Genomic DNA, 46782 nt, shown 5'->3' on the forward strand with positions numbered 1-46782 from the left:
AAAGGGATCTACACCAAACAATCATCGTAGCTGAGGAGTAAAGCATGTCATTTTCACCCGACATGATTGATGAACTGAATCTATTATTAAAATTTCCGACCGATAGCCTTATGCAAGGTTTAAAAATTCACCACGATGCAAGCCAAGCCATGATTGATGCTGCCGAGCGTTTGTACGCTAAAGGTGTCATCACGCAGGTGGACGGTGGCTATTTGACTGATTTGGGACATGATTTAATTGAGCATGCCCAACGCTTGCGCATGGCCTTGAGTTTGCGTTTGAACTAAGTGGAGCGGCGTTTAAGTCTTCGCGTTAAGCGCCGATAACCCTAATATTGAGAACAACAAACACCTTGTATCGCTAGAACTATGAAGCCGTTTCGCTATTTCAACTCGCTCAAACGCACTACCGTTTTATTGTCGGGCTTGGTCCTTGGCTGTCTATCATTGAGCGCCCAAGCGCAAGACGTGCGTGCGGTGCAATTGTACAGTCAAGATGAGTTGATCATGATGATCAATAAAAACGAACACCTCGATCGCGTTGTGCTCGATCGCTGTCAGTTAGTGCAAGACATTGAAGCGCGCGCTGAAGTGTTAAACGTACCGGCCTATCAATTCTTATGGGGTGATATGCTGGCATGGGGCGTTTGCGTAGAAGCCGAACCGGCCAGAGGCGTAAGCTTTATGCGCGCTGCCGCAGACCAAGGTTTACCGGCCGCACTCGAGCAACTAGGGCGCTACTACGCCAACGGTACCTTGGTGCAAGAAGACAAATCGCGCGCGGTGGTGTTTTTACGCGAAGCATCGGCGCTGGGCAATATGAAAGCGCAAATGCAACTGGCGGATTTGTTCATTGCGGGATACGGCAGTCCCTATGATTATCAAGATACCTATCACTGGTTGTACAACGCGATTACTGACGACAAAGATGTGCATGCACGTATTGCAAATCAGCTTGCGGCGCTAGAAAAACTGATGCACCCCAAAGCTGTGAAGGCTGCACGCCAACCACTCGACAGTTAAGTCATTAACATTTCACACCTTTGTGAGGCGCAATAGGTTATAATTGCGCCATCTTATTTGTAATTGAAGTAATGCATGAGCGACGATCCGCATTATCAACGCGAAAAAGCCCAATACGAAAATCCTGTGGCTAGCCGCGAATATTTAACTGAAATCCTCAAAACGCACGACAAGCCATTGTCCTTTTTGGAAATTTGTCAATTGGCTAATGCTAAGTCGGAGCCGGAAAGAATTGGGGTACAACGCCGCCTGCGTGCTATGGAGCGCGAAGGGCAGGTGCAGTTTACCCGCCAGAAAAAATACGTAGCGGCCGAAGTAGAAGAACTCGTACGTGGCCGCGTGATTGGGCATCGCGATGGCTTTGGATTTTTGCGTCCTGAGTCTGGTGAAAAAGACTTATTTATAAGTGCAGGTCAAATGCAGGTTTTACTGCATGACGACATTGTTGAAGCGCACATTGGCGGCACTGATCGCAAAGGCCGCAGCGAAGCGCGGATTGCACGTGTCGTTGAGCCGCGCAGCGAACCAATCGTTGGGCGCTTTTTTCTCGAGCATGGGGTTGGTTTAGTCATTCCTGATGATAGCCGTATTCCATTTGAAATCTTGGTTCCACCCGAGAATAGTCAAGGTGCGCGCCAAGGCCATGTGGTGGTGATTGAAATCACCCAGCGTCCTCGCCGCAGTATCAATCCTATCGGCAAGGTAAAAGAAATTCTCGGTGAGCATATGGCACCGGGAATGGAAATTGAAATGGCGCTACGCAGCTTTGACATCCCTCATGAGTGGCCCGCAGCAGTGACCAAACAAGTCGAAAAGCTTAAGCCTGAAGTAGATGAAAAGCCGAAAAAAAATCGCGTAGATTTGCGCACTCTAGGTTTAGTCACGATTGATGGTGAGGATGCCCGAGACTTTGACGACGCGGTGTATTGTGAGCCGCTTGATGATGGTGGTTGGCAGCTGTGGGTAGCCATTGCCGATGTGAGTTATTACGTGCGCAATGGCACTGCCCTTGACGCCGAAGCGCAAAAGCGCGGTAACTCGGTGTATTTCCCTGAGCAAGTTGTGCCGATGCTGCCTGAAGTGTTGTCCAATGGTTTGTGTTCACTGAACCCAGAAGTTGATCGGTTGTGTATGGTGTGTGAAATGACGATTTCACCACAAGGAAAGATTAAAGACTACCAATTCTATGAAGCGGTAATGAACTCTAAGGCTCGCCTGACCTACAACAAAGTGTGGAGTATTTTACAGGGCGATCCGAAATTGACCCAGCGCTACGATGAGCACGTGGGGAATCTGCAAGAACTCTATCGATTGTTTAAGGCGCTGAAGAAGAGCCGTAATCATCGCGGTGCCATTGAGTTTGAAACCACCGAAAGCAAGTTTGTGTTTAACGCGCAACGCAAGATCGAAAACATCGTGCCGTTAGAGCGCAACGATGCGCACATGTTGATTGAAGAATGTATGATTGCCGCCAACGTGTGTGCAGCGCAGCTGCTTGAAGAGCACAAAGCGCCTGCACTTTATCGCGTGCATGATGCGCCAGATCCTGACCGTTTAACGACCTTTACGTCGTATTTGGCAGAAGTTGGTATTAGTCATCGCATTACCAATGATGCAGAGCCAAGCGACTTCACAGATATAGTGACGAAGATCCAAAACCGCCCGGATAAAGAGCTCATTCAAACCATGTTACTGCGCTCTATGAAACAAGCTGTTTATGACTGCGACAACGGTGGCCACTTTGGTTTGGCGCTGGATGCCTATGCGCACTTTACTTCGCCTATTCGCCGTTATCCGGATTTGATTGTGCATCGCGCGATTAAGTCGGTCGTGGCCAAACTAGCGGGCAAACGCTCCTACTCAGGCGGCAAAGCCTACACGGTTGAAGAAGTTGAACAGCTGGGCGAACAGTGCTCGATGACTGAACGTCGCGCAGATGATGCCACCCGCGATGTAGCCGATTGGTTGAAGTGTGAATTTATGCTCGACCACGTGGGTGATACCTTCGAAGGTGTGGTTGCCTCGGTCACCAACTTTGGTTTGTTTATTCGTATCACTGAATATCATATCGATGGTTTAGTGCATATTACTTCGCTGGATAATGATTACTATCACTATGACGAAGTCAAACAGTGTCTGGTGGGTGAGCAATTTGGTCGCATGTATCGATTGGGTGATTCGGTATTGGTTAAGGTAGCGGCCGTTAATCTAGACGACCGCAAAATTGACCTAATATTGGATGTCCCCCATCGGGAGCGCAAGCGTCGCGCGGGTAAACGCAGTGTCGGCAAAGCCACTGCGCCGGCACAAGCCCCAGCAACGAAAGGCAAAGCCGCTGGAGGAAAGAAAACCGGAAAAGCGCAGGGTAAATCCCGCTCAACCCATAAAAACTCGAACAAATCCCCTACAGCGGCGAGGGATAGTAACAAACCTGCCTCGCGCAAAGGCGGCAGTAAGAAGAAAAAATCCAATGCGAAGAGGCGACAAGGCTAATGGCAAAAGTTGATTGGATTTACGGTATCCACACGTTAACTAGCGTACTGAACACTGAGCCAGAGCGTGTGCTTGAGTTGTTTGTGCTGAAAGGGCGCGATGATGAGCGGCTGCACTCATTGATTAACCTCGCGCGCAAACAACGCATTTCGGTGCAGTTTTGTGCGCGTAAGACCTTGGATGATTTTACCAAGGGCGAACAGCATCAGGGAATTGTGGCTAAGGCGAAGCCCGCGCGAGTGTTGGATGAGTCAGACCTTGACCGTTTATTAGAATCTACCGATTCACCCCTGTTTTTAGTTCTAGACGGCGTGACGGATCCGCACAATATCGGCGCGTGTTTGCGTACCGCAGACGCCGCTGGGGCGACAGCGTTGATTGTGCCAAAAGATAAATCGGGCGGTTTAACGCCGATAGCACGAAAAGTTGCTGTGGGCGCGGCCGAGTCTATGCCATTTATTCAAGTGACCAACCTATCACGTACCCTAAAACACTTGCAGCAATCAGGTGTGTGGGTAGTCGGTACTGCTGGCGAAGCTGAGCAAACTATTTACGCCCAAGATATGAGGGGCCCGTTAGCGTTGGTGATGGGAGCCGAAGGCAAAGGCATGCGCCGTTTAACGCGCGAACACTGTGACAGTCTGGTCAAACTACCGATGGCTGGTAGTGTGAGCAGTTTAAATGTATCGGTAGCGACCGGCGTGTGTTTATTTGAGATCGTGCGCCAACGGAGCGACGTATGAATCGACGTGATTTCATCAAAACATCAGCGCTCGTCTCCGTAGCCGTCGCGCTGCCTTTGGCCGGGTGCACGCCTGCAGTAAAGTCTGAGCGCTTAAATGTTGATACGATGATCACACACTTAGAATCACTAAAAGCGCTACCTGCGCTAGAGTTTGACGGTCCATGGCCAGCCTATGCGACCTTTACCCACCTTGCACAAAGCATTGAGTACGCCATGGTGGGGTTTCCCGAGCACAAGTCGGATAGTTTTAAAACATGGGTTGGCGGCCCAGCGTTTTGGGTCTTTAAACAAGCTGGCAGCATGAGCCATGATACCGCAGAAGCTATTCCAGGCGCACCGGAACTCGATATTGAAAAGACCGACCCTGTGGCGGTAAATCAGTCTATCGACCGCTTAATAGTCGCTCTGCGTGATTTTGATGAAGTCACCGAAACCAAATCCCACTTCGCCTATGGAGAGTTGGCACACGAAGACTACATGCTCGCCCAATTAATGCATATTAACGATCACTTGGACCTTTTAGTCGCGGAATAACCCTTTCAGCGACATTAAACATCAAATAGAACACGATAGACTATAATCTAATTTGCGAGCTATGTAGCTGAGTTGGCAAGCATTCAGGCGCGGGATGTTTTGCTCAATGTTTAGTTGTTTACTCTTGGGTAAAAGGGGTGTCTGTACTTGCAAGATGATACGGTAGAAGAGCACGTTAATGAGGGCAGAGTCATCTTTTCGGAGGGTGAGCCTGGAGACTTTGCGTATATAGTAAAACAAGGGGTCGTTGATCTAAATACTTTGATTAATGGCAAGTCTGTGCGCCTGACGCGTTTCACCGAAGGAGAGTTATTCGGTGAAATGGCGCTGCTGGATAAAAGTTTGCGCTCAGGCACTGCGGTTGCAGCAACAGATACCGTGTTGATCAAGATCCCAATTAGCTACTTCGAACGTTACATCAATAATCCAGGCGATTTGGCGCAAACACTTTTGAGCGTCTTACTTACTCGTTATCGCGAAATGCGTGGCCGATTTACTGCCTTAGCCCAACGAAGTGAGTCTTCTGATATTAGTTTCGAGTATACTGAAGAACCGCAAAGGACCGCCATCGAAACCCATCATACGACCAGTAAAATTCAACGAGAAATTGACTTAGCTAATGCACTAAAGCAACAGCAGCTAGCGCTGTTCTATCAGCCTATTGTTGATGTAAAAAGTCAAGCAATTGTTGGCTGTGAATCCCTTATAAGATGGATCCATCCGGATCGAGGTATGATTCCTCCCGACGAATTTATTGGTTTGGCTGAGGACACCGGACTCATAGTGCCAATGGGTAAATGGATCATCCACGAGGCATGCAAAGCTAGAAACCGCTTCGCTGAGCATATTGATAATATATATGTGAGTATAAATTTGTCACCCATACAGTTTGAATCACCTTCCCTTGTAAGGGATATTGAGTCGGCTTTCGTTTCAACTGGCGTTAAACCAAACCGCATATATTTAGAAATTACTGAAACAACACTTATGCTCGACCCTTTAAATGTCGCGAATATATTGAATGACTTAAAGCGGTTAGATGCGGTCATTGCGCTTGATGATTTCGGTACAGGTTATTCGAGCTTCAGTTATCTACACAGATTTCCTATCGACATATTGAAAATTGATCAGTCGTTTGTATTTACCATGCAAGATAATTCGAGAAGTAAAGAAATAGTTAGGACACTTTGCTCACTCGCAACGAGTTTGGGCATGCGAACGATCGCTGAGGGCATTGAACGTGAGTCAGATCTTCACTTGTTGAACTCGTTTGCAGCTGATTTCGGGCAAGGATATTTTATTGCCAAGCCAATGCCAGAAGAAGACTTTGTAAACTTCCTGAAAGCGCGCTCCTAGTGACCTGAAACGATCGACCGCATGTCAGTAAATTGGGCTTTGCTGAGATTGACAACCTGTTGTAAGGACTCATTGGAGAGTTCTAATTGTTTCATCAGGCAATTCAAATCGTCATTATCTTCCCAAGTATCAACGGTTAAACTTTCGGTGAGTTTTACTAGCTGCAAGGCTAGAAAGACGACAGCTACATTCAAGTCTTGTATGGCTTTTGCAAAATTTAAGTGAAATTGTGTGGTGTTCACTAAAAATAGGGGTAAGCCCCAATCGCTAGCCATATGCGCCCCGATGCTCGGGTAGTCAGTACCTAACAGCACATGCTCGTATTGGAGATAGTCATTGATTGACCCCAACTCTCGATATTTTTCTTCTGCTTTAGGGTATTCTCGCCAAATAACCAGTTTGCCAATACCGTGGATCAATCCAGCGACAAAGAAAGTTTCAGGCGATTCACTGCGCTGACTTTGAGCCGCTATATTTTTCGCCAAAATGGCGCACGTCAAGCTGGTTTTCCAGTGAGCTTCGAGCGCTTCGGGTTTCACATCAATATTACTAAAAACATCAACCACACACTTGCCGATCACCAAGGTTGCCAACTCCTGTCGACCGACAATGCTTATAGCATGGGATATATTACTTATACTCGAAGAAAAACCGTAGAGGGGACTGTTGACAATTTTCAGCAAATAACTCGTGAGGCCTGCATCGAGTTGAATAACATCTGCCAATTGAATATTAGTAGTTTTTGGATCCGCTAGCTTTTTATTAAATGCGGCGTAAATACTCGGTAGCGCATAGATGCCCGCAGAATTTTTCAATGCGCGAAGTCTGTCGTTGGAAGAAGTTGTGTTGGTCAAAATTTAACCGAATTTGTGCTTTTAGTACAAAATACAGAATTGTCGATGTATTGCAATCGTATATTTTACCGATTTTCTTGTATATTTATTGAACAAAGTAATACTTTCTATATTGCCCGCAGTATCGGCTCTTGTTCGTTTAATTGCGGTGCCTTCGACGATAGCACATGAAACAAGCAATCTTGTGAAGGTACTTCTTACTTGTTTAACGCAACCAAGGACCTTTTTATTTTGAGTGATTCCTGCGTCAAAACGCTGTTGATCACCGACTTGGTCGGAAGTACAGATATCATTGCTGCTCTCGGTGATGCGAAGTCAGCCAAATTATTTGCAGAAGTTGACCGGCTAGTTCGGGATTTACTGCGGCAATACAACGGTCAGGAAATAGATAGAACTGATGGTTTTTTTATCCTATTCGAGCGTACGACTGACGCTGTTGCTTTTGCTGTCGATTTTCATCGTTCCTTACCGCGAGTCGGCAAAGAGTTCGATAAAACGTTAAAGAGTCGGGTGGGAATACACGTTGGAGAAGTTTATCTTCGCAATAACTCTTCCGAAGACGTGGCTCGCGGGGCAAAACAACTGGAAGTTGAAGGTCTAGCAAAGCCATTAACGGCGAGATTGATGTCTATCGCTAGGGGTGGGCAAACCCTTATGACCAGCACTGCGTACGAGTTGGTACGACGCTCATTGCAATTACAGGATGTACAACCTGAGCAGATGAAGTGGTTAAATCACGGACGGTTTCACCTTAAAGGCGTTGGTGAGCCTATCGAAGTGTATGAATTTGGTATTACGGGAGAATCACCCTTTGTAAACCCAACCGGCCGCAAACATGCGAATCGCAAGTTTTTATCGTTCGCCGCTTTGAGTCTAGTGATCATTGTGTTTGCGTTTTATATGACAATTAAGGTTCTGGTGCCTAGTTACTCAGCGTATTACGTTGAAATTGCCGACTTTAAAAACCTAATGGCCGACAACCGTGAACCCGATTTTTTTTCTGCTGGAATCACCGAAGCGTTAAGGAGCCAACTAGCTGATATCCGTGACATTTACATTATTGAGCCTGACAAAGGAGTACGAGCACCGATCCGGCTAGAGGGGAGTGTGCAAAGGATCGAAGATAGTGTGAGAATTTCTTACCGCTTGATGCGACGCAAAGACAATGTACAAATTGCGGGTGGTAAATTAGATGGCGCTTACAAAGACTTATTCATATTGCAAGATCGCGTGGTGGCGGAAATTGCAGGGTATCTTGCTGACGAGTTTGGTTTACCAAACTTTCGTCCCGCCGCGATTCAGCTGACATCCGATCTGACTGCCTACGAGTATTATTTACGAGGCTCAGAATATATGCGCAGGCCCTCTTCGCAAGAAAATTATGACCAAGCAATTAATTACTTCACGACCGCATTGATTCATGATCCAGAATTCAGCGCCGCAAACACCGGTATATGCGGTGCTTACTTGGGCAATTACACTATTTCTGCAGATGCCAACTTACTATCAAAAGCTAAAGAGTACTGTGAATTATCATTACAAAATACGCCCAACGTTGATGCTTTGGTCACCATGAGTAAAGTGGAAACGGTTTTAGGCGATTACGCTAGCGCGCGCCAATATTTAAACGAAGCCATGCTTATAGCTCCAGATAATTATGATGCTCAGTACCAATTGGCTGAGGTCTTTCGCGGTGAGCAGCGTTTTGATTTAGCTGAAGCTATTTTCCGTGAATTGATGAGAAAGTTTCCGAAGCATTGGCAGTCATACAATGCAATTGCCACCTTGTTCATTGATTCTGGCCAATTCAAACAAGCCATTCCGTTTTTAGATAGCGCATTAAAACTTACGCCCGAGAATGAGTTTGTTTTAAATAACCTCGGTGCAGCTTACCTCTATATTGGCGACTTCTTAAAATCTGCTCAGTACTTTGAAAGAGCGGCAGAGATGATCCCTACGGGCTATGGATATTCTAACGCCGCGAGTATTTATTATTATGCAGGTGATTTCGAAAAGGCGAGAGAGCTATACACTCAGGCAAGGAAGCTTTTGCCTGACGTGTATCAAATATCATTGAATCTGGCTGACACATATCGACATTTGGGCGATCGCTCTGAGCGTTCTGAGATGCTTTATAAAGAGGTTGTTAAGCAGACTCGCAGTAAAATCACGCTAAACAAAGAAGATGGCAAGGCATACCAAGCATTGGCACTTGCAGCTGTTTACCTATTGGATACTGAGACGGCGTTAGATGCTATTGAAAAGGCTTTTGCGTATAGCCGTGACAATGACCCAGAGCTCTACTACAGTTCAGCTAAGGTCTATATGTTTCTTAATCAAATAAATGTCGCTGAGGCGCAAATTAAGGCTCTACTAGCCTTGGGGTATCCGGCTGACTTAATTCGTGCTGATCCGGATTTGATGCTTTTTACAGGAACAGAGGAAGATATATGAAAACGTTATTTGTTCTGTCAGTATTTTTATTGATTTCGGCATGCTCTTCGACCAATGCCGGTATCGTCATCCCGATTGGCTCTAACTGCGACTGTGAAGCGGTTGGTACTGTGAATAAAGGTACCAATACCGCTGTTGTAAAAGTGTCTTTAGATCGCACCGGGATGCCCTATATCGATGCAAAAGTTGTGGAATTGGAAGTTGGCCAACGCTTAGTGTGGGTGGGCCCGAGCAGAATGATCATCCGCTTTCCCAAAGCCAGCCCGTTCCGAACATCAAACTTGCGAACTAAAGATGGGGTCATAAATCAAGTCATTCCCAAGCAGGATTTTGGTGAGCAAAACCAGCTGGAATTTAAATACGATGTAATCGTTGGCGACAAAGTCCTCGACCCAATCATTATTATCAAGCGCCCGCAAGGTGTATCTAGCTAATTATACGGTGATTAACACCACTAGTAAGCCCCTTAAAGCAAACTAACAGTACATTCAGCATGCGCAAAAAAAGCCCTGTGCACGAATTGTGCAAAGGGCTTTTTTACTCTAGGGAGAGGTGTTACAGAGTTAGTTACGCAGCTGCAGCTGTCGCGTCTAATTTTGCGTCTTCGCCGTCTTGTTGATAAGCGAGCAAATATTCAAATGCAGCCAAAGCAGCTTTAGAGCCCTCGCCCATACTCACAACAATTTGCTTGTACGGTACGGTTGTTACGTCGCCTGCAGCATAAATACCTTCTTCCGACGTATGGCATTTTTCATCGATAATGATTTCGCCATAAGGAGTTGTTTTTACCAAATCTTTAGCGAACTGGCTATTGGGCACCAAACCGATTTGCACGAATACGCCGTGTAAATCTTGTTTGTGTCGTTCACCAGTAGCGCGATCTTCATAGTCGATTGCGCTGACTTTGCCGTCGGTAGCAACAATTTCTTTGGTCGCTACATTGCGCAAAATCGTGATGTTGTCGCGTTTTTCCGCTTGGTTTACCAACACTTGGTCAGCTTTAAGCTCTGGTAGGAACTCAAACACAGTCACTGACTTAACAATACCGGATAAATCTAGCGCCGCTTCAATACCCGAGTTACCGCCGCCGATAACCGCTACGTCTTTACCTTTAAAGAATGGGCCATCACAGTGCGGGCAATACGCCACACCATTACCGATATTCTCACGCTCACCCGGTACACCGAGTTCACGCCAGCGCGCACCGGTGGCAATGATCACTGTTTTCGTTTTGATCTGCTCGCCTGACGATAAGGTGATCGTTTTTACGTGACCTTTTTCTATCGCATTTACGCGCACGTGTTCGCGCAGCGTCACTTCATAATCATTCAGGTGAGCCATCATGTTGCCAACCAACTCTGGACCAGTGGTTTTCGATACTGAGATAAGGTTTTCGATCCCCATTGTATCTTTAACTTGGCCACCGAAAGTCTCGGCAATCATGGTGACTTTTAAACCTTTTCGCGCACTGTAAATCGCCGCGCTAACGCCCGCTGGGCCACCACCAACTATAGTTACGTCTTGCAGTGGTAAGTCTGATTCAACCGGTGTTTCCGTTAGCTGTGGAAACTTTTCAATTAATTTATTAACCAGCGCTGCGCCGTCAACTTTGCCGTTTGCGAACAATTCGCCGTTTAGGTATACGCTGGGTACACCTTGAATATCACGCGCTTCTACAACGTCTTGATACAAGCCGCCGTCGATCATTTCGCTGCTGATTTTGTCATTTAGTAATGCAAACTGGTTGAGCGCCTGAACTACGTCGGGGCAGTTGTGGCAGCTCAAGCTAACAAACACTTCGAAGTGTAAGGGCTGATCAACTTTAGTTACTAGTTGCTGAATCGCTGAATCCAGCTTTAATTCGACGCCAGCACCGTGCAACATGGCAAGCACCAGCGAGTTAAATTCGTGACCACTCGGGATCCCTGAAAAGCGGATACCTGTGTCTTCGCCATCAGCTTCAAGCAAAAAGCTGATAGGGCTTCGTAAACCGGTGTCACCGCGCTCTTCAAACGCAATTTTATCGCTAACACTGGCAATATCAGACAGGAACTGTTTTAGCTCATCACGTTTTGCGTGTTCGCCTGTCTGCAATACAAACGCTACAGAGTTTTGCATTTTTTCGGCGTAGCCTTTGAGGGCCTGCAATATTTCTTTAGATAACATTGTGCTATTTCCTATCTACCGGGTTAAAAGAGGGTGCGGCTAGTCGCCGCACCGTGACTTTGTTTAGCTCAAATCTGCTTAGATTTTGCCAACTAGGTCTAATGAAGGTGCAAGCGTCTCTTCGCCTTCTTTCCATTTTGCTGGGCACACTTCACCTGGATTGTTGCGTACGTACTGAGCCGCTTTGATTTTGCGAACCAAGTCGTCTGCGTCACGGCCGATACCTTCAGCAGTGATTTCCATCGCTTGGATGATGCCGTCTGGGTCGACAATGAACGTACCGCGGTCAGCAAGGCCCATGTTTTCACGCATAACGTCGAAGTTGCGCGTAATTTCACCGGTAGGGTCGCCAATCATGGTGTACTTGATTTTTGCAATCGTGTCTGACGCATCGTGCCATGCTTTGTGCGTGAAATGCGTGTCAGTTGATACCGAGTAAACTTCTACGCCACGTGATTGTAATTCTTCGTATTTGTCAGCAACGTCGCCAAGCTCAGTTGGACATACAAAGGTGAAATCTGCTGGGTAGAAGAAAAATACTGCCCACTTACCTTTCACGTCGTCACTGCTCACTTCAATAAATTCGCCATCGCGAAACGCTTGTGCAGTAAAAGGTTTGATTTCTGTGTTAATTAAAGCCATGCATTGCTCCTTTAGGGTTTATTTAAATGTTCCGCATCTGCGGGTTAACTCAATGGGTTTATACTAAGCTGGCGTTGGATGGATTGATAATTAATACAATCGATTCATGTAATCATAAAATTCGATTAAGAGGTTGCTTTTTGTTCGTTTTAATAGATTTGATGGATTTGTTCTAATTGGCGTAAGGCCGCCTCTATCGCAAACACGTGTGGATCGACTTGTTGATGCTTGCGTAGCGCGGCAGCCAATTGATACACGTAGTCTCGATTGCGCCCACTTGGTCCTTTGGCATTGAAGATATGCTGAGCAATCGCGTGTTCATCAGCTGCGCCTAAATAGGCAGCATTCTCCGGCGCAGCAATGTACACCAACGCTTGAATGTGTTCGCCGCTGGTTAGCTCTACATCAATCAATTCGCGTAAGTAGCCGTTTTTTTCGCGATGGTCGAGGTGGTCAAATACGTCATGAGTAACTTTAAAAACTCGGCCAAAGCACTTTTCATCTTTCTTAGGGCTAAGAGTTAAAACTCGACCGGGAGACTCGGGCGTACCGCGATGGTCATGACTGCCCTGCCAAAAGCGTCGTGCATAACCGTGGATATAGCCGTATTGGCTTTCTAGATAGTCAAAATCGACCTTATAGATCAGTGAACCATATCCGAAAACCCAGATATCAGTTAATTCATCCAAATCTTGTCGCTGTTTATTTATCGCCTGCGTATCGAAACTCATAAAAACACTTTAAATGTTGAAAAAGTCTTTGGCTAAATGAAAAACCTTCACTACAGTTTACTTGAGAAATTTTTGGGTACGTAAATGGATATCGATTCGCTCACTCAATTAGGCATGTCATTGTCTAAACCTGACGTGCAAGGTGCAGAAAAGCTGCGTTTGACCTGCTCAGCAATCGCAGATTCAATACCTCACGCTGATAGGGTTAGTCTTTGGGAGTTTTTTGACAGTAAAACGGCTATTCGCTGCATTGCGCTACTCACCAAAGAAGGCTTTTCAGTGCCCAATGAATTAATCTTACGTGAGTCTGACTTTCCCGAGTACTTTGCCGCTATATTAAAAGAAGATACGGTATGTGCATCAAATGCGCGCTCAGATCCTCGCACTCAGTGCTTCAATCAAGGCTACTTTGAACCCAACGATATTCATTCCTTGCTTGATTACATTTTCAGTCGAGAGTTTGTGCAATACGGAATAATTTGTTGTGAGAGTGTCAATCGTCAAGTGGAGTGGAGTGACAACGATATTGAAAACTTAAAACGTGCAGCCACTGTAGTATCGGTTTACTCCTATGTGGAAATGCTATAACAAATGGCGGCACACGCTGCTGCATGCGCCGCAGAGACTTTTTAGTAAAGCGTCTTAATCGCTTCGGCATCGTACGGTGCCAAATCTTCTAGTTGACCATTTTTTATTTTCGACACCCACTCCGGGTCTTGCAATAGTGCCCGACCCACCGCGATCATGTCGAATTCACCGCGCTCCATGCGCTCGATTAAGTCGTTGATGGGGCGCGTTTTAGCGCCTTCACCTGCAAAAGCACCAAAGAAATCACCACCGAGGCCTACTGAGCCTACCGACATAGCTGGAAGGCCTGTAATCTTTTTACACCAACCCGCGAGGTTAAGACCGTCTTTACCATCAATCTCAGGAAATTCTGCTTCCCAATAACGGCGTTGCGAGGCGTGTAATATATCTACACCCGAATCGGCAATCGCTTCTAAGAATGGGGTAAGTTCATCTAATGATGTGGTGAGTCGAGAAGTATAGTCCACTTGATGCCACTGCGACCAGCGCAAAATAATCGGTGTTTCGCCAACCACTTTACGGGTTTCTTTAATGATCTCAATCGCAAAGGCTGCGCGGTCAGTTAAGTTACCGCCAAAGCGGTCGGTACGCTTGTTTGACACGCCTGAAAAAAAGTTGTGGATCAAATAGCCGTGCGCACCATGAAACTCAATGGCATCAAACCCCAGCCTTGCTGCATCAGCTGCCGCGTCTACGTATGCTTGCGCCATTGCTTCAACATCTTGGGTACTCGGCTCTGCAAAAACTTGTTTGCCTTTGAGTGTGATACCCGATGGACTATCGGTTGGTGCCTCGGGGAAATTACCGGTGCCAGGCTTGCGCATAATACCCAAGTGCCACAATTGGGGTGCCATCTTGCCACCGTTTTCATGCACGGCATCAATTACGTTTTGCCAACCAGTGAGAGCCTCCTCGCCCCAAAAATGCGGGTAGTTAGGACTATCAGCCGCGCCTTTGCGCGGAACTAATGTACCTTCCGAGATGATTAAGCCCACATCAGCAGCGGCGCGACGGGCATAGTAGTCGCGAACATTATCGCCGGGTACGCCTTTGGGGCTAAAACCTCTGGTCATTGGAGCCATGGCAATGCGGTTGCTAAATGTTGTATTGCGTATGGTGATGGGTTGAAACAGTACAGAAGTATCGGTCATACGTTTATGCGCTCTCAGTTAACCTAATATCACTGTAATCGATACTAGCCATGCAGAATAATCACAAAAATTTATGTTTTTCTATATCGGTTGGGCAGCTATAGCTGTCTGTTTTGAGTCACTTACAAAAAAATGCAATGAATGGGGTTTTTGCGTCAAAAACCTGCCACTTTGACAATCGAGCTACTGACACATCAAGGCCTTGTATGTTATGCTACGCCGAGCAAGTCAGATATCTCCATTTGTTTAAAAATAATTCAAAATTCGGCTATCTCTAGCCATTCTTTTCTGTTATCATTTCGCGCCCTTTTTATCGGGGTAAGGTTAAAAATTGGCCTGAAAGGTCCGTTTTTAGCGGCTTTAGAGGCTCAAATGAGTCGTAATTTAACAGCGGAGCACTAACATGATCCAAATGCAAACTAACCTGGATGTTGCCGACAACAGCGGCGCTCGCAGGGTTCAGTGTATTAAGGTTCTAGGTGGCTCGCATCGCCGTTATGCACACATCGGTGACATCATCAAAGTTACTGTCAAGGAAGCAATTCCTCGCGGTAAAGTGAAAAAAGGTGACGTCCTGAATGCAGTGGTGGTGCGTACTAGGAAAGGCGTTCGTCGTCCAGACGGTTCATCGATCCGTTTTGATAACAACGCAGCTGTGTTGCTTAACGCAAACAAGCAACCTATTGGTACGCGTATCTTTGGTCCGGTAACCCGTGAACTTCGTGGCGATTCGTTCATGAAGATTATTTCACTGGCCCCAGAGGTACTATAAGGAGTCACGATAATGGCTAATAAAATTCGTCGTGATGATGAAGTAGTCGTATTGGCAGGCAAAGACAAGGGCAAGACTGGTAAAGTCAAAAAAGTCCTAACGTCTGATGACCGTGTCATTGTAGAAGGTGTGAACATCATCAAGAAGCACCAAAAGCCAAACCCTCAGTTGGGTGAAGCTGGCGGTATCATTGAGAAAGAAGCATCAATTCACGTTTCAAATGTAGCGATCGTTAACCCAGCAACGGGTAAAGCTGATCGTGTTGGTTTCCGTTTAGAAGGCGAGAAGAAAGTTCGTTTCTTCAAGTCAAACGGCGAACTTGTTTAATTAATTGGAGAGTACGATGGCGAAACTGCATGATTTCTACAAAGAAACAGTAGTAGCTGAACTTGCTAAGCAGTTCGGGTACAAAAGCGTCATGCAAGTCCCTCGGATTGAAAAAATCACTCTAAACATGGGTTTAGGTGAAGCTGTAGCTGACAAGAAGGTGCTTGAGAATGCTCAAGCTGACATGGCCGCAATTGCTGGTCAGAAGCCGATTGTTACTGTAGCACGCAAATCTGTAGCGGGTTTTAAAATCCGTGAAGGTTATCCGATTGGCTGTAAAGTAACCCTACGCGGCGAGCGTATGTGGGAATTCCTAGAGCGTTTAATCTCTATTGCAATCCCACGTATCCGTGACTTCCGTGGTCTTAACCCGAAGTCATTCGATGGCCGTGGTAACTATAGCATGGGCGTTCGTGAGCAAATTATCTTCCCTGAAATCGATTTCGATAAGGTAGATAAAATTCGCGGTATGGATATTACTATCACTACCAGTGCTAACTCGAACGAAGAAGCGCACGCATTATTGTCTGCGTTCAACTTCCCGTTTAAAAAGTAAGGTGTAGGGTTATGGCAAAAGAATCAATGAAAGCTCGCGAAGTAAAGCGTTCTAAGCTTGTAGCTAAGTACGCAGAAAAACGCGCAGCACTTAAAGCGATTATCAGCGATGTTAACGCCTCTGAAGAAGAGCGTTGGGATGCTGTTCTAAAGCTACAATCACTACCTCGTGATTCAAGCCGTTCACGTCAACAAAACCGTTGCCGTGTAACCGGTCGTCCTCACGGGTTCCTACGCAAATTCGGTCTGAGCCGTATCAAGCTTCGTGAAGCTGCGATGCGCGGTGAAGTCCCTGGCCTTAAAAAAGCCAGCTGGTAAGGAGTAGCTGATATGAGTATGCAAGATCCAATCGCGGATATGTTCACCCGCATCCGTAACGGCCAAATGGCGCAGAAAGTTGCTGTGACTATGCCATCTTCTAAGCTTCGCACTTCAATTGCGAAAGTTTTAAAAGAGGAAGGTTACATCAATGACTTCGCGGTATCTGGTGACGTTAAGCCTACTTTAGAAGTAACACTTAAGTACTTCGAAGGTAAGCAAGTAATTGACACAATCGAGCGTGTAAGTCGTCCTGGTCTGCGCATCTATAAGAAAAAAGATGAGCTTCCAAAAGTACTAGGCGGTTTAGGCGTAGCTATCGTGTCTACTTCTAAAGGTGTGATGACTGACCGTGCAGCGCGTAAAGCGGGCATGGGCGGTGAAATCATCGGTTATGTAGCGTAACGGGAGAAGTAGAATGTCACGTATAGCTAAAGCTCCAGTTGACGTTGTATCAGGCGTAGAAGTTTCTATCGCTGGTCAAAAAGTCACTGTAAAAGGTAAAAACGGTTCACTAACCCGTGTTTTCAATGACGCAGTAGAAGTTGTTCAAGAAGAACAGCAACTACGTGCAGTTCCTCGTGAAGGCGTTGCGAATGCAATGGCTCAGGCTGGTACTGCTCGTTCACTATTGAATGCAATGGTTGTTGGTGTATCTGAAGGTTTTGAGAAAAAACTGCAGTTGTTAGGTGTTGGTTACCGTGCACAAGCACAAGGTAAAAAACTTAACCTTACACTAGGTTTCTCTCACCCTGTTGTTTACGAAATGCCAGAAGGTATTTCTGTAGAAACTCCTAGCCAAACTGAAATCGTCGTCAAAGGCGCCGATAAGCAGGTGGTAGGACAGGTTGCAGCCAATATTCGTGGATACCGTCCACCAGAGCCTTATAAAGGTAAAGGTGTTCGTTACTCTGACGAAACGGTTCTGCGCAAAGAAGCTAAGAAAAAGTAGGTGGGTGATACGATGGATAAGAAAACAGCTCGCTTACGTCGCGCAACACGTGCACGTAAGAAGATCAGTGAACTAGCCGCGCATCGCTTGGTTGTTAACCGCACACCTCGCCACATCTATGCTCAGTTAATCGCGCCTAGCGGTTCTGAAGTATTAGCGGCGGCTTCAACTGTTGAAGCGGATCTTAAAAAAGGTCTTAAAGCAACAGGTAATGCAGAAGCAGCGGCGGCAGTCGGTAAAGCAATCGCAGAGCGTGCAATCGAGAAAGGCGTTAAAGTCGTCGCTTTCGATCGTAGCGGATTTAAATATCACGGTCGTGTGAAAGCATTGGCTGATGCGGCTCGCGAAGCCGGTCTTCAGTTCTAGGAGATAACAATGGCTAAACAAGAAGTTCAAAACGGTGAACTGTTAGAGAAGCTCATTGCTGTAAACCGCGTATCTAAAGTAGTTAAAGGTGGTCGCATCTTTAGTTTCACTGCTTTAACAGTGGTTGGTGATGGTAATGGTCGCGTAGGTTTCGGTTACGGTAAAGCACGTGAAGTGCCTGCTGCAATCCAGAAAGCTATGGAAAAGGCACGTCGCAATCTTGTGAACGTTGACCTTAACGGCAACACTCTACAGCACCCAATTAAAGGTCGTCATTCTGGCTCTAAAGTTTACATGCAGCCAGCATCTGAAGGTACCGGTATTATTGCTGGTGGTGCGATGCGTGCAGTACTTGAAGTAGCTGGTGTACAAAACGTACTTTCAAAATGTTACGGCTCGACTAACCCAATCAACGTTGTTCGCGCAACTATCAATGCTCTTGTTGAGATGAACTCTCCAGAGCAAGTTGCTGCTAAGCGTGGGTTGTCAGTAGAAGAAATTCTGGGGTAATTAACGATGGCAACAGTAAAAGTCAAGCAAACTAAAAGCTCGATTGGCCGTTTACCTAAGCACAAAGCTACTTTGGTAGGTTTGGGTTTGCGTAAAATTGGTCACGTTCGCGAGTTAGAAGATACCCCAGCCGTTCGTGGCATGATCAACCGTGTTAATTACATGGTTGAGATCGTGGAGGAGTAAAAGATGCGTTTAAATACTCTTGCTCCTGCTCCAGGAGCGAAAAATGCTGGTAAGCGTTTGGGCCGTGGTATCGGTTCTGGTTTAGGTAAGACTGGTGGCCGTGGTCACAAAGGTCAAAAGAGCCGCTCTGGTGGTTCAGTTAAGCCAGGATTTGAAGGCGGACAAATGCCAATCCAACGCCGTTTACCTAAATTTGGTTTTACTTCACGTGTGGGATTGGTTTCTGACCAAGTGACCCTATCTGAAATAGCTAAGGTTGAAGGTGACACTGTTTCTGTTGAAACTTTAAAAGCTGCTGGTCTTGTTAAGAAAGACATTCAGTTCGTTAAAGTGATGAAGAGCGGTGAAATCTCTCGTGCGGTAACGGTAAGCGGTGTAAAGGTTTCAAAAGGTGCGCGTGAAGCGATTGAAGCTGCCGGCGGTAAAGTAGAGGAATAAGCTAGATGGCTAAACCAGGATTGGATTCAGGCGCGAAAGGCGGTTTGAGCGAACTTAAATCAAGATTGTTGTTCGTACTTGGTGCGATTATCGTATTTAGGTTCGGTTCTTACGTGCCGATCCCTGGCATTGACCCAGCGGTCTTAGCTCAATTATTTGAGCAACAGAAAGGTACTATCGTAGAAATGTTTAACATGTTCTCTGGTGGTGCGTTAGAGCGCGCGTCAGTGCTAGCCCTGGGCATTATGCCTTACATCACAGCTTCGATTATTATGCAGCTAATGTCGGTTGTTCATCAGCCGATGATAGAGCTTAAGAAAGAAGGTGAGGCAGGGCGTCGTAAAATCAGCCAGTACACGCGTTATTTGACGCTAGTATTGGCGACTTTCCAGTCTATTGGTATTGCGACCGGATTACCTAACTTGATTCAAGGGTTGGTAATTGCCCCGGGCTTCGCGTTCTACTTTACAGCGGTAGTGAGTCTAGTTACTGGAACTATGTTCCTTATGTGGCTAGGTGAGCAAATTACAGAACGCGGTATCGGTAACGGTATCTCGATTCTGATCTTTGCGGGTATTGTTGCAGGTCTACCTACAGCGTTAGGTCAAACTGCAGAGCAAGCTCGTCAAGGTGATATTAACTTGTTGTTCTTGTTGCTTATCGGTGTGATTGTGATGGCGCTTACATACCTTGTGGTATTTGTAGAGCGTGCACAACGCCGTATCGTAGTTAACTACGCTAAGCAACAGAAAGGCCGTAAGGTATTTGCTGCTCAAAGCACGCACTTGCCGTTAAAGGTCAATATGGCGGGTGTTATTCCACCAATCTTTGCCTCTAGTATCATCCTGTTTCCAGGTACGATCGCAGGCTGGTTTGGTCAGAATGAATCTACCTCGTGGTTAGCCGATGTAGCCTTGCTATTATCGCCTGGTCAACCGCTATACGTAATGTTGTATGCAGCAGCCATTATTTTCTTCTGTTACTTCTATACTGCGTTGGTATTTAACCCGCGTGATACAGCAGATAACTTGAAGAAGTCTGGCGCGTTCATTCCTGGTATTCGCCCGGGTGAGCAAACATCGCGTTACATCGACAAGGTCATGACTCGCCTAACACTAGCTGGCGCGCTATACATAACCTTTATTTGTTTAGTGCCTGAATTCATGTTGATCGCTTGGAATGTTCCATTTTATTTCGGCGGTACATCACTACTGATTATTGTAGTGGTAATCATGGACTTTATGGCGCAGGTGCAGACTCATTTGATGTCACATCAATATGATTCTGTTCTCAAAAAAGCAAATCTGAAAGGCATTGGCCGATAGGCCTTTGCTCTAAGATTGCGTACTACGGAGTGATGTAATGAAAGTTCGTGCATCCGTTAAAAAGATGTGCCGTAACTGCAAAATCATCAAGCGCAACGGTGTTGTGCGTGTGATTTGCAGCGAGCCAAAGCATAAGCAAAGGCAAGGCTAATCAACGTGGCGTTTAATTTACTTTGCGTGGTATCAGCGATGCTGCCACGCAAATTTGCAGTAAATAAACGCTTAAAATTGCAATTTGGTCGGCGGGTAAGTATCCTATCGGGCTTTTTAGGCCGCTGACATTAATTAAGAGGAGTGCTGTTAATGGCCCGTATCGCTGGCATTAACATTCCGGAACACAAGCACGCAGTTATTGCTATTCAAGCAATCTACGGCGTTGGCGCTACACGTGCGAAGAGCATTTGTGCGGCTGCTGGTGTTGCAGAAGATACCAAGATCAAAGATCTTGATGAAACAACTATTGATAAGCTTCGTGACGAAGTGGCGAAATTCACTGTTGAAGGTGACTTGCGCCGTGAAGTCTCTATGAGCATCAAACGTTTGATGGACCTAGGTTGCTTCCGTGGTATTCGCCACCGTCGTAGCTTGCCTCTACGTGGTCAGCGCACTAAGACTAATGCGCGTACCCGTAAAGGTCCTCGTAAACCTATTAAGAGATAACGGGGAGAACAAGTTATGGCAAAAGCACCAGCTCGCGCTCGTAAGCGCGCAAAACGTCAGGTTGCTGACGGTATGGCTCATATCCATGCGTCTTTCAACAATACGATTGTGACTATAACAGATCGCCAAGGTAACGCTTTGGCATGGGCAACTTCAGGTGGTTCTGGTTTCCGTGGTTCACGTAAATCAACGCCATTTGCTGCTCAGGTAGCTGCAGAACGCGCAGGCGTTGCTGCTCAAGAATACGGTCTGAAGAACCTTGAAGTGTTCGTTAAAGGTCCAGGTCCAGGCCGTGAGTCTGCGATCCGTGCGCTTAACGCCACTGGGTACAAGATCACAAACATTACCGATGTGACACCTATTCCTCACAACGGTTGTCGTCCACCGAAAAAACGTCGCGTTTAATCGACGGACAACAGGAGAAAGATCATGGCAAGATATTTGGGTCCAAAACTCAAACTTAGCCGCCGCGAAGGTACAGATTTGTTCCTTAAGAGTGGCGTTCGCGCAATCGATTCTAAATGTAAAATCGATACTGCGCCTGGTCAACATGGTGCCCGTCGTGGCCGTTTGTCTGACTACGGTGTTCAGTTGCGTGAGAAGCAAAAAGTACGTCGTATGTATGGCGTATTAGAAAAACAGTTCCGTAACTACTATAAAGAAGCGGCACGTTTAAAAGGCAACACCGGTGAAAACTTGTTGCAACTTCTTGAACAGCGTCTTGATAACGTTGTGTATCGTATGGGCTTTGCAAGTACTCGTGCTGAAGCACGTCAACTTGTTAGCCACAAAGCTATTCTTGTGAATGGCCAAGTGGTAAACATCCCATCGTTCAACGTTAAAGCTGATGACGTGGTGTCTGTTCGTGAAAAAGCGAAAAAGCAAGCACGTATCGTGGCAGCATTAGAACTTGCTGACCAACGTGAAAAGCCGACGTGGATTGAAGTCGACAACTCTAAAATGGAAGGTACGTTTAAGCGTATTCCTGAAAGAACTGACTTGTCAGCCGAAATTAACGAACAGTTGATCGTCGAACTTTACTCTAAGTAAAGTGTAACTAAAGAGGATACATTGTGGGTTCTGTAACTGAATTCCTTAAACCAAGATTGGTTGAAATCGAAAACGTTTCTCCTACGCGTGCAAAAGTAACATTAGAGCCACTAGAGCGTGGTTTTGGTCACACTTTGGGCAACGCGTTACGTCGTATCTTACTTTCTTCAATGCCGGGATGTGCCGTCACTGAAGTTGAGATTGATGGTGTTTTACACGAGTACAGCACTAAAGAAGGCGTTCAAGAAGACGTCATCGAGATCTTGCTAAACCTTAAAGGTCTAGCGGTTAGCTTAGAAGGTAAAACTGAAGCTACCTTAACCTTGGTGAAATCTGGAGCGGGCCCGGTAACGGCTGGTGACATCCAGCACGACGGTGATGTAGAAATCGTCAACCCTGATCACGTGATTTGTACGCTTACCGGCGATACTGAAATCAGCATGCGTATCAAGGTTGAGATGGGTCGTGGTTATGTTCCAGCGGCGACGCGTCGTTCCTCTGAAGAAGATGATCGTCCAATTGGTCGTTTGTTAGTTGATGCTTCTTACAGCCCAGTTGATCGCATTTCATATGCGGTTGAATCTGCGCGTGTTGAGCAGCGTACTGACTTAGACAAGCTAATCATCGATATGGAAACTAACGGTACTTTGGATCCTGAAGAAGCTATCCGTCGTTCTGCAACTATTCTAGCTGAACAGTTAGATGCGTTCGTTGAACTACGCGATATGTCAGAGCCAGTAGCGAAAGAAGAGAAGCCGGAATTCGATCCGATTCTACTTCGTCCAGTTGATGACCTTGAGCTAACTGTACGTTCAGCAAACTGTTTGAAAGCAGAAGCTATTCAATACATTGGTGACTTAGTACAGCGTACCGAAGTTGAGTTGTTGAAGACTCCTAACTTAGGTAAAAAATCGCTTACTGAGATTAAAGATGTGCTTGCATCTCGTGGACTTTCACTAGGCATGCGCCTAGAGAATTGGCCGCCAGAGAGCATCGCCGAAAGAGATTAATCAGTACTTAGCGTACTGAGTGTAAGAGAAGGATAAAACTATGCGCCATCGTAAAAGTGGTCGTCAGTTGAATCGCAACAGCAGCCATCGCCAAGCTATGTTCAAAAACATGGCTAGCTCATTGGTTAAGCACGAAGTGATTAAAACGACGTTGCCTAAAGCGAAAGAATTGCGTCGCGTTATCGAGCCTCTAATCACACTTGCTAAGCAAGACAGTGTTGCGAACCGCCGTTTGGCAATGGCTCGCACGGGTGATAAAGAAGTTGTCGGTAAATTGTTTAACGAACTTGGTCCTCGCTATGAAGCGCGTCCAGGTGGCTATATCCGCATTTTAAAATGTGGTCTTCGTACTGGTGACAGTGCGCCTATGGCTTACGTTGAACTTGTAGACCGCCCAGTTGTTGAAGACGTAGAAGAAGTAGAAGAAGCAACTGAAGAGTAAGACATTACTCCAATCATAAAAAACCCGGCAATCGCCGGGTTTTTTTATCCGTGAGCTCACGCTCCAATGGATGTGACAAGCCGTGTTTAGTTTTTGTCGATAGCTTGGGCGATCTCTTGTTCTGTTGCACCACCGGCTAGCGCCGAGTTTTTCAATGCATCAATTTCCATGCCGCGATTTTCAGCGGTTTCAATGATGCGGATGATATGTTCGCGCTGCTGAACGGATTCACGTACGGCATGCTCTACCACGGTATCTGCCTTTTCTGGAAACATTGCCAGTAGCCCATCAACAATATATTCACCAACAAACGGAACAGCAGAAATTGCCGTGGTAAGAATGTCGACCATGTCATTAGGGTGATCTTGGACAAGTGTTTGGACAATGCGATCAGCAGAATCAGGTTCGGTGATAACCGCAACACGGACAATCTCCTCAAGCTCTTCTGGCGTCGTATTGGCCGCTGCAGTTACGACGAAGTTGACGTAGCTAGGCTCTGCCAGAATAGCGAGTTCCACAATGTTCGGGCAATCGCTGACGTTCTTCTCGATAGCAATACGAACTATCTCTTCTGTCGCCGTCGGTTGGGCTGAAATCGCAGCGTAAATAATTTCTTTATATTTTTCGGGGTAAGTGTCAAGTGCCACTTCAACAATGGTTGTGACCTGCTGAGGATAGTGACTGGCAATCGATTTAATTGCGCGACCGATACTGGCGTTATTTTCCATCTGTCGTTGGATAAAAGACGCTTTTAAGACTTTCCTGTCATTGTGCTGTTCGGCTGCAGGGACAGGTTCAACAGACTCCTGTGGCGGTAGTGCAAACACTGATTGTGTACAACATAATGTTGCTAACACAGAGATTGCCATAGTTGTCTTACGCATACTTCTCACCAACTTACTTTTGTAGCATCCGTGCAGATTAAATCTTTACTTTGGACGCTCTACAACGCATAAAGTTCAGAAATTGTTAAAAAATGTTAACAAATGTACGTTACGCAAGATCGCGCAAAAAAGCAACGAATCTTAGGTATGGGTAGATAACTTTGGTTATGCAAAAACGATAAATTGCAGTAGTATCAACAGCGGTAGATGAGGTATTTTCGACGATGAACTGCAGTTGTCCCAACAACTGCTACAAATTTTGCGATCTGCTTCCCTTTGAAAAAGAATAACAATAATAAGTTGTAGAGTATGTCACAACACCGGATGCTAGAGTTAGACGCCCTGCGAGGCATCGCCGCAATGGCAGTGGTGGTTTATCATTTGGTCTATCGCTATCACGAACTCTATGGCCATCAAGGGCTTCCTGTATATTGGTCTTACTTTGGCCAGTATGGCGTGCAACTGTTCTTTATGATCAGCGGTTTCGTCATTTATTGGACGTTGGATCGCATCCAAACACCCATTGAATTCGTTATCTCTCGATTTAGTCGACTGTATCCTGTGTATTGGGTCGCGATAGCTGTTACCTTCGCAGTTACACTGTTACTTGGGTTACCCGATCGTACGGTGAGCGTCGCTACGGCGTTTAAAAATCTCGCCATGTTCCATGAATACTTTGCTGTTCCCCACGTCGATGGGGTGTACTGGACATTGACACTAGAGCTGACTTTTTACGCCTATATGTTCTTACTCTTAATTGTCGGACAAAGATACTGGGCCACACCGCTTCTCATGCTTATAGTTATCGCCAATATGGGGTTAGGGTATGTAAGTGAGGTGCCCCGTTGGGCACAATTGGTAACGCTGGATGGCTATGGACAGTTCTTTTTGTTTGGCGTTGCACTGCAAGACTGGCAAAAAGGGCGCAGTAAACTGCTTGCGGGCCTTGCAATGCTATTTGCCGCAGCCCTTACTTTAACCGCCAGCACGGTGTTGGTTACAGCCATTTATCTAGTTTTAATGGCTGTATTCTGGGCCACGTTCAAGGGGTACGTGCCCTTTATGAACAGTCGTGTGTTAGTGTGGCTCGGCGCGATTTCTTATTCGCTATACTTAATCCACCAAAATGTCGGTTACGCAATTTTATACAGGCTGAGTGAATTTATGCCTTCAGTTGCAGCTGTCACTATAGCCGTTGGTTTAGTAACTCTTCTGGCTTATGGGTTGAATCGCGTAGTTGAAGTGCCCAGTAATCAACAATTGCGCAAGGCGCTAAAACGAACCTTGGTTAGGTAATCACTGACAACTCATGACTGAATCAACAAACAACCAAAAAACGACCAACAAGAACGCGTCATGGTCTGTATTTAATCAAGTTGCGAGTTATGCCACGTCTTTGATATTCACGGCGATTTTGGCGCGTATCGTTGCCCCGGAAGATTTTGGTATTTTTGCGATGGCGATGACGGTCTCGGCCTTCTTCGTTATCTTCGCAGACGGTGGCATGGTGTGGTCAATCATCCAGCGGCAGAATATCTCTAATGCTGAAATCGCCAATTTGCGTTGGTTAAATGGTGGATTAGGGCTGCTAATGACCGTGTTAGCGGTTGTTGTTTCACCCTTCGTCGCAGCCTTTTACGGTTACCCAGAAATCACCTGGGTACTGGCTATTTTGGGCGTTAACTTCTTCCTCGCCGGTGTTTCAACCCCCAGTATTATGTGGCTCAAACGGCAGCAGCGCTTTAAGGCGATTGCCTTAATTGACATTTTCGCTACGCTCGCGGCAGGGAGTATTGCGGTTGTCTCGGCTTTTCAAGGAGCCGGTGTTTGGGCACTGGTGGTACAAGCTGTATCGAAGGTATTAATCCAAGGTGTGCTGGTAACTGTTGTTGCCAGATGCCCTGCAGGATGGTTCTCGCGTCAAGTCGATATGAAAAACCTAACCTTGTTCGGCAGTTCATTAATTGCGTTTGGCGCAGTTAACTATTTTGCGCGTAATCTCGATAACGTGCTGATTGGCGCATACATTGACGCCGAATCGCTCGCCTATTATACCCGTGCTTATTTTTTGATGACCTTACCCAGTATGCTGACAACGGGTGCGTTAAGTGGCTTGCTGGTATCGATTCTATCGCGATTACAAGAGCAACCTGATCAGCTGCAAAAACAATATGCGCACACGCTGCGATTTCTGTTTATTATTTGTGCACCCATTGCGATCTACTTCTTATTGTTCCCACAGGATCCCATCGCCCTGCTCTATGGCGAGCAGTGGGCCGACGTAGTACCGTTATTACAGGTCTTGAGTTTAGCGTGTCTCACCCAACCGATTCACAACACTATGGGCTGGTTGTTCACCGCAGCGGGTAAAGCCGGGAATATGCTGCGCTGGGGTATCGGCGCGTCTATCGCTTTGTCGTTGTCTTTTGCTGTTGGGGTACAATATGGCGCCATTGGCGTAGCGGTAGCCTATAGTCTGATCATGGGCATAGGTTTAACCATCGGTGCCGTATGGTTCGCTCACCACAGCGCTAATATTCGCTTTATCGACACCTGTCAGCAACTGGTATTGCCAATGATGATCACTGGGTTGACTATTGCCTTGAGCTATTTGCTGAGTCAGTGGCTTGCGTTTACTACCGAGTATCTATGGTTAGCTATTCTCTATCACGGTAGCTTGATCGTTGGTATTTACGTAGTTTTGCTAGCGGCCTGTTATCGGGGGCAGTTACGCCGGATTTTACAGGTGGCAGTATGAAGATTGGATTTATCTGCAATGAGTATCCGCCGGTAACCTGTGGTGGTATTGGCACGTTTACGCGCGAATTAGCTGAGCATTTGGTGCAGGCCGGGCATCATGTACATGTCATTGGTGTTTACGCTGGGCTATTGTCAACTGAGGTTGCTGAACAAAATGGGGTGTTGGTTGAGCGACTACCCGCACGGGGAGGCTTAATTGGCCTTTGGTCTGACCGCCGGCGTCTATATGAACGCGTAAAGGCTTTAGCAAAAGCCGGTGAATTGGATATTATAGAAGTGCCTGACTTTGAGGGAGGCGCGGCATTTTGGGGGCGCTTGCCGATTCCGAGGGTTACGCGCTTACACGGCACTGTGACTTACTTTAACCAAGAGCTGGGGCAACCGGCGAACAAATTGATTAAGCGCCTAGAGCTCAGTACCTTAGCTAATAGTGATTGTTGGTTATCAGTGAGCGACTACGCTGCGCAAGAGACTTGTAAAGCGTTCGCCCTCGAAAAACCTTACCAAGTGATTTACAACGGTATTGCTTGGCCTGCCGCGGAGCGATGCAAGCACGACTATGGCGCTGCGCGCAAAGTCGTCTTTACGGGGTCTTTAATGGCTAAAAAAGGCGTGTTCTCGCTGGCTAAAGCGTGGCGTCAATTGCATCGACAGCTCCCTGACATCCACTTGGTGCTAATCGGTAAAGATACTATCGCCGATGGCCGCTCAGCCAAAGACTTGATTGTGGAGTTGGCTGGGCCTGACGCGCACATCACCTTCACTGGACATATTGATAAAAGTGAATTGCAACAGCATTTGGTCAGTGCTGATGCTGCGATATTTCCTTCCTTCTCCGAGAGTTTCGGTCTTGGTCCGGTTGAGGCAATGGCGCTTGCCGTGCCAACCGTATACACCCAATTATCGTGCGGGCCAGAAATAATGACAGATAAACGCGATGGCTTATTGATTGACCCGTCAGAACCCGACACAATTGTAACTGCCTTAACGAGCTTGTTAACGGATGAATCATTACGGCGCCAATATGGACGTGCTGGCCGTGCTCATGCGGAGAAATTTTCGGTCGATGCGCAGTTAGCGCATAATGTTCAAGCCTATCAGCAGTTAATAGAGGCTCATTCGTAATGAAGATAAAGAAAGTCTTGTTAGTCACGCCTTATTTTGCGCCGCAAACGCATGCAGCCATGTTCCGCGTGTATAAACTAGCGCGTTACTTGCCGAAACTGGGCTATCAAGTCCACGTGTTAACTGTTGATACCAACTACCTGTACAACGAAGACGACTCGCTGCTCAAGCAGTTGCCGGAAGGTGTGGTGATCCACACCGCCAAGTATACTGAACCAACGCTGCGTGGCTTGAAAATGAAATTGGGTGGCGAAGATCGCACGTTCGCTGCGCTAAAGCGCAAGGCCGCTGACGATTCCGCTCAAGGCAATGCGCCTAGCAGCCCTAATCCTATGGGTAGTAGTCACAAGCGCGGGCTTGTACAGCGGCTTAAACTGTGGATGGCTAATCGTCCCGATCGTTATTGGACTTGGTACAAGCACGCACTTGCTAAAGCGACAAGCGTAATTCAAACCCACAATATTGATGTGGTATACACGACCACCGCGCCCTATACGACGTTGCGCTTGGGGATGGCATTACAAAGTGAGCTGGGGGTTAAATGGGTCGCTGATTATCGCGATCCACTAGGATATTCTGAGCGTTTTTCACAACCCGGCGCAAAAGTGCAGGCGGAAGAAAAACGCATCGTTAAAGCTGCGATGCGCAAGGCCGATCACGTCGTGGGTTTAGCGCGCAGCTATGAATATATCTTTAGTGATTTGTATCAATTGTCGAGTAATCGTTTTACATTCATTCCCACAGGGGCTGACGATGCTTATATTGAAGCCGCGCATGCCAAGTTAGCTGAGCGGAGTACAACAGATATCACGGTGTTATTTGTTGGTGAGTTTCTCGATGAATACGACAGTAATCACGTGTTCCGCGCGCTCGACCAAGCAGGCTTACAACTCGATGGACGCTTAAAGTTAAAAGTGATTGGCCGGCGCGAGGTCAACCAACACCGTGTTGAGCGACTCCTCAATAGCGCTTGCTGTGACTATTTAAAACTGCACTGTGAATTTATTGACCATATTCCACAAGCGCAGTTGTACGAAGAAATAGCTGCTGCTCAAGCGTGTTTGTTAATTCCGGGTAATAGTCTTTGGTGGACTAACTTTGCCAAGTTGGTTGATTATATCGCACTGCAAAAAACCGTCATTGCCGATGTGCCGCTGATTAGTGAGGCGCGACTGGAATTAACCAAAGCCGGACTAGGCGTCTTTTTGGGCGGCGACTTGATTGAAGATACGACAGAACTGCTCAAAATTCTTGAGCGACCCAACCAGCGCGTGAATAAAAACTACTGTCAGTTGTACTTAGCGAGCTCTCAAGTGGCAGCTTTCGCCAAAGTATTCGATCAACAGCTTGAGCACGTCGGTCGATGAAGCAGCGCGTTTGTATGGTCAGTTTTGATTACCCACCTCTTGAAGGTGGGATATCGCGGCTGTGTGCAGCAATTGTTGATGATTTACTCCTGCGCAAACACCCGGTTGAAGTTGTCAGCCGCCAGACCAGTGCTGAACAAGTTGCGTTTCAAGCTCCGAAAACACCTGAGTATCGCGTGGCATCCAAACGCTTTAGAGCGGATTGGCAGTTGTTCAAACGTCTGCGTAAGTATCACCGCGATGACATAGTCATAACGGGTGTATGGTACCCAGAAGCGCTAATCGCATGGCTAGCCGGATGTCGTTACATCGCTGTTTTAGCTCACGGCAATGATATCATGCATGGACAACCTACTCTTAAAAACCGATTGCTAAGCTGGGCGCGTAAATACGTGTTTAAGCGCGCTAAAATTGTAATAGCGAATAGTCATTACACCGGTAACTTGGTCAAGGCGCAAACCGATACTCCGGTGGCTGTGGCAACCCTTGGGGTCGATGAACAGCGCTTTACACCGCGAAGTAATAAAGAGGTAGCGCGCATCCGTGAGCGTTTAGGATTTCCTCAAGATAGCTTTATCGCACTCACCACATCGCGGATCCAAGCCTACAAAGGACATGATATCGTACTGGCGGCAATTCGCGATTTGCCCATCGAGACGCGTGAGAAAATGCGTTATGTGATCGCTGGTCGTGGCGAACACTTAGCAAACTTAACAGTAATGGCAGAAGACTATGGCATTATGCCACAGGTTATATTTTTGGGTTTTGTTGACGAAGCGGATTTAGCCGATCTGTATGCCTGTGTTGATGCCTTTGTAATGTGTACGCGAGAGGAAGCGGGTGCCAAACAAGTTGAAGGGTTCGGCTTAGTATTTTTAGAAGCACAAGCCTCAGGGACCTTGGCAATTGGCACGCGACAAGGCGGTATCGTCGACGCCATTGACGAGCAAAACGGCGGATTTCTTATCGATCGCGATGATGTCGTGGCGCTATCAGCCCGTTTGGGTGACTTAATTGATCATCCAGAAAAGGTAAAGCAGCAAAGTGAGTTGGCGCGACAACGCGTCGAGCAGTCCACAACATGGCGACACTACGGTGATCGCGTCAATCAAATATTGGAGCAATATTTTGGCAACTCTTGAGCAACAACCAAGCGTCAGTGTCATTATTCCAACGCTTAATCGAGACAAGTATTTACTTCTGTCAGTACAGGACTTGTTGGCGCAAGATTATCCAAACTTCGATATTGTGGTCGTTGATCAATCGCCGGCACCAACGCCAGAGATGCAAATGCTGATTGACCAAAATCCCGAGCGTCTCAAATATTACAATGTCGATTTTAAAGGTCTACCGCAAGCGCGTAATTATGGTTGGCAGCACAGTGAAGCCGAGATTGTGATCTACATTGACGATGACATCCGCAGTGAGAGCTCGCTGATCAGTGAGCACGTGGCTTGTTATAGCGATCCCTCTATCGGCATGGTTGCCGGCGGTATTGATGAAGCCCATCGCGGCCTCGATGATGGTCCTAAGGTTGGCGTGTTCTCGCGTTGGAGTTGCACGCCATACCGAGGCTTCGCCAGTCAACAAGACCAATGGGTCGATCACGTGCCCGGTGGTAATTTTAGTGCGCGCCGCGCACTGCTTGAGCAAGCCGGAGGTGTGGATGAACACTTGACCCTAGGGGCCGCTTTGTACGAGGAGAGTGAACTCTCGTTGCGTGTCAAACAAGTGACCGGCAAACGCTTTTATTTTAAAGCCAACGCGCGCTTGTTACACCTTGCAGCAGATGACGGCGGTTGCCGCGTTGTGAATGATGTCCCGAAGTACATCTGGGGCTTGTCTCACAACCGGGCAATCGTTATGCGCCGCTATCTCAATCCTTTACAACGATTTATCGCGTTAGGTTTCTTATTCAGGTTGGTGCTGGCCTACGCGTGGTCGGATAAATCTTTCGGCGTTATTGGGGCTTTCTGGCGAGGTTATCAACTGGGCCGTAAGAATGCTCAATTACCTCCTAAATGCACTGAGATGCGCAGCGCAGGTTAAGCAATATGCTTTTTCATCTGGCCTATCTCACTTTTTTTACTATCGTTGCGGCAACGTTTTTCGATGAGAAGATAGTGACCAGAGCTCAGCAGCACCGCTTCTTTCAAGCCCTGCTATTCTGCCTCGTTTTGCAAGTGGCAATTATGTACATTGGTCGCGATATTCACGGTGACACGTTCCGGTATTTGCGCAGTTATGACCGCATGATCGGCCAAGACTTTGCCATTGCAGTGATCGAAAGTGGCAAAGAGTTGGGTTTTACTTTGTTGTCGTGGCTCAGTGCTAATGCAGGCATAGGGCATCGCGGCTATCTGACCTGGATTTTTGTGCTAGGTATGGTGCCCTTTATTGCTGGATTAAAGCGGTTATACGGCAATGGCTGGGGTTACATGTTTGTGGCCTATATTACGTTTCCTTTTTTCTTGAGTTACTTCGCCAGTGGTATGCGCCAAGCGGTGGCCATGAGTATGGCGTTTTACGCCATTATCAATTACGGCTATACCCGCTACTTGTTCCGTACGCTATTTGTGATTGGTTTTGCCGCATTGTTTCATATGTCGGTATTGGTGCTATTACCCGCGCTGTTTGCATTGCATTTTGCCGAACGGATTTTAACTATTCCCAAAATTTTGATGATTTGGGTGGTCGTGGTTTTTATTAGCGCCGCGGGCATTAACGAAAGTGCGCTTGGGTTCTTATCAGGCTTTTTCGATGACAGCTCGCGCTACCAATATTATCTCGACACTGACAAAGTCGCAGAAGTGCGCGAATTAATGAATTATCAGACGGGCTTTCGTCTGGATTTCACGGTGTTTTCGATTGTGCCAGTGTTGTTTGTATTGTACTTTGAACGTCGAACGGGGATTGATTTGTGGTTAGTGAAGTTTTATCTGATCGTCAATTGTGCATTCCAATTGCTCAGCTTCACTGCCTCTAATGACCGTTTTGCAGCCTTATCTTGGTTTTATATTCCAGCAATATTGGTGCACTCCCAGTTTTACAAGTATCCGATGCGTAGTAGTAAATTAGGGTATTACCTTTTAGCCTTCTCGGGCGTAGCATTACTGGCATTATTTAACTCTCGATATTTTGCAGGATAACCCTTTGAGTAACCAACCCGTGCAATCGATAACCATCAGTATTGTAGTACCCTACTACAATGCCAGCGATTGCTTAGAACGACTGTTTGTGTCGCTGGCAGATTATGCGCAGCGCGAAGATATTGAGATGATCATTGTCGACGACTGCTCAGCACAGCAGCACGCGCAAGCGCTGGATGAGTATGCTGCGAAAAAGGCTTGGCCGCGATTAACGGTGGTGCATTGTGAACAAAATGGTGGCGCCGCAAAAGCACGTAAAACAGCCATCGAATACGCCATGGGTGAGTATATTGCATTTCTTGATAGCGACGATGCGTGGGCACTGAATAAGCTCGACTCACAGCTAGCTGCAATGCGCGCAAGTAGCGCGGTAATAAGCGGCTGCGCCTGCGAGCAAATTGACCTTGCTTCTCTTGAACAGCGCCGTCAATCACCTGCACCTGAATATCAGGCTATCCCTTATTCGCCATGGCGGGCCATGTTTGGCAATGCCTACAGTACACCGACGGTTATGGTGCGACGCGAGATAGCCAACGCTCACCCATTTTCAGATACGCTGCGTTATTCTGAAGATGTGGATTGTTGGCGGCGCATTGTATTGCACCACGGCGGCATTGTTTTACAACAGCCCAATGCTTTTATGTTTAAACACGCCTTTTTAAGTGATGAGGGCTCTTTAAGTAGCTTTACCTTTAAGATGAGTCTAGGACAATTAAAGTCGCTAGCGGGCTTGATTTTGCATCCTACATTGAAATGGCGCTATAAGCTGTGTGTCCCGTTGGCAATGGTCTGGGCTGCGATCAAGGGGCTGCGGCGTGAATGGATTGTGTGGCGGCATCGGAGGCGCCTTAAGCATGGCAACTAAACGCCTATTGATGATTTCAAGCTTTGCGGAATCACTGATCAACTTTCGTTTGGCCTTGATGCAAGATGCAATTGCAGCGGGTTTTGAAGTGCATGCCTGTGCACCTGATTTAACGCCTGAGATTAACGCAGAGTTAAATGCCCACGGTATCACGACCCACGATATTACGTTGGTACGCACGGGATTAAATCCGTTTAAGGATTTAGCGACGGTGCACAGTGTTTACAGGCTTATCCGCCAATTGCGGCCCAGTCATACCTTGGCGTATACAATTAAGCCAGTTGTCTACGGTAGTATTGCCGCGCGGATGGCTAGGGTCTCTAGAATCGGTGCTCTGATAACGGGTTTGGGCTATACCTTTATGCAGGCCGACTCACTGCGTCAAAAAGTGGTGAGCAAAATAGCTCACGCGCTATATGAAGTTGCCTTAAATGGTGTGAATATTGCCTTCTTTCAAAACCCAGATGATCGTGACTTGTTTGTTGATAACCGTCTGGTCGACCGAGCTAAAACCCGTCTTGTGAATGGTTCCGGAATTGATATCGAGCAGTTTAGTCAACAACCGCTCAATGATTTCCCCCCATTTCACTTTTTGATGATAGGACGCATTATTAAAGACAAGGGGGTTGTTGAGTATGCGCAGGCTGCTCAACAGATAAAACAGCGCTATCCGCATGCGCATTTTCATTTGGTTGGTTGGCTGGATTCAAACCCTAATGCAATCCAGCAAAGCCAACTCGATGAATGGATTGCCAGCGGCGCAATTACCTTCCATGGGCGCTTAGCAGATGTTCGCGAAGTGATTCAGAACTGTCATGTGTATGTGTTGCCTTCCTATCGGGAGGGCACTCCGCGCACGGTATTAGAAGCAATGGCTGTTGGCCGCGCGATCATCACGACCAATGCTCCTGGCTGCAAAGAAACCATTGAAGATGGGGTCAGTGGTCAATTGATAGATGTCGCTGATATTCCGACGTTGGTTGCCGCAATAGAGCGCTATATTAAAGCACCAGAAAAAATCGCACAGCATGGGCAAGCGGCAAGGGAGCGTGCTATCGCGGTTTACGATGTGCATAAAGTGAATCAACAAATGTTAGATGGATTAGTAGAATAAATGAAAAGAATGTTTGATTTTTTAGTGGCGTTTATCGTGTTGTTGGTTGCAGCGCCAGTAATACTGATCGTTGCATTATTGGTCGCTATAAAACTAGGTCGACCGGTGCTGTTTAGTCAACAGCGACCGGGGAAAGACGGAAAAATATTTCGCATGTACAAATTTCGCAGTATGACCGATGCACGCGATCAGCAAGGTGAATTGCTGCCCGATGCTGAGCGTTTACCCGCTTTTGGGCGTTTACTGCGCTCAACAAGCTTAGATGAGCTACCGGGTCTTTGGAACGTGTTAAAAGGCGATATGAGCTTAGTAGGCCCGCGGCCATTATTGGTGGAGTATTTGCCATTGTATTCAGACGAGCAGGCACGTCGTCATGAGGTAAGGCCGGGGATTACGGGCTGGGCTCAGGTCAATGGTCGTAATGCGATCTCATGGCAGCAAAAGTTTGAATACGACGTGTGGTATGTAAACAATCAGTCATTCTGGTTGGATGTGAAAATTCTATTTTTGACCGTCAAGAAAGTCTTAGTACGAGCGGATATCAGCCAAGATAACCAAGCCACAATGGAGAAGTTTAATGGCAACAACTAAGCCTAAACTGCGCATTGTTGGCGCTGGTGGGCATGCGAAAGTAGTTGCAGATTGTGCAGAGCAACTGGGCTATAAAGATATCGGTATGCTTGATGACAATTATCCAGCCACACAGGCTTGCGAACACTGGCCGGTAGTAGGTACATCGTCACAGATCACCGAATTAAATGACGCACACACGCACTGGTTTGTCGCTATTGGCAACAACGCAGTGCGGGCAAAGTTACAAGCACAATTACTGGCTCTTGGATGCACGCTGACAACCCTTGTCCATCCAAGCGCTGTTATTGGCGGGAATGTCAGTATTGGTGCAGGAACTTTAGTCCTGGCTAATGCGGTAGTTAATGCTTTCAGTCGAATCGGCCAAGGAAGCATTCTCAATACGGCATGTTCAATTGATCACGATGGTGACATCGGTGACTTTGTCCACATCGCCCCTGGCGTTCGCCTAGCTGGCGCAGTACGTGTAAAACAGAAAACATTTATCGGAATCGGCAGTTGTGTGATACAACAGATAACTATTGGTAGCGAAGTCACGGTTGGCGCAGGTTCGACGGTTATTCGTGACATTCCAGACCAGGCGCGAGTAGCCGGTAACCCAGCGCGCGCGTTGCAACAAAAATGAGAGGTAAGAAACGATGTTAGGCGGTCCGTTTTCACCGTGGCCAGCGGTAGCCCAAGACGAAAAAGACGCAGTGATGGCGGTACTTGACAGTAATCGCGTGAATTACTGGACAGGGCAGGTCGGTCGGGAGTTTGAGCGTGAATTCGCTAGCGCCCATGAGGTAAAACATGCGATCGCAGTAGCTAACGGTAGTGTTGCACTCGATTTGGCCTGGGTCGCATTAAATCTGCCAAAAGGCAGCGAAGTGATCGTAACGTCGCGCACCTTTTTAGCGTCAGTCTCATCAATCGTGTTAGCGGGTTTAACGCCGGTGTTTGCCGATGTGTGCGCTGATTCACAAAACGTCACCGCTGACACTATTGCAGCAAAAATCACTGCGAAGACTAAAGCCATTGTATGTGTGCACTTGGCGGGCTGGCCGTGTGACATGGACGCGATTAACTCGCTAGCTAAACAACACGGTTGTTATGTTATCGAGGACTGTGCACAAGCCCACGGCGCTCGTTATAAAGGCAAGCCTGTTGGTGGCCTTGGCGATATTGCTGCTTGGTCATTTTGTCAGGACAAAATCATGACTACTGGTGGCGAAGGTGGCATGGTCACCACTAATAACACCAAATTTTGGAATGTAATGTGGTCCTATAAAGACCATGGTAAATCTTGGCAAGCAGTGTATGAAAAGTCCCATCCACCGGGGTTCCGTTGGTTACATGAATCCTTTGGTACCAATTGGCGCATGACAGAAATGCAGTCGGCCATTGGGCGCTGCCAATTGCAAAAAATGCCAGATTGGATAGCTACACGTACCCAATACGCAGAGCAGATCCTGAATACGGCAAAAGGATTAAAAGGTCTTCGTGTGCCTGAAGTGCCAGAAGATATTCAACACGCATACTACAAGTGTTATGCCTTTGTTGAGCCTAAGCAGTTGCGTAAGGGCTGGGATCGCGACCGCATTATGCAAGCAGTCGTCGATGCCGGCGTGCCTTGTTTTTCAGGCAGTTGTTCAGAGGTTTACTTAGAAAAAGCCTTTGAAACCTCTGGTTTGCGTCCCGAGCAACCTTCGCCGGTTGCCCATGAGTTAGGTGAAACATCCTTGATGTTCTTAGTTCACCCAACCTTGACACAAGCCGAAATTGATAAAACCTGTAAAGTGCTCATCGCGGTTATGGAGCAAGCAGTCTAGACTATGCAAAACTTCTCGTTAAACCAGATTTTTAAGCTGCCACCCAGCGTTAAATTCACCATAGAAGTAATCTGGGATACGTTTGCGATCACCTTTGCCTTGTTGTGTTCATATTGGATGCGTTTGGGCATCGAAGCATGGCATTTTAGTCTCACCGATTGGGGCGTAGTGATTGCTAACTTATTCTTCACGCAAGGTTTTTTGCTGATACTTGGTCACTACCGGCAGATGATCCGCTATATCGATATTAAAGCGGTGTATATCATTGCACTGGCGATACTTTTATCATCGGTATATTTACTATCGGCCGAGTATGTCCTCGATATCTTCTTGCCGATGTCAGTATTGATGCTGTATTTCTTTGGCGCTACGGCATTAGTTGCCTCGCCACGATTACTTATTCAGGCTACCTCGCAGGCACAAAACGACAAGCTACGCGAAAAGTGCTTTATTTATGGTGCCGGCGAGTCAGGGCGTGCGCTAGCCACCGCGCTTCGTGCAGGTCGCTCCTTAATGCCGGTAGCCTTTGTCGATGACAAGCGCATTTATCACGGTAAACAAGTATTGGGTATCCCCGTTATTCGCCGCGACGATGTTGAGGAGTTGAAGGCAAAGTACGGCGTACAGAAAATGCTACTCGCGGTAAACAATACCTCGCGTGGTCGTCGCAAAGAATTGATCCGCGAGCTTGAGCCTCTCGCGTTAGAGCTGCTGTCGGTGCCAAACTTTAAAGATATTGCCAGTGGAAAACAGCAGATTGATGAGCTACAAGAAGTTAAGATTGAAGATCTACTGGGGCGCGACCCAGTGCCACCCATCCCCCATCTGCTGAACAGCAACATTCATCAAAAGATTGTGATGGTCACCGGTGCCGGCGGATCGATCGGCAGCGAGCTGTGTCGACAGATCGTCAAGAGCAAGCCCGCCAAGCTCGTGTTGTTTGAATTGGCGGAGTACAATCTTTATCAGATTGAAAATGAGTTGGCGCGCCAATATCCCGATATTCCACTCGTCACCGTTCTGGCCACAATCCAAGACTCAGAAACGCTGCGCAATGTGATTGAGCAGCACAAGATCCAAACAATTTATCACGCGGCTGCCTATAAGCACGTACCGATGGTTGAAGCTAACGTCACGGCAGGGATCCGTAATAACGTATTTGGCACAGCAAATGTCGCGTTAATTGCCGCGGAATACGAAGTAGAAAAGTTCGTACTTATCTCTACTGACAAAGCGGTTAGACCAACCAACATAATGGGTGCTACCAAACGCTTTGCTGAACTATTTGTGCAAGGTATTTCCGCACTTCACAGCGAAACAGAGTTTGCGATAGTGCGCTTTGGTAATGTGCTAGGAAGCTCTGGTTCGGTAGTACCGTTGTTTAAAGAACAAATCCGCAAAGGTGGGCCAATCACTGTCACACACCCTGATATCATTCGCTACTTTATGACTATCCCAGAAGCTGCTCAGTTGGTGATTCAAGCCGGGACTATGGGTAAGAATGGCGAAGTGTTTGTACTGGATATGGGCGAACCAGTAAAAATTGCTGATTTGGCGCACAAAATGGCCCATTTGATGGGGTACAGCTTATCGCCTACTGGTGATGAAAAGGGCGATATGAAAATTGTATACACTGGCCTACGTCCGGGTGAAAAATTGTATGAAGAGTTATTGATCGGTGACGGGGAAACTGGCACTGAACACCCGCGGATTATGGCGGCTAATGAGACTATGATGGACTTTGCAGAAGTGGTCATGCTGCTTGATCAAATAAACTTCGCGTTGGTAAATCGCGAGGAAGACAAAGCAATAGCGCTGCTGGCATCAGCACCACTTGCTTATTCACCCGATACGGATATCAAACAGCGAATTGCCGCTGTCGAGGCACAAGAGTTAGCAGAACAAGAATCTGCAGCGAGCTCTTAACGCCACTGCTGGGCGTACTTTCCGCCCAAACTTTAACTGTAGAATTCAGACATTTGGCCGATATTGTCAATACAGCAAAGTGGCCTTGGGCCACTGTTTGCAGCTGAATTAGGGGAGAAATACACAATATGCGGTTAATATTGGGCGTCTGTTGCAGTTTAGTGTGTAGCGGTCTGGCTTTTGCGCAGACTGAAAATATCGACAAAGATGTGTCGCCATTAAAGCTATCCGCAGCTATCGCACACAATGACTCAATCAACCCTCTAATAGCAGGTGACACTGACGCCACTGGTTTTATCATCAACGCTGAAGGTGCCTTAGTCACTGTACAAGAGTCGACTTGGTGGCAATTCGACTACGGTGCTGAATACGAGCAGTTCCGCTTACAAGAAGACCAGTTCGCATTTGATGACAATCAAGACTTCTACTCGTATAACCTCCGCGTGATGTCACGCACCTTTGTGCATGAAGCCTTTACCCTAGACGTGCAAGCTGGTCACGAACAAGAGAAGCAACGCTATGGCGAGGGCATAACGCGTTTTCGAGATGAAGTGCTAAGCGTAGATACCCTGACTCGTAACCACGCCAGTGCATTATTTGTATATGGCCGAGAGCCTAGCCGCAATGCGTTTAGCGTGCGTTTGAGCTGGCAAGACGATGAGTATGACGACGTCAACGATTATGCGCGTCTATTTGATATCTCGCAGGTTGGCGTCGAAGCCCAAGCGCGTTATGCATTGAGTGGCGCCACGCGTTTTCTGGTTCGGGTTTTGATGCGCGAAGATGATTATGTCGCACCGGACCGCATCGATAGTGAGCTAACGCGCGGCCTTATCGGTATCGATTGGATAATCAGTGGTAAGTCTTCAGCGCAAGTGCTCATTGGTGGTTTTAAACGTGATGCAGAAGACGGCAGTGACAACAGCGGTTTTTCGTGGGATTTTCGCTATCAATATAAACCGAGTGATTTGTCCTTATTGACCTTGTCCTCACGCCGCGTGTCAAATGTATCTGAGGTTGAGTTCGCCTCTGACAGTGTCGACGTTATCCATGGGGTAGACTGGCAGTATGTGTATAACGAGTTGTGGTTTTGGGGCATCCGCTTGAACTGGCTGGATAAAACTTTAGAGTCAGCATCGCTGGAAAGAGACATCAAGCAGTTTGATTTTAATGCATCTTTAGGGTTCAACTTAACTTCCTATCAATCGATTCATTTTGACTTCATGCGACGTGATGTGTCGTCCAATGACAACTTTTTAGATTACACTCAGAACGAGGTAGGTTTACGTTGGCAATACGAATACTGATGATTAGCGCGCTGCTGATGATTGGTAGCGCTTTATTTCCTTCACACGCTCAACAGGAATTACCTATTGGGGTTGGTGATGTGATCACTATGGATGTTCATCTTGAGAAAGATCTATACATTCGAGCTCGAGTCGATGCGTCTGGTATAGTCCGTTTTCCTCTGATTGGTGATATTCCTGTTGTCGGCAAGACGGTAAAAGAGCTCAGTGACGATCTAGTGGATGCCTATCTCGATGGTTACTTGGTCAATCCCAGCATTGTTGTTCAAATTGAAGAGATTCGACCGTTCTATGTTCGCGGCGCCGTGAAATATCCCGGTTCATTCCCGTTCCAGCTGGGTATGACCATGGAGAAGGCAATCGCTGTTGCCGGTGGGCAAACGGATCGTGCCTCCAACCGCAACTGGGTGGTGATCCGCGGCGCTGATAAACAACGCATAAAAGCTACAGCCGATACGCCTATTTTGCCAGGCGATATTGTCGAGATCCCTGAAAGCCTATTTTAGATGAACGACGTAAGCCCCAACTCTCAAGTCCAGCACGAACCGTTATTTGATATCGGTGATTTGCTGATGCTGATCTGGAACAAAAAGTTTCGCATCATCATCACAGCGGGAGCGATTGTTACACTGTTGGGCTATTACGTCATGCAAATGCCGAAAGTCTATTCGGCCAAAACCACCTTGTTACTTGGTGAGTCATCAGCAGAAATGTCTTTGCCTCAGGGGTTGGCATCTTTTGCCTCGGCAGGCGATTCCAAACTGGATACGTATTTGCAATACATGCGTTCCCGGCAGTTTGCCGAACGTGTTGTTGAGCAAAGCGGCCTGATGTTTCGCGCCGAGTTGGTCAATCAAAATCAACCGGATTCAGCAAAGCGTTTGGCAGCTGCGCAGCGCTTGCAAAATGGCCTTGGTTACAGCCGGTTAGGCGAGACTAATATGGTCGATGTCACCTTTGAATCGACCTCACCGCAGCTGGCGGCTGATGTAGTCAACGCTGTCGGTCCAGTGTTTTTCGAGTATCAACAGCAAAAAAGCCAAGATCGTGCTCAAGACGCTAGCCGCTGGTTAAACGAACAGTTCGAGGAAGTAGAGCGACAGCTGGAAGCATCCGAAGCGACGTTACAAGACTATTTCTTGGAAAACCGTCTTATCGATTTAGCCAGTCAGATTTCACTTGCCAGTAGTGAAATTTCCACTTACATGTCGCAACGCATTCAAGTGGATGCACAAGCAGCTGAAATGAAAACCATGATCAGTCAGTTTGAAGCCTCTGGCGATGATGTTCAGGGCTTGTTAAACGTTGGCTATATCGTTAAGAATTCAATGGTGCAAGACTTGCGCAAACGGATCTTGGACGAGGAAGAAGACTTAGCGGAAATCTCGCAGCGCTATAAATTTAAGCACCCTCGCTATATTGCACAGGTTTCAAAAATTGATGCCATGACGCGAGAGCTAGAAAGCCTGATTAAAAAGCTGGTGGCCTCGCTCAAACAAGAGTATCAAATCATGTTGGAGCGTAGTGAGGAAATCAATAAATTGATCGACGAAGCACGAGGCCGCCACAGTGAATTGGGCCAGCATGAAGTTAACTTGGCCAAGCTGCGTCGTGAAGTGGAATCCACTCAGAAACTTTACGATATCTTCCTGTCCCGCTTGCAAGAGACCGAAATTCTGCGTGACTTGGGTGGTCAGGAAGAGTTTTCTGTGGTGGATTTTGCCAGTGTTCCAACCTCTCCATCGAAACCTAACTTTGTATTGCTGTTAGCTGCTAGTGTCGTGTTTGCTGGCTTCATCAGTGTCATGGGGTGGCTGTTTATTCATATCGTCAGTGATAAACGCTCTCGCGTGCTCAGCGTACTTGCCAGCATGGATGTACCAGTACTGACTGAAATTCCCAGGATCTTCCGCACCCGCCGTAAGCTATCCACTGTACTCAAAGCCAGCCGAGACAATATGCGCTTTGCGGAATCGATTCGAACCTTGCGAACCGCTCTGATAGTACGTAATGACTTAGATGAAAATCGTGTCATTGCGGTCACTGGGGTCAAGCCCAATGACGGTAAGTCATTGGTTGCTGCCAGCCTGTCTGAGTCATTTGCCAAGCTTGAAAAGTCGATGGTATTGGATGCTGATTTGCGCTACCCATCGATTAGTGGGGCTTATAAACTCAAAGAGTCATTACCGGGTTTGACCAGCTTTTTAGGTAACTCAGCACCGGCTGGCAAATGTATTCATAAAATCACTGATACGCAACTGTCGGTAATGCCCAGTGGCATCATCCCACAAGATCCAATGGTGTATTTGTCAAAGCCTCGCTTTAAAGCGTTTTTGCACAAACTCAGTATTATTTTTGAACGCGTTGTTATCGACGTGCCGCCACTGGAGCAGTACAGTGACGGTTTAGTTATTGGTCGCAATGTCGATGCGATTATATTGGTATGTGATTTAGAGCACACCGAAACAGCAGAACTCGTGCAAGCTATCCAGAAGTTGCGGGATGTGGGGGCTCCACTTGTTGGAGTGGTGTTTAACCGAGTTAAAAACTTACCGGCAGCGCCGGGTCAATCACGCCGCTCATACTTAAAAATTCCGTTTCTACATCGGCGCAAAAAGACTGGAATTCTCTCTCCTGAAACAGCCTAGCGCTTGTTAATTTAGGCGGTTTAGGTAAGCTAGCAGCAGATAATATTCGCTGCGATCAACAATTGAACGATTTACAACCACTGCACACCTTTGGTCTTACTGCGCATTGCCAAACGCTGCTATATATTGACAGTCTTGATGCTATTCCTATCGGTCAACAGTCAGAGCCTTTTTGGCTGCTTGGAGAGGGTAGTAATTGCATTTTTGTTGATGACTTTCATGGCTCGGTTTGGTTAAACCAACTGCGCGGTATTGATCTCAGCGAGACCAACACTGACTTTATCGTACGCGTTGCTAGCGGTGAAAACTGGCATGCATTCCTGCTGTATTGTCTTGAGCACGGTATCTATGGCATGGAAAACTTAGCTCTGATCCCGGGTACAGTGGGCGCAGCACCGATCCAAAATATTGGAGCCTATGGACTTGAAGTGAGTCAGTTTATTCAGTCCGTTGATGTCATCGACTTGATCACAGGTGAACAGTTTGTATTAAGTAACGAAGAATGCCTGTTTGACTATCGCGAGAGCATTTTTAAACAGCCACAAGCCAGTCATTGGATGATCACTGCAGTAACTTTCAGTGTGACAAAAGACTACACCGCTGTGACCACCTATGGTGAACTCAAGGCGTTAGCTAATCCAACGCCAGAGTCGGTATTTGCCAAAGTGGTTGAAATTCGTCAGAGCAAATTGCCTGACCCTGTGGTAGTCGGCAACGCGGGAAGCTTTTTTAAAAACCCGATAATAACTCACGAGCACTACACGCGCTTACAACAACAATACGCGGACATTCCTGCCTACCCGGTGAATGTGCAGCACGTAAAAGTCCCCGCAGCCTGGTTAATTGACCAAGCAGGCTATAAAGGACAGCGTTTAGGTGGTATCCAATGTCATACAAAGCAACCTTTAGTATTGACTAACGCCGAGCATGGGAGTGGTGCAGAGCTTTTAGCCTTTGCGCGTCAAATTCAACAGACAGTAAAAGAGCGATTCGGTATTGAGTTGCAAAATGAAGTGCGCTTGGTTGGGGCACAAGGGTTGGTAAGATTATGAAGCACAACACTACCTTGCGCGCGAATCTCGTTGAAGTACTAGCCGATGGCCAATTCCATTCAGGTGCTAAATTGGCTGAACAGTTTGGCTTGAGTCGCACCGCAATTGCCAACAATATAGCAGCACTACAAGAACTGGGGCTGGATGTGTTCAGTGTTAAAGGTAAAGGATATGCACTGTCCAAACCGCTAGCCTTGCTGTCCGAGAAAGCAATCATTAGTAGATTAGCGTTACCTGTACAGCCACAAGTCAGTTTATTTCCCGTTATCCATTCCACCAATACGCACTTAAAAGACAACATCGAACATATGTCACAAGGTGCTATTGTTGTGGCTGAAGCTCAAACTGCTGGACGTGGACGCCGCGGGCGTCAGTGGGTATCTCCCTTTGGTGCAAGTTTATACCTGTCGATGTGTTGGCGCTTTCAAGGTGGTTATCAGCAGATTGGTGGCCTGTCGCTATTTGTTGGCGACTGTGTACTTAAGGCACTCCGTTCGCTTAACGTCGACGGGCTAGGGGTTAAGTGGCCGAATGATATTTATCGGCATGGGCGTAAGCTCGGCGGTATTTTAGTGGAAGTGGAGGGCCAAATTGGCTCTGAAGTGACCTGTATAATAGGTATTGGTATAAATGTCGATTTACCCGACGTTGCTCATCAGATCGATCAGCCATTTAATGATTTAAGCGATCTCGGCATTGACCGCAATCATTTATGTGCAGCTTTAATCACTAACTTGCATCAGCAAATGCCGGACTTTGAAACCAATGGTTTGGTCAATATTGTCGAAAGCTGGAATCAATATGACGTATTCGCTGATCGTGAAGTTGCGATTATAAGTCAAGATACTACGCTTCGCGGCATGAACTTGGGGATTAATAAGCAAGGGGCATTGCAACTGCAAACTGCTACAGGCATTAGGGATATTCACGGCGGCGAGGTGAGTTTGCGTGGCGCATAGATGCTCGTTGATCGATGTCGGTAATTCGACCCTCAAAGCCGTCACGCTTGAGGTGACCGCTATTGAAGAGGCGGTTGCCGTGATTTCCCCTATACGTGCATACGAAGATATTGAGCAGTGGCTAGGTGCTCAAAATAACGACGGACACCACCACAAAGTGTGGTTTGCGAGTGTGCGCGACGATCCTGAGAATCAGAGAATCCATGATTTTCTGCATCAGCACGGCATGCTGTGCGAGCAAGTAAATACCAGCGAAGAGGCTTTTGGCATTAAAAATAGTTACGCCCAAGTGAGTAAAATGGGCGTTGATCGTTGGTTGGCATTACTCGGTGCCGAATTACTTAGTGACGGTGACTGTTTAGTCGCAGATGCCGGCACAGCACTTACCGTTGACGCTCTAATTGATAAGCAGCACGTCGGCGGCTGGATAAGCCCTGGCCTGCAATTAGCGAAAGACGCAGTCACCGGTAACACCCGCAGAGTATTTCAAGATCCGCAGGCATATCAACAATTGGCGTTTGGCAATGATACCGAGCAATGCTTAGCGCTTGGTTGCATGGCGCAGCTGTATGGGACGTTAATGGTTGCCACACAGGTGATGCAACAACAGCAGACCGATTTTACACTGATCATAAGTGGTGGCGATGCGCCACTTATTAAATCAATCAGCAATAAGCTACCATTGCCTCAATCTTTTATTTACACGCCGAATATTGTGATTTTAGGTTTACTGCGTTTTGCCTTGGCAGATCACCCCCTAAAAAGCGTACAAAAAACCGCACAATCGTTGGTTATTTAGCCAAGAACGAAAAAAAGGGCATTTTTTTAAAAAAGTCTATTGCACCCAGAGAAGGTTTTCACTAGAATGCGCAGCCACTTGATGCAGTGCCGACTTAGCTCAGTTGGTAGAGCAACTGACTTGTAATCAGTAGGTCGCCAGTTCGATTCCGGCAGTCGGCACCATCAATCTCTGGAGGGGTACCCAAGCGGTCAACGGGAGCAGACTGTAAATCTGCCGGCTCAGCCTTCGCAGGTTCGAATCCTGCCCCCTCCACCACTTTTCCTGAGGTGGATCGAGAATTTTGGGAATGCGGGCATCGTATAATGGCTATTACCTCAGCCTTCCAAGCTGATGATGCGGGTTCGATTCCCGCTGCCCGCTCCAGATTCGTGCTGATATAGCTCAGTTGGTAGAGCGCACCCTTGGTAAGGGTGAGGTCGGCAGTTCAAATCTGCCTATCAGCACCATTTCTCCCCATCTCATGATAAAGCTCTAACAATTTTTTAATTAGCACTTTGCTAGGAAAGAGAGACATGGCAAAAGAAAAGTTTGAACGTACGAAACCGCACGTTAACGTTGGTACAATCGGCCACGTTGACCACGGTAAAACGACATTAACTGCGGCAATCACTACCGTACTAGCAAAGACTTACGGCGGTAGCGCACAAGCATTCGATCAAATCGATAACGCACCAGAAGAGCGTGAGCGTGGTATCACGATCGCGACTTCACACGTTGAGTATGACACTCCAACACGTCACTACGCACACGTAGACTGCCCAGGACACGCTGACTA

General features: G+C 47.0%; 53 protein-coding genes and 4 tRNA genes (1 of these 57 cut by a window edge). 51 read left to right on the plus strand and 6 right to left on the minus strand.

Translation table 11 applies throughout. From position 1 onward, the window contains the following. From QTP81_RS12250 to QTP81_RS12280, 7 genes are all read left to right on the plus strand, one after another. Positions 1–30, plus strand: the 3' portion of a protein-coding gene (locus tag QTP81_RS12250) for a hypothetical protein (RefSeq protein WP_289365815.1). Its footprint begins 483 nt before the window's first position; 30 of the gene's 513 nt are visible here — the last part of the coding sequence; the start codon falls outside the window, past its left edge; it ends in the stop codon at positions 28–30. A 14-nt stretch (positions 31–44) separates the two neighbouring features. Next, positions 45–287 carry a TIGR02647 family protein gene (locus QTP81_RS12255; RefSeq protein ID WP_289365817.1) on the plus strand — a complete coding sequence of 81 codons (243 nt, stop codon included), beginning with the start codon at positions 45–47 and terminating at the stop codon, positions 285–287. A gap of 81 nt (positions 288–368) precedes the next feature. Further along, positions 369–1022 carry a tetratricopeptide repeat protein gene (locus tag QTP81_RS12260; RefSeq protein ID WP_289365819.1) on the plus strand — a complete coding sequence of 218 codons (654 nt, stop codon included), beginning with the start codon at positions 369–371 and terminating at the stop codon, positions 1020–1022. 75 nt (positions 1023–1097) lie between these two features. Continuing rightward, complete coding sequence (gene rnr, locus QTP81_RS12265) at positions 1098–3515, plus strand: ribonuclease R (protein WP_289365822.1); 2418 nt, start codon at positions 1098–1100, stop codon at positions 3513–3515. Then, positions 3515–4258, plus strand: coding sequence for a 23S rRNA (guanosine(2251)-2'-O)-methyltransferase RlmB (gene rlmB, locus QTP81_RS12270; protein WP_289365823.1), 744 nt, complete (start codon positions 3515–3517; stop codon positions 4256–4258). Before rnr ends, rlmB begins: the two co-directional genes overlap by 1 nt. Further along, positions 4255–4794 (plus strand): DUF1569 domain-containing protein, encoded by a 540-nt coding sequence (locus tag QTP81_RS12275; protein ID WP_289365826.1) that lies wholly within the window; start codon positions 4255–4257, stop codon positions 4792–4794. The genes rlmB and QTP81_RS12275 overlap by 4 nt, the downstream gene beginning before the upstream one ends. 147 nt (positions 4795–4941) lie before the next feature. Then, a complete protein-coding gene (locus tag QTP81_RS12280) occupies positions 4942–6150 on the plus strand; it encodes an EAL domain-containing protein (protein ID WP_289365827.1) in 1209 nt (402 codons plus the stop codon). On the opposite strand, the gene QTP81_RS12285 is transcribed toward QTP81_RS12280, so the two are convergent. Further along, positions 6147–7004, minus strand: a complete 858-nt coding sequence (locus QTP81_RS12285) for an HDOD domain-containing protein (RefSeq protein WP_289365829.1) — start codon at positions 7002–7004, stop codon at positions 6147–6149. The genes QTP81_RS12280 and QTP81_RS12285 overlap by 4 nt on opposite strands. Before the next feature lie 231 nt (positions 7005–7235). On the opposite strand from QTP81_RS12285, the gene QTP81_RS12290 reads away from it, so the two are divergent. Continuing rightward, on the plus strand, positions 7236–9458 hold the full coding sequence (locus QTP81_RS12290) for a tetratricopeptide repeat protein (RefSeq protein ID WP_289365831.1): 2223 nt from the start codon (positions 7236–7238) through the stop codon (positions 9456–9458). After that, positions 9455–9892 (plus strand): hypothetical protein, encoded by a 438-nt coding sequence (locus QTP81_RS12295; RefSeq protein WP_289365833.1) that lies wholly within the window; start codon positions 9455–9457, stop codon positions 9890–9892. Before QTP81_RS12290 ends, QTP81_RS12295 begins: the two co-directional genes overlap by 4 nt. 133 nt (positions 9893–10025) lie before the next feature. Here the strand turns inward: QTP81_RS12295 and ahpF are convergent, their stop codons facing one another. The 3 genes from ahpF to QTP81_RS12310 all read right to left on the minus strand — a co-directional run bounded on the left by ahpF (position 10026) and on the right by QTP81_RS12310 (position 12997). After that, positions 10026–11624 (minus strand): alkyl hydroperoxide reductase subunit F, encoded by a 1599-nt coding sequence (ahpF, locus tag QTP81_RS12300; RefSeq protein ID WP_289365835.1) that lies wholly within the window; start codon positions 11622–11624, stop codon positions 10026–10028. Between the two features lie 78 nt (positions 11625–11702). After that, the gene (gene ahpC, locus QTP81_RS12305) at positions 11703–12266 is read right to left on the minus strand and encodes an alkyl hydroperoxide reductase subunit C (protein WP_289365837.1); all 564 of its coding nucleotides are present in this window, start codon (positions 12264–12266) and stop codon (positions 11703–11705) included. A gap of 149 nt (positions 12267–12415) precedes the next feature. Next, positions 12416–12997: a gamma-glutamylcyclotransferase gene (locus tag QTP81_RS12310; protein WP_289365839.1), complete on the minus strand. Its 582-nt coding sequence runs from the start codon at positions 12995–12997 to the stop codon at positions 12416–12418. Between the two features lie 84 nt (positions 12998–13081). On the opposite strand from QTP81_RS12310, the gene QTP81_RS12315 reads away from it, so the two are divergent. Next, positions 13082–13585, plus strand: coding sequence for a GAF domain-containing protein (locus tag QTP81_RS12315; protein WP_289365841.1), 504 nt, complete (start codon positions 13082–13084; stop codon positions 13583–13585). Between the two features lie 41 nt (positions 13586–13626). Here QTP81_RS12315 and QTP81_RS12320 read toward each other — a convergent pair whose 3' ends face one another. After that, on the minus strand, positions 13627–14736 hold the full coding sequence (locus QTP81_RS12320) for an NADH:flavin oxidoreductase (protein ID WP_289365843.1): 1110 nt from the start codon (positions 14734–14736) through the stop codon (positions 13627–13629). 403 nt (positions 14737–15139) lie between these two features. Between QTP81_RS12320 and rplN the strand changes: the two genes are divergently transcribed. The 17 genes from rplN to rplQ all read left to right on the plus strand — a co-directional run bounded on the left by rplN (position 15140) and on the right by rplQ (position 23647). Further along, positions 15140–15508 carry a 50S ribosomal protein L14 gene (rplN, locus tag QTP81_RS12325; RefSeq protein ID WP_289365845.1) on the plus strand — a complete coding sequence of 123 codons (369 nt, stop codon included), beginning with the start codon at positions 15140–15142 and terminating at the stop codon, positions 15506–15508. A 12-nt stretch (positions 15509–15520) separates the two neighbouring features. Further along, the gene (gene rplX, locus QTP81_RS12330) at positions 15521–15835 is read left to right on the plus strand and encodes a 50S ribosomal protein L24 (RefSeq protein WP_289365847.1); all 315 of its coding nucleotides are present in this window, start codon (positions 15521–15523) and stop codon (positions 15833–15835) included. A gap of 16 nt (positions 15836–15851) precedes the next feature. Continuing rightward, positions 15852–16391, plus strand: a complete 540-nt coding sequence (rplE, locus tag QTP81_RS12335; RefSeq protein WP_289365849.1) for a 50S ribosomal protein L5 — start codon at positions 15852–15854, stop codon at positions 16389–16391. An 11-nt stretch (positions 16392–16402) separates the two neighbouring features. Next, positions 16403–16708: a 30S ribosomal protein S14 gene (gene rpsN / locus QTP81_RS12340; RefSeq protein WP_289365850.1), complete on the plus strand. Its 306-nt coding sequence runs from the start codon at positions 16403–16405 to the stop codon at positions 16706–16708. A gap of 12 nt (positions 16709–16720) precedes the next feature. Continuing rightward, positions 16721–17113, plus strand: coding sequence for a 30S ribosomal protein S8 (gene rpsH / locus QTP81_RS12345; RefSeq protein WP_289365852.1), 393 nt, complete (start codon positions 16721–16723; stop codon positions 17111–17113). Positions 17114–17126: 13 nt separating this feature from the next. Next, a complete protein-coding gene (rplF, locus tag QTP81_RS12350) occupies positions 17127–17660 on the plus strand; it encodes a 50S ribosomal protein L6 (protein WP_289365854.1) in 534 nt (177 codons plus the stop codon). A 12-nt stretch (positions 17661–17672) separates the two neighbouring features. Further along, on the plus strand, positions 17673–18026 hold the full coding sequence (gene rplR, locus QTP81_RS12355; protein ID WP_289365856.1) for a 50S ribosomal protein L18: 354 nt from the start codon (positions 17673–17675) through the stop codon (positions 18024–18026). Positions 18027–18035: 9 nt separating this feature from the next. Further along, positions 18036–18536: a 30S ribosomal protein S5 gene (gene rpsE / locus QTP81_RS12360; RefSeq protein ID WP_289365857.1), complete on the plus strand. Its 501-nt coding sequence runs from the start codon at positions 18036–18038 to the stop codon at positions 18534–18536. 6 nt (positions 18537–18542) lie between these two features. Then, positions 18543–18722 (plus strand): 50S ribosomal protein L30, encoded by a 180-nt coding sequence (rpmD, locus tag QTP81_RS12365; RefSeq protein WP_289365859.1) that lies wholly within the window; start codon positions 18543–18545, stop codon positions 18720–18722. 3 nt (positions 18723–18725) lie between these two features. Next, positions 18726–19160, plus strand: coding sequence for a 50S ribosomal protein L15 (gene rplO / locus QTP81_RS12370; RefSeq protein WP_289365860.1), 435 nt, complete (start codon positions 18726–18728; stop codon positions 19158–19160). 5 nt (positions 19161–19165) lie between these two features. Beyond that, positions 19166–20485, plus strand: coding sequence for a preprotein translocase subunit SecY (gene secY / locus QTP81_RS12375; protein WP_289365862.1), 1320 nt, complete (start codon positions 19166–19168; stop codon positions 20483–20485). Between the two features lie 37 nt (positions 20486–20522). After that, positions 20523–20636, plus strand: a complete 114-nt coding sequence (rpmJ, locus tag QTP81_RS12380; protein WP_289365864.1) for a 50S ribosomal protein L36 — start codon at positions 20523–20525, stop codon at positions 20634–20636. Positions 20637–20788: 152 nt separating this feature from the next. Then, positions 20789–21145, plus strand: a complete 357-nt coding sequence (rpsM, locus tag QTP81_RS12385) for a 30S ribosomal protein S13 (protein WP_289365865.1) — start codon at positions 20789–20791, stop codon at positions 21143–21145. A gap of 15 nt (positions 21146–21160) precedes the next feature. Then, positions 21161–21550 carry a 30S ribosomal protein S11 gene (gene rpsK / locus QTP81_RS12390; RefSeq protein ID WP_214132155.1) on the plus strand — a complete coding sequence of 130 codons (390 nt, stop codon included), beginning with the start codon at positions 21161–21163 and terminating at the stop codon, positions 21548–21550. 24 nt (positions 21551–21574) lie between these two features. Then, positions 21575–22195, plus strand: coding sequence for a 30S ribosomal protein S4 (gene rpsD, locus QTP81_RS12395; protein WP_289365870.1), 621 nt, complete (start codon positions 21575–21577; stop codon positions 22193–22195). 20 nt (positions 22196–22215) lie between these two features. Next, positions 22216–23205, plus strand: coding sequence for a DNA-directed RNA polymerase subunit alpha (locus QTP81_RS12400; protein ID WP_289365921.1), 990 nt, complete (start codon positions 22216–22218; stop codon positions 23203–23205). A 40-nt stretch (positions 23206–23245) separates the two neighbouring features. Next, a complete protein-coding gene (gene rplQ, locus QTP81_RS12405) occupies positions 23246–23647 on the plus strand; it encodes a 50S ribosomal protein L17 (protein WP_289365872.1) in 402 nt (133 codons plus the stop codon). Between the two features lie 86 nt (positions 23648–23733). Here the strand turns inward: rplQ and QTP81_RS12410 are convergent, their stop codons facing one another. Continuing rightward, positions 23734–24531: a hypothetical protein gene (locus tag QTP81_RS12410; protein WP_289365873.1), complete on the minus strand. Its 798-nt coding sequence runs from the start codon at positions 24529–24531 to the stop codon at positions 23734–23736. Positions 24532–24840: 309 nt separating this feature from the next. On the opposite strand from QTP81_RS12410, the gene QTP81_RS12415 reads away from it, so the two are divergent. From QTP81_RS12415 to QTP81_RS12530, 24 genes are all read left to right on the plus strand, one after another. Beyond that, positions 24841–25827 carry an acyltransferase family protein gene (locus QTP81_RS12415; protein ID WP_289365874.1) on the plus strand — a complete coding sequence of 329 codons (987 nt, stop codon included), beginning with the start codon at positions 24841–24843 and terminating at the stop codon, positions 25825–25827. Positions 25828–25840: 13 nt separating this feature from the next. Continuing rightward, entirely contained in the window at positions 25841–27289 is a 1449-nt protein-coding gene (locus tag QTP81_RS12420) for a lipopolysaccharide biosynthesis protein (RefSeq protein WP_289365876.1), read from the plus strand. Further along, positions 27286–28416, plus strand: a complete 1131-nt coding sequence (locus tag QTP81_RS12425; RefSeq protein ID WP_289365877.1) for a glycosyltransferase family 4 protein — start codon at positions 27286–27288, stop codon at positions 28414–28416. The genes QTP81_RS12420 and QTP81_RS12425 overlap by 4 nt, the downstream gene beginning before the upstream one ends. Then, the gene (locus QTP81_RS12430; RefSeq protein ID WP_289365879.1) at positions 28416–29783 is read left to right on the plus strand and encodes a glycosyltransferase; all 1368 of its coding nucleotides are present in this window, start codon (positions 28416–28418) and stop codon (positions 29781–29783) included. Before QTP81_RS12425 ends, QTP81_RS12430 begins: the two co-directional genes overlap by 1 nt. Continuing rightward, positions 29780–30925: a glycosyltransferase family 4 protein gene (locus QTP81_RS12435; RefSeq protein ID WP_289365881.1), complete on the plus strand. Its 1146-nt coding sequence runs from the start codon at positions 29780–29782 to the stop codon at positions 30923–30925. Before QTP81_RS12430 ends, QTP81_RS12435 begins: the two co-directional genes overlap by 4 nt. After that, complete coding sequence (locus QTP81_RS12440; RefSeq protein WP_289365883.1) at positions 30912–31832, plus strand: glycosyltransferase family 2 protein; 921 nt, start codon at positions 30912–30914, stop codon at positions 31830–31832. Before QTP81_RS12435 ends, QTP81_RS12440 begins: the two co-directional genes overlap by 14 nt. Positions 31833–31837: 5 nt before the next feature. After that, entirely contained in the window at positions 31838–32932 is a 1095-nt protein-coding gene (locus QTP81_RS12445; protein ID WP_289365885.1) for an EpsG family protein, read from the plus strand. A gap of 4 nt (positions 32933–32936) precedes the next feature. After that, a complete protein-coding gene (locus tag QTP81_RS12450; protein ID WP_289365887.1) occupies positions 32937–33797 on the plus strand; it encodes a glycosyltransferase family 2 protein in 861 nt (286 codons plus the stop codon). Then, on the plus strand, positions 33787–34911 hold the full coding sequence (locus QTP81_RS12455; protein WP_289365889.1) for a glycosyltransferase family 4 protein: 1125 nt from the start codon (positions 33787–33789) through the stop codon (positions 34909–34911). Before QTP81_RS12450 ends, QTP81_RS12455 begins: the two co-directional genes overlap by 11 nt. Beyond that, a complete protein-coding gene (locus QTP81_RS12460) occupies positions 34912–35502 on the plus strand; it encodes a sugar transferase (RefSeq protein WP_289365892.1) in 591 nt (196 codons plus the stop codon). After that, positions 35489–36127 carry an acetyltransferase gene (locus QTP81_RS12465; RefSeq protein ID WP_289365894.1) on the plus strand — a complete coding sequence of 213 codons (639 nt, stop codon included), beginning with the start codon at positions 35489–35491 and terminating at the stop codon, positions 36125–36127. The genes QTP81_RS12460 and QTP81_RS12465 overlap by 14 nt, the downstream gene beginning before the upstream one ends. Before the next feature lie 13 nt (positions 36128–36140). Further along, positions 36141–37313, plus strand: a complete 1173-nt coding sequence (locus QTP81_RS12470; RefSeq protein WP_289365895.1) for a DegT/DnrJ/EryC1/StrS family aminotransferase — start codon at positions 36141–36143, stop codon at positions 37311–37313. A 3-nt stretch (positions 37314–37316) separates the two neighbouring features. Continuing rightward, positions 37317–39239: a polysaccharide biosynthesis protein gene (locus tag QTP81_RS12475; RefSeq protein WP_289365897.1), complete on the plus strand. Its 1923-nt coding sequence runs from the start codon at positions 37317–37319 to the stop codon at positions 39237–39239. Between the two features lie 128 nt (positions 39240–39367). Beyond that, a complete protein-coding gene (locus tag QTP81_RS12480) occupies positions 39368–40546 on the plus strand; it encodes a hypothetical protein (protein ID WP_289365899.1) in 1179 nt (392 codons plus the stop codon). Continuing rightward, positions 40546–41052, plus strand: a complete 507-nt coding sequence (locus QTP81_RS12485) for a polysaccharide biosynthesis/export family protein (protein WP_289365902.1) — start codon at positions 40546–40548, stop codon at positions 41050–41052. Before QTP81_RS12480 ends, QTP81_RS12485 begins: the two co-directional genes overlap by 1 nt. Then, entirely contained in the window at positions 41053–43194 is a 2142-nt protein-coding gene (locus tag QTP81_RS12490) for a GumC family protein (protein WP_289365904.1), read from the plus strand. Positions 43195–43256: 62 nt separating this feature from the next. Beyond that, a complete protein-coding gene (gene murB, locus QTP81_RS12495) occupies positions 43257–44246 on the plus strand; it encodes a UDP-N-acetylmuramate dehydrogenase (RefSeq protein ID WP_289365905.1) in 990 nt (329 codons plus the stop codon). Next, the gene (birA, locus tag QTP81_RS12500) at positions 44243–45205 is read left to right on the plus strand and encodes a bifunctional biotin--[acetyl-CoA-carboxylase] ligase/biotin operon repressor BirA (protein ID WP_289365908.1); all 963 of its coding nucleotides are present in this window, start codon (positions 44243–44245) and stop codon (positions 45203–45205) included. Before murB ends, birA begins: the two co-directional genes overlap by 4 nt. Beyond that, on the plus strand, positions 45195–46004 hold the full coding sequence (locus tag QTP81_RS12505) for a type III pantothenate kinase (RefSeq protein WP_289365910.1): 810 nt from the start codon (positions 45195–45197) through the stop codon (positions 46002–46004). Before birA ends, QTP81_RS12505 begins: the two co-directional genes overlap by 11 nt. 88 nt (positions 46005–46092) lie before the next feature. Then, positions 46093–46168: transfer RNA gene (locus QTP81_RS12510), tRNA-Thr, on the plus strand. Between the two features lie 9 nt (positions 46169–46177). Continuing rightward, positions 46178–46262 (plus strand) — tRNA-Tyr (locus QTP81_RS12515). Positions 46263–46295: 33 nt separating this feature from the next. Then, positions 46296–46370, plus strand: a tRNA-Gly gene (locus QTP81_RS12520). Between the two features lie 7 nt (positions 46371–46377). Then, positions 46378–46453 (plus strand) — tRNA-Thr (locus QTP81_RS12525). Between the two features lie 66 nt (positions 46454–46519). After that, positions 46520–46782 (plus strand): GTP-binding protein (locus QTP81_RS12530; RefSeq protein WP_289365911.1); only part of this gene is annotated, 263 nt, incomplete at its 3' end.

This window comes from Neoalteromonas arenosi (assembly GCF_030362855.1).
Taxonomy (GTDB): Bacteria; Pseudomonadota; Gammaproteobacteria; order Enterobacterales; family Alteromonadaceae; genus Alteromonas_E; species Alteromonas_E arenosi.

Bases quoted from the DNA above. Each gene is read 5' to 3' on its own strand.
- QTP81_RS12490 (WP_289365904.1), top strand. From the start codon at position 41,053: ATGAACGACGTAAGCCCCAACTCTCAAGTCCAGCACGAACCGTTATTT.
- rpsN (WP_289365850.1), top strand. From the start codon at position 16,403: ATGGCAAAAGAATCAATGAAAGCTCGCGAAGTAAAGCGTTCTAAGCTT.
- rpmD (WP_289365859.1), top strand. From the start codon at position 18,543: ATGGCAACAGTAAAAGTCAAGCAAACTAAAAGCTCGATTGGCCGTTTA.
- QTP81_RS12320 (WP_289365843.1), bottom strand. From the start codon at position 14,736: ATGACCGATACTTCTGTACTGTTTCAACCCATCACCATACGCAATACA.
- secY (WP_289365862.1), top strand. From the start codon at position 19,166: ATGGCTAAACCAGGATTGGATTCAGGCGCGAAAGGCGGTTTGAGCGAA.
- rplR (WP_289365856.1), top strand. From the start codon at position 17,673: ATGGATAAGAAAACAGCTCGCTTACGTCGCGCAACACGTGCACGTAAG.
- QTP81_RS12480 (WP_289365899.1), top strand. From the start codon at position 39,368: ATGCGGTTAATATTGGGCGTCTGTTGCAGTTTAGTGTGTAGCGGTCTG.
- rpsE (WP_289365857.1), top strand. From the start codon at position 18,036: ATGGCTAAACAAGAAGTTCAAAACGGTGAACTGTTAGAGAAGCTCATT.
- QTP81_RS12445 (WP_289365885.1), top strand. From the start codon at position 31,838: ATGCTTTTTCATCTGGCCTATCTCACTTTTTTTACTATCGTTGCGGCA.
- QTP81_RS12485 (WP_289365902.1), top strand. From the start codon at position 40,546: ATGATTAGCGCGCTGCTGATGATTGGTAGCGCTTTATTTCCTTCACAC.
- birA (WP_289365908.1), top strand. From the start codon at position 44,243: ATGAAGCACAACACTACCTTGCGCGCGAATCTCGTTGAAGTACTAGCC.
- rlmB (WP_289365823.1), top strand. From the start codon at position 3,515: ATGGCAAAAGTTGATTGGATTTACGGTATCCACACGTTAACTAGCGTA.
- rnr (WP_289365822.1), top strand. From the start codon at position 1,098: ATGAGCGACGATCCGCATTATCAACGCGAAAAAGCCCAATACGAAAAT.
- rplO (WP_289365860.1), top strand. From the start codon at position 18,726: ATGCGTTTAAATACTCTTGCTCCTGCTCCAGGAGCGAAAAATGCTGGT.
- rplF (WP_289365854.1), top strand. From the start codon at position 17,127: ATGTCACGTATAGCTAAAGCTCCAGTTGACGTTGTATCAGGCGTAGAA.
- QTP81_RS12260 (WP_289365819.1), top strand. From the start codon at position 369: ATGAAGCCGTTTCGCTATTTCAACTCGCTCAAACGCACTACCGTTTTA.
- QTP81_RS12420 (WP_289365876.1), top strand. From the start codon at position 25,841: ATGACTGAATCAACAAACAACCAAAAAACGACCAACAAGAACGCGTCA.
- QTP81_RS12315 (WP_289365841.1), top strand. From the start codon at position 13,082: ATGGATATCGATTCGCTCACTCAATTAGGCATGTCATTGTCTAAACCT.
- ahpF (WP_289365835.1), bottom strand. From the start codon at position 11,624: ATGTTATCTAAAGAAATATTGCAGGCCCTCAAAGGCTACGCCGAAAAA.
- rpsM (WP_289365865.1), top strand. From the start codon at position 20,789: ATGGCCCGTATCGCTGGCATTAACATTCCGGAACACAAGCACGCAGTT.
- rpsD (WP_289365870.1), top strand. From the start codon at position 21,575: ATGGCAAGATATTTGGGTCCAAAACTCAAACTTAGCCGCCGCGAAGGT.
- QTP81_RS12275 (WP_289365826.1), top strand. From the start codon at position 4,255: ATGAATCGACGTGATTTCATCAAAACATCAGCGCTCGTCTCCGTAGCC.
- ahpC (WP_289365837.1), bottom strand. From the start codon at position 12,266: ATGGCTTTAATTAACACAGAAATCAAACCTTTTACTGCACAAGCGTTT.
- QTP81_RS12295 (WP_289365833.1), top strand. From the start codon at position 9,455: ATGAAAACGTTATTTGTTCTGTCAGTATTTTTATTGATTTCGGCATGC.
- QTP81_RS12310 (WP_289365839.1), bottom strand. From the start codon at position 12,997: ATGAGTTTCGATACGCAGGCGATAAATAAACAGCGACAAGATTTGGAT.
- rplX (WP_289365847.1), top strand. From the start codon at position 15,521: ATGGCTAATAAAATTCGTCGTGATGATGAAGTAGTCGTATTGGCAGGC.
- QTP81_RS12435 (WP_289365881.1), top strand. From the start codon at position 29,780: ATGAAGCAGCGCGTTTGTATGGTCAGTTTTGATTACCCACCTCTTGAA.
- QTP81_RS12425 (WP_289365877.1), top strand. From the start codon at position 27,286: ATGAAGATTGGATTTATCTGCAATGAGTATCCGCCGGTAACCTGTGGT.
- rpsK (WP_214132155.1), top strand. From the start codon at position 21,161: ATGGCAAAAGCACCAGCTCGCGCTCGTAAGCGCGCAAAACGTCAGGTT.
- QTP81_RS12460 (WP_289365892.1), top strand. From the start codon at position 34,912: ATGAAAAGAATGTTTGATTTTTTAGTGGCGTTTATCGTGTTGTTGGTT.
- QTP81_RS12470 (WP_289365895.1), top strand. From the start codon at position 36,141: ATGTTAGGCGGTCCGTTTTCACCGTGGCCAGCGGTAGCCCAAGACGAA.
- QTP81_RS12465 (WP_289365894.1), top strand. From the start codon at position 35,489: ATGGCAACAACTAAGCCTAAACTGCGCATTGTTGGCGCTGGTGGGCAT.
- rpsH (WP_289365852.1), top strand. From the start codon at position 16,721: ATGAGTATGCAAGATCCAATCGCGGATATGTTCACCCGCATCCGTAAC.
- QTP81_RS12415 (WP_289365874.1), top strand. From the start codon at position 24,841: ATGTCACAACACCGGATGCTAGAGTTAGACGCCCTGCGAGGCATCGCC.
- QTP81_RS12255 (WP_289365817.1), top strand. From the start codon at position 45: ATGTCATTTTCACCCGACATGATTGATGAACTGAATCTATTATTAAAA.
- QTP81_RS12430 (WP_289365879.1), top strand. From the start codon at position 28,416: ATGAAGATAAAGAAAGTCTTGTTAGTCACGCCTTATTTTGCGCCGCAA.
- rpmJ (WP_289365864.1), top strand. From the start codon at position 20,523: ATGAAAGTTCGTGCATCCGTTAAAAAGATGTGCCGTAACTGCAAAATC.
- rplQ (WP_289365872.1), top strand. From the start codon at position 23,246: ATGCGCCATCGTAAAAGTGGTCGTCAGTTGAATCGCAACAGCAGCCAT.
- QTP81_RS12455 (WP_289365889.1), top strand. From the start codon at position 33,787: ATGGCAACTAAACGCCTATTGATGATTTCAAGCTTTGCGGAATCACTG.
- rplE (WP_289365849.1), top strand. From the start codon at position 15,852: ATGGCGAAACTGCATGATTTCTACAAAGAAACAGTAGTAGCTGAACTT.
- rplN (WP_289365845.1), top strand. From the start codon at position 15,140: ATGATCCAAATGCAAACTAACCTGGATGTTGCCGACAACAGCGGCGCT.
- QTP81_RS12475 (WP_289365897.1), top strand. From the start codon at position 37,317: ATGCAAAACTTCTCGTTAAACCAGATTTTTAAGCTGCCACCCAGCGTT.
- QTP81_RS12410 (WP_289365873.1), bottom strand. From the start codon at position 24,531: ATGCGTAAGACAACTATGGCAATCTCTGTGTTAGCAACATTATGTTGT.